Annotated in this window: 51 protein-coding genes (2 of these 51 only partly in view); 19 read left to right on the forward strand and 32 right to left on the reverse strand. The window is 71.5% G+C overall.

Annotation, left to right across the window (positions count from 1 at the left end; all coding sequences use genetic code 11):
• From LL946_RS01840 to LL946_RS01850, 3 genes are all read left to right on the forward strand, one after another.
• Positions 1–195, forward strand: partial view of a hypothetical protein gene (locus tag LL946_RS01840; protein ID WP_404384195.1) — the 3' portion only. It extends 435 nt beyond the left edge of the window; only the last 195 of its 630 coding nucleotides appear in the window; its start codon lies beyond the left edge, outside the window; its stop codon occupies positions 193–195.
• A gap of 112 nt (positions 196–307) precedes the next feature.
• Entirely contained in the window at positions 308–2,287 is a 1,980-nt protein-coding gene (locus tag LL946_RS01845; protein ID WP_404384197.1) for a hypothetical protein, read from the forward strand.
• Between the two features lie 122 nt (positions 2,288–2,409).
• Positions 2,410–3,978 carry a von Willebrand factor type A domain-containing protein gene (locus LL946_RS01850; protein WP_404384199.1) on the forward strand — a complete coding sequence of 523 codons (1,569 nt, stop codon included), beginning with the start codon at positions 2,410–2,412 and terminating at the stop codon, positions 3,976–3,978.
• A 17-nt stretch (positions 3,979–3,995) separates the two neighbouring features.
• Here the strand turns inward: LL946_RS01850 and LL946_RS01855 are convergent, their stop codons facing one another.
• Genes LL946_RS01855 through LL946_RS01880 form a run of 6 tightly spaced genes read right to left on the reverse strand, consistent with a single transcriptional unit; the run spans position 3,996 to position 11,074 of the window.
• Positions 3,996–4,928 carry a DNA-3-methyladenine glycosylase family protein gene (locus tag LL946_RS01855; protein ID WP_404384201.1) on the reverse strand — a complete coding sequence of 311 codons (933 nt, stop codon included), beginning with the start codon at positions 4,926–4,928 and terminating at the stop codon, positions 3,996–3,998.
• Positions 4,925–5,833: a methyltransferase domain-containing protein gene (locus tag LL946_RS01860; RefSeq protein ID WP_404384203.1), complete on the reverse strand. Its 909-nt coding sequence runs from the start codon at positions 5,831–5,833 to the stop codon at positions 4,925–4,927. The genes LL946_RS01855 and LL946_RS01860 overlap by 4 nt, the downstream gene beginning before the upstream one ends.
• A complete protein-coding gene (locus tag LL946_RS01865; protein WP_404384205.1) occupies positions 5,830–6,762 on the reverse strand; it encodes a lysylphosphatidylglycerol synthase domain-containing protein in 933 nt (310 codons plus the stop codon). Before LL946_RS01865 ends, LL946_RS01860 begins: the two co-directional genes overlap by 4 nt.
• 4 nt (positions 6,763–6,766) lie before the next feature.
• Positions 6,767–8,701 carry a glycosyltransferase family 4 protein gene (locus LL946_RS01870; RefSeq protein ID WP_404384207.1) on the reverse strand — a complete coding sequence of 645 codons (1,935 nt, stop codon included), beginning with the start codon at positions 8,699–8,701 and terminating at the stop codon, positions 6,767–6,769.
• Positions 8,694–9,824, reverse strand: a complete 1,131-nt coding sequence (locus LL946_RS01875; RefSeq protein ID WP_404384209.1) for a glycosyltransferase family 2 protein — start codon at positions 9,822–9,824, stop codon at positions 8,694–8,696. Before LL946_RS01875 ends, LL946_RS01870 begins: the two co-directional genes overlap by 8 nt.
• A gap of 11 nt (positions 9,825–9,835) precedes the next feature.
• The gene (locus LL946_RS01880; protein WP_404384211.1) at positions 9,836–11,074 is read right to left on the reverse strand and encodes an MFS transporter; all 1,239 of its coding nucleotides are present in this window, start codon (positions 11,072–11,074) and stop codon (positions 9,836–9,838) included.
• A gap of 84 nt (positions 11,075–11,158) precedes the next feature.
• On the opposite strand from LL946_RS01880, the gene LL946_RS01885 reads away from it, so the two are divergent.
• Positions 11,159–11,794 carry a trimeric intracellular cation channel family protein gene (locus LL946_RS01885; protein WP_404384213.1) on the forward strand — a complete coding sequence of 212 codons (636 nt, stop codon included), beginning with the start codon at positions 11,159–11,161 and terminating at the stop codon, positions 11,792–11,794.
• 14 nt (positions 11,795–11,808) lie between these two features.
• Here LL946_RS01885 and LL946_RS01890 read toward each other — a convergent pair whose 3' ends face one another.
• The 6 genes from LL946_RS01890 to LL946_RS01915 all read right to left on the reverse strand — a co-directional run bounded on the left by LL946_RS01890 (position 11,809) and on the right by LL946_RS01915 (position 18,879).
• Positions 11,809–12,417, reverse strand: a complete 609-nt coding sequence (locus tag LL946_RS01890; protein ID WP_404384215.1) for a nuclease-related domain-containing protein — start codon at positions 12,415–12,417, stop codon at positions 11,809–11,811.
• Between the two features lie 181 nt (positions 12,418–12,598).
• A complete protein-coding gene (locus LL946_RS01895) occupies positions 12,599–13,294 on the reverse strand; it encodes a class I SAM-dependent methyltransferase (RefSeq protein WP_404384217.1) in 696 nt (231 codons plus the stop codon).
• A gap of 107 nt (positions 13,295–13,401) precedes the next feature.
• The gene (locus LL946_RS01900) at positions 13,402–14,100 is read right to left on the reverse strand and encodes an N-acetylmuramoyl-L-alanine amidase (protein ID WP_404384219.1); all 699 of its coding nucleotides are present in this window, start codon (positions 14,098–14,100) and stop codon (positions 13,402–13,404) included.
• Positions 14,101–14,159: 59 nt separating this feature from the next.
• Positions 14,160–15,980 carry an asparagine synthase (glutamine-hydrolyzing) gene (asnB, locus tag LL946_RS01905; RefSeq protein WP_404384221.1) on the reverse strand — a complete coding sequence of 607 codons (1,821 nt, stop codon included), beginning with the start codon at positions 15,978–15,980 and terminating at the stop codon, positions 14,160–14,162.
• Positions 15,981–16,034: 54 nt separating this feature from the next.
• The gene (locus LL946_RS01910; RefSeq protein ID WP_404384223.1) at positions 16,035–16,877 is read right to left on the reverse strand and encodes an ATP-grasp fold amidoligase family protein; all 843 of its coding nucleotides are present in this window, start codon (positions 16,875–16,877) and stop codon (positions 16,035–16,037) included.
• Between the two features lie 811 nt (positions 16,878–17,688).
• Entirely contained in the window at positions 17,689–18,879 is a 1,191-nt protein-coding gene (locus LL946_RS01915) for a RimK family alpha-L-glutamate ligase (protein ID WP_404384225.1), read from the reverse strand.
• 25 nt (positions 18,880–18,904) lie between these two features.
• Between LL946_RS01915 and LL946_RS01920 the strand changes: the two genes are divergently transcribed.
• From LL946_RS01920 to LL946_RS01935, 4 genes are all read left to right on the forward strand, one after another.
• Positions 18,905–19,384: an ATP-dependent zinc protease gene (locus tag LL946_RS01920; RefSeq protein ID WP_404384227.1), complete on the forward strand. Its 480-nt coding sequence runs from the start codon at positions 18,905–18,907 to the stop codon at positions 19,382–19,384.
• The gene (locus tag LL946_RS01925; protein ID WP_404384229.1) at positions 19,381–20,421 is read left to right on the forward strand and encodes a succinylglutamate desuccinylase/aspartoacylase family protein; all 1,041 of its coding nucleotides are present in this window, start codon (positions 19,381–19,383) and stop codon (positions 20,419–20,421) included. The genes LL946_RS01920 and LL946_RS01925 overlap by 4 nt, the downstream gene beginning before the upstream one ends.
• Before the next feature lie 2 nt (positions 20,422–20,423).
• A complete protein-coding gene (locus tag LL946_RS01930) occupies positions 20,424–21,182 on the forward strand; it encodes an alpha/beta hydrolase family protein (protein ID WP_404384231.1) in 759 nt (252 codons plus the stop codon).
• A gap of 76 nt (positions 21,183–21,258) precedes the next feature.
• Positions 21,259–22,047: an inositol monophosphatase family protein gene (locus tag LL946_RS01935; protein WP_404384233.1), complete on the forward strand. Its 789-nt coding sequence runs from the start codon at positions 21,259–21,261 to the stop codon at positions 22,045–22,047.
• On the opposite strand, the gene LL946_RS01940 is transcribed toward LL946_RS01935, so the two are convergent.
• Complete coding sequence (locus tag LL946_RS01940) at positions 22,034–24,130, reverse strand: hypothetical protein (protein WP_404384235.1); 2,097 nt, start codon at positions 24,128–24,130, stop codon at positions 22,034–22,036. The genes LL946_RS01935 and LL946_RS01940 overlap by 14 nt on opposite strands.
• A 104-nt stretch (positions 24,131–24,234) precedes the next feature.
• Here LL946_RS01940 and LL946_RS01945 point away from each other — a divergent pair, with 104 nt between their 5' ends.
• The gene (locus LL946_RS01945) at positions 24,235–24,936 is read left to right on the forward strand and encodes a TIGR03089 family protein (protein ID WP_404384237.1); all 702 of its coding nucleotides are present in this window, start codon (positions 24,235–24,237) and stop codon (positions 24,934–24,936) included.
• Between the two features lie 30 nt (positions 24,937–24,966).
• On the opposite strand, the gene LL946_RS01950 is transcribed toward LL946_RS01945, so the two are convergent.
• On the reverse strand, positions 24,967–26,820 hold the full coding sequence (locus LL946_RS01950; protein WP_404384239.1) for a peptidoglycan-binding protein: 1,854 nt from the start codon (positions 26,818–26,820) through the stop codon (positions 24,967–24,969).
• Between the two features lie 297 nt (positions 26,821–27,117).
• Here LL946_RS01950 and LL946_RS01955 point away from each other — a divergent pair, with 297 nt between their 5' ends.
• Positions 27,118–27,903: a CoA transferase subunit A gene (locus LL946_RS01955; protein ID WP_404384241.1), complete on the forward strand. Its 786-nt coding sequence runs from the start codon at positions 27,118–27,120 to the stop codon at positions 27,901–27,903.
• A gap of 1 nt (position 27,904) precedes the next feature.
• Positions 27,905–28,546 carry a CoA transferase subunit B gene (locus LL946_RS01960; protein ID WP_404384243.1) on the forward strand — a complete coding sequence of 214 codons (642 nt, stop codon included), beginning with the start codon at positions 27,905–27,907 and terminating at the stop codon, positions 28,544–28,546.
• A 136-nt stretch (positions 28,547–28,682) separates the two neighbouring features.
• Here the strand turns inward: LL946_RS01960 and LL946_RS01965 are convergent, their stop codons facing one another.
• Both LL946_RS01965 and LL946_RS01970 read right to left on the reverse strand, forming a co-directional pair.
• On the reverse strand, positions 28,683–31,088 hold the full coding sequence (locus LL946_RS01965; protein ID WP_404384245.1) for a cell wall-binding repeat-containing protein: 2,406 nt from the start codon (positions 31,086–31,088) through the stop codon (positions 28,683–28,685).
• A gap of 223 nt (positions 31,089–31,311) precedes the next feature.
• On the reverse strand, positions 31,312–32,613 hold the full coding sequence (locus tag LL946_RS01970) for a nucleotide sugar dehydrogenase (RefSeq protein ID WP_404384247.1): 1,302 nt from the start codon (positions 32,611–32,613) through the stop codon (positions 31,312–31,314).
• A 147-nt stretch (positions 32,614–32,760) separates the two neighbouring features.
• On the opposite strand from LL946_RS01970, the gene wecB reads away from it, so the two are divergent.
• The 3 genes from wecB to LL946_RS01985 are packed head-to-tail and all read left to right on the forward strand — an operon-like array spanning position 32,761 to position 35,637.
• Positions 32,761–33,828, forward strand: coding sequence for a non-hydrolyzing UDP-N-acetylglucosamine 2-epimerase (gene wecB / locus LL946_RS01975; RefSeq protein WP_404384249.1), 1,068 nt, complete (start codon positions 32,761–32,763; stop codon positions 33,826–33,828).
• A gap of 4 nt (positions 33,829–33,832) precedes the next feature.
• Positions 33,833–35,161 carry a glycosyl transferase gene (locus LL946_RS01980; protein WP_404384251.1) on the forward strand — a complete coding sequence of 443 codons (1,329 nt, stop codon included), beginning with the start codon at positions 33,833–33,835 and terminating at the stop codon, positions 35,159–35,161.
• The gene (locus tag LL946_RS01985; protein ID WP_404384253.1) at positions 35,158–35,637 is read left to right on the forward strand and encodes a hypothetical protein; all 480 of its coding nucleotides are present in this window, start codon (positions 35,158–35,160) and stop codon (positions 35,635–35,637) included. The genes LL946_RS01980 and LL946_RS01985 overlap by 4 nt, the downstream gene beginning before the upstream one ends.
• Here the strand turns inward: LL946_RS01985 and LL946_RS01990 are convergent.
• The 3 genes from LL946_RS01990 to LL946_RS02000 are packed head-to-tail and all read right to left on the reverse strand — an operon-like array spanning position 35,627 to position 38,306.
• Positions 35,627–36,613, reverse strand: coding sequence for a Gfo/Idh/MocA family protein (locus tag LL946_RS01990; RefSeq protein WP_404384255.1), 987 nt, complete (start codon positions 36,611–36,613; stop codon positions 35,627–35,629). The genes LL946_RS01985 and LL946_RS01990 overlap by 11 nt on opposite strands.
• A complete protein-coding gene (locus tag LL946_RS01995; protein ID WP_404384257.1) occupies positions 36,613–37,710 on the reverse strand; it encodes a DegT/DnrJ/EryC1/StrS family aminotransferase in 1,098 nt (365 codons plus the stop codon). The genes LL946_RS01990 and LL946_RS01995 overlap by 1 nt, the downstream gene beginning before the upstream one ends.
• On the reverse strand, positions 37,707–38,306 hold the full coding sequence (locus tag LL946_RS02000; RefSeq protein WP_404384259.1) for an acyltransferase: 600 nt from the start codon (positions 38,304–38,306) through the stop codon (positions 37,707–37,709). Before LL946_RS02000 ends, LL946_RS01995 begins: the two co-directional genes overlap by 4 nt.
• 258 nt (positions 38,307–38,564) lie before the next feature.
• Between LL946_RS02000 and LL946_RS02005 the strand changes: the two genes are divergently transcribed.
• Both LL946_RS02005 and LL946_RS02010 read left to right on the forward strand, forming a co-directional pair.
• Positions 38,565–40,337 carry a hypothetical protein gene (locus LL946_RS02005; RefSeq protein WP_404384261.1) on the forward strand — a complete coding sequence of 591 codons (1,773 nt, stop codon included), beginning with the start codon at positions 38,565–38,567 and terminating at the stop codon, positions 40,335–40,337.
• On the forward strand, positions 40,334–42,244 hold the full coding sequence (locus LL946_RS02010; RefSeq protein WP_404384263.1) for a hypothetical protein: 1,911 nt from the start codon (positions 40,334–40,336) through the stop codon (positions 42,242–42,244). The genes LL946_RS02005 and LL946_RS02010 overlap by 4 nt, the downstream gene beginning before the upstream one ends.
• A 49-nt stretch (positions 42,245–42,293) precedes the next feature.
• On the opposite strand, the gene LL946_RS02015 is transcribed toward LL946_RS02010, so the two are convergent.
• From LL946_RS02015 to LL946_RS02040, 6 genes are all read right to left on the reverse strand, one after another.
• Positions 42,294–43,610, reverse strand: a complete 1,317-nt coding sequence (locus LL946_RS02015; protein ID WP_404384265.1) for a glycosyltransferase family 4 protein — start codon at positions 43,608–43,610, stop codon at positions 42,294–42,296.
• On the reverse strand, positions 43,607–44,677 hold the full coding sequence (locus LL946_RS02020) for a glycosyltransferase (protein ID WP_404384267.1): 1,071 nt from the start codon (positions 44,675–44,677) through the stop codon (positions 43,607–43,609). Before LL946_RS02020 ends, LL946_RS02015 begins: the two co-directional genes overlap by 4 nt.
• Positions 44,674–45,564 carry an ABC transporter ATP-binding protein gene (locus tag LL946_RS02025; protein WP_404384269.1) on the reverse strand — a complete coding sequence of 297 codons (891 nt, stop codon included), beginning with the start codon at positions 45,562–45,564 and terminating at the stop codon, positions 44,674–44,676. The genes LL946_RS02020 and LL946_RS02025 overlap by 4 nt, the downstream gene beginning before the upstream one ends.
• Before the next feature lie 4 nt (positions 45,565–45,568).
• The gene (locus LL946_RS02030) at positions 45,569–46,534 is read right to left on the reverse strand and encodes an ABC transporter permease (protein WP_404384271.1); all 966 of its coding nucleotides are present in this window, start codon (positions 46,532–46,534) and stop codon (positions 45,569–45,571) included.
• 94 nt (positions 46,535–46,628) lie between these two features.
• A complete protein-coding gene (locus LL946_RS02035) occupies positions 46,629–47,771 on the reverse strand; it encodes a glycosyltransferase (RefSeq protein WP_404384273.1) in 1,143 nt (380 codons plus the stop codon).
• Between the two features lie 3 nt (positions 47,772–47,774).
• Positions 47,775–48,782: a glycosyltransferase family 2 protein gene (locus LL946_RS02040; protein ID WP_404384275.1), complete on the reverse strand. Its 1,008-nt coding sequence runs from the start codon at positions 48,780–48,782 to the stop codon at positions 47,775–47,777.
• 94 nt (positions 48,783–48,876) lie between these two features.
• Here LL946_RS02040 and LL946_RS02045 point away from each other — a divergent pair, with 94 nt between their 5' ends.
• Complete coding sequence (locus LL946_RS02045) at positions 48,877–50,184, forward strand: LCP family protein (RefSeq protein WP_404384277.1); 1,308 nt, start codon at positions 48,877–48,879, stop codon at positions 50,182–50,184.
• Between the two features lie 61 nt (positions 50,185–50,245).
• Here the strand turns inward: LL946_RS02045 and LL946_RS02050 are convergent, their stop codons facing one another.
• From LL946_RS02050 to LL946_RS02060, 3 genes are all read right to left on the reverse strand, one after another.
• Positions 50,246–51,421 carry an acyl-CoA dehydrogenase family protein gene (locus LL946_RS02050; protein WP_404384279.1) on the reverse strand — a complete coding sequence of 392 codons (1,176 nt, stop codon included), beginning with the start codon at positions 51,419–51,421 and terminating at the stop codon, positions 50,246–50,248.
• Between the two features lie 113 nt (positions 51,422–51,534).
• Positions 51,535–52,578, reverse strand: coding sequence for an SGNH hydrolase domain-containing protein (locus tag LL946_RS02055; protein WP_404384281.1), 1,044 nt, complete (start codon positions 52,576–52,578; stop codon positions 51,535–51,537).
• A gap of 40 nt (positions 52,579–52,618) precedes the next feature.
• Positions 52,619–53,635, reverse strand: coding sequence for an LLM class F420-dependent oxidoreductase (locus LL946_RS02060; RefSeq protein ID WP_404384283.1), 1,017 nt, complete (start codon positions 53,633–53,635; stop codon positions 52,619–52,621).
• Positions 53,636–53,696: 61 nt separating this feature from the next.
• Here LL946_RS02060 and LL946_RS02065 point away from each other — a divergent pair, with 61 nt between their 5' ends.
• Positions 53,697–54,149, forward strand: a complete 453-nt coding sequence (locus LL946_RS02065; RefSeq protein WP_404384285.1) for a CoA-binding protein — start codon at positions 53,697–53,699, stop codon at positions 54,147–54,149.
• A 10-nt stretch (positions 54,150–54,159) separates the two neighbouring features.
• Here LL946_RS02065 and purE read toward each other — a convergent pair whose 3' ends face one another.
• Both purE and LL946_RS02075 read right to left on the reverse strand, forming a co-directional pair.
• Positions 54,160–54,690, reverse strand: a complete 531-nt coding sequence (purE, locus tag LL946_RS02070; RefSeq protein ID WP_404384287.1) for a 5-(carboxyamino)imidazole ribonucleotide mutase — start codon at positions 54,688–54,690, stop codon at positions 54,160–54,162.
• The gene (locus LL946_RS02075; RefSeq protein WP_404384289.1) at positions 54,687–55,859 is read right to left on the reverse strand and encodes a 5-(carboxyamino)imidazole ribonucleotide synthase; all 1,173 of its coding nucleotides are present in this window, start codon (positions 55,857–55,859) and stop codon (positions 54,687–54,689) included. The genes purE and LL946_RS02075 overlap by 4 nt, the downstream gene beginning before the upstream one ends.
• A gap of 70 nt (positions 55,860–55,929) precedes the next feature.
• Between LL946_RS02075 and LL946_RS02080 the strand changes: the two genes are divergently transcribed.
• On the forward strand, positions 55,930–56,457 hold the full coding sequence (locus LL946_RS02080) for a GtrA family protein (RefSeq protein ID WP_404384291.1): 528 nt from the start codon (positions 55,930–55,932) through the stop codon (positions 56,455–56,457).
• A gap of 45 nt (positions 56,458–56,502) precedes the next feature.
• Here LL946_RS02080 and LL946_RS02085 read toward each other — a convergent pair whose 3' ends face one another.
• A complete protein-coding gene (locus LL946_RS02085; RefSeq protein WP_404384293.1) occupies positions 56,503–57,519 on the reverse strand; it encodes a sensor histidine kinase in 1,017 nt (338 codons plus the stop codon).
• Positions 57,520–57,525: 6 nt separating this feature from the next.
• Positions 57,526–57,538, reverse strand: partial view of a response regulator transcription factor gene (locus LL946_RS02090; protein ID WP_404384295.1) — the 3' end only. Its footprint extends 665 nt past the window's final position; only the last 13 of its 678 coding nucleotides appear in the window; the start codon falls outside the window, past its right edge — the gene reads right to left on this strand; the stop codon is at positions 57,526–57,528.

Here is a 57,538-nt window from a genome sequence, read left to right on the forward strand (position 1 = left end):
ACCCGTCAGGTGGCGTGGCAGGGGCGTCCGGTCCTGGACCAGCTGCGGCGGTTCGGTACGACGACGTCGGGTCGCAAGGAGCTCCTCGCCGGCGCCTTGGCGGGGGCTGTCGCCATCGATTCGACCCCTCCCCCACTGGCTGCACTCCTCGCGTCCATGCCGGTTCGGCAGGGCGTGTCAGACCCCTCTGTTTGACTGTTGCAGAGCATCGGGCGACGTATGTGAGAGGGGCGAGTTCGCTTGCAGCAGAACGAAATTTATGTCTTCTCATCTTGTCCTCGAACATCTGTTCGACTATGATGGAGGCATGAACCTGACAGCGGTGCGGACAGCGATGGCGGACCTGTATGCCGCCATCGCCGCACCTGCCGAGGATGGACCCGAGAGTGCTGGTTCGCTCGCGGCCGACTCGTTGCTCGAGACCGTCGAACAGGCGCAGCGGGTCATCAACATCGCCGGCGGCATCCAGACCCACGCCCTCGCCCACCTCGCCGCCCACGACGAGGTTCGCAACGATGAGGACGAGACCGGATGGTCCTGGAAACGCCACGGCCTGGGGTTCACCGCCGAGGACACCGCGTCACTCGTCGGTCCTCGGCTGGGCGTGTCCGTCCCGGTCGCGCAAGGGAGGGTCGAGGTTGCCGTGCACCAGGTGTGCGTCACCCCACGGCTCGTCGATGCGGTGGGGAGCGGGGACCTCGACCTGTTCAGGGCCCAGATCATCACCCGCGAGGTCATGCCCTGCTCCGACGAGGTCGCTCGCGAGATCGTCGACCGGCTCCTGGGCCACGCCGCCGGACCGGACCGGTGGAGCGAGACCGCTGGACCGCTCGGGTCGCGCACCCGTCGGCTCGTGGCCCGACTCGCCCCCGAGGTCGCCGCGGCAGCCAAGGAGCGGGCGATCAAGGACCGGGCCCTGACACGCAGGACGGTGTCCGCCGCCGCCGACCTGTGGAACGGATTGGTCCCGGTCGAGCAGTCCCTCGTGATGTGGCAAGCGGTCGACCATCTCGCCCGCGAGCTGCAGCGAACCGACCCCGACCTCACCCTCGACCAGGCGCGCCTCGACGCGATGCAGCAGCTGATTCTCGGCCAAGCTGATGTCACCATCCACCTCCACGCCACCCACGCCGAGGCAGAGTCCGACGACTTCGACGATGTGAAGTCCCGTCACCACGGTCACGTCGACGCAGAGCCCAGTGACGACGAGGCTCAGGCCTCTGCACAGGCCCGTCACGGCGGCCAGGCAGCCACGAAGGCCTGCGAGAACGAGCCCCATGAGCGGATGACGGCTGAGGGTTCCGACTCCCACCACGGGCTGGGAGCCTCGTCGGTCGACCTCGCAGAGCGGGCGTTGCGTGGCGTCGTGGAGCTCGCCGGGCTCGGGCGACCCGGAACCACGGTGGTGGACCTGGACGGGCTTCCGAGCTGCGTGCGCCTGGCAGCCTCGACCCCGCTGGGGTGCCACCGCAGCACCGGGGCCCTCCCCTCCGGCGTTGTTCCCCACGCACTCGCTCCTTGCGATCTGAACGCCTCGCCTCCAGACGCCATCGAGAGCAAATACCGACCTTCACCCGGGCTTCAGCGACTCATTCGCCTGCGTGATGGGCACTGCCGTTTCCCCGGCTGCCAGATTGCGGCCCGATCCTGCGACATCGACCACGTCATCGCCTGGCCCGCCGGACTCACGTCGGCTACCAACCTCATGTGCCTCTGCCGGCGACATCACCGCGTCAAGCAACGCCCCGGCTGGACGGCCCGACTCGACCCCGACGGCGTCGTGCACTGGACCGACCCCGGCGGCCGAGCCGCCGACACCCGCCCGGTCGACCACCTCGACCGGATCCACCAGCTGCAGCCCTCCAACCGTGCGAGCGGTGATTCGCTGACGAGACGTGCGGCGAGTGAGGACGGCGCGCCGAGGCAGGTGGGTGCGACGACGACACCTGCGGGAACGAGCGACGACTCGCTGGCGAGCCTTGTGGCGGCTGGAGCCACCGAGCAGGGGCTGGCCAGGACGGCGGCGAGTGCCAAGAGCCCAGCTGCGCCACGTCGGCCGATGACGCGGGCGACGCTCCGCGACCTTCTGCACAGCTACCCGGCATCACCCGACACGCTCGTCGAGCTCTCACTCGCCCGGTTGCTCGAGCTGACGCCCGCGATCGAGAGCCGGACCAAACCGCTCGCACCCGACTGGGGTTGGGCTCCGGACGATCGCCTTCTGACCAGCACCGTGCGCACTCAGCCACCGCCCCGACCACCGAGCGACGAGGCACCTCCCTTCTGAGGCCGCGTCAACGCGCCCTGAGAGGCGCCGCGAGGCGTGCCCACGTTGCGGTTCGGCAACGAACGGAACCCCAGTCGCCGGGTCGCCGTCCCAGCCGCATGAGACCACTGACCGCAGCGTTGATGGCAGGACTCGTCCTCGTCGCCTCCGGGTGCTCGACCACAGGTGGCAGCGAACCGTCCCAGGACGCGAAGCGCTTCTACGACGGCTACTCCAGGAACCAGCAGGGAGACACGGCGTCCGGACCCTCCGGGGGCTCGGGCACCACCTCGTCACAGCAGGGATCGGCGGGCACTGCGCGGACCGGGCCCCCCGCACCGACCCAGCCCTCGGGCCCTGCAGAGCCCGACCCCCTCGACGGCAACACGTTCTCCGACGCCGGTACCAGTGGGTTCATCGACCCACGCGTTGACCCGCAGTCGACCTTCGCGGCCGACGTGGACACCGGGTCGTACCGCGTGGCCCGTGCCCTCCTCGCGGACGGCCACCTCCCGCCACCCGAGTCGGTGCGGGTCGAGGAGTGGGTGAACTCGTTCGACAGCGGCTTCCCCAGCCCGGGACGTGACGACCTCGAGCTCCGGACCGACCAGTCCCTGTCACCGTCGGAGCCCGACAGGACCCGGCTCGTGCGGATCGGGCTCCAGGGGCGTGACGTCGACCGGGAGGACTGGCAACCGGTCGCCCTGACCATGGTCGTGGACACGTCGGGGTCGATGGACAGCCGTGAGCGCCTCGGCCTCGTGAAGGCGTCCCTGGCGCTGCTCGTCCAGCACCTGCGCCCGAGCGACAGCATGGCGATCGTCACCTACGAAACCAATGCCAAGCCCCTCCTCGAGCCGACACCGGTGCGCGACGCCGAGGTCATCCTCACGGCCATCGACAGCCTGCAGGCTGGTGGCAGCACCAACCTCGAGGCCGGGCTCCTGCTCGGCTACGACCAGGCCCGGGCCGCGCACAAGGCTGGCGCCACCAACGTCGTCCTCCTCGCCTCCGACGGCGTCGCCAACGTGGGCGTGACCGACGGCGGGCAGCTCGCCACGGCCATCCGGGACAACGGACGCCGCGGCATTCACCTCGTGACCGTGGGCTACGGGATGGGCAGCTACAACGACCACCTCATGGAGCAGCTCGCCGACCGGGGCGACGGCTTCTACGCGTACGTCGACACCTTCGAGGAGGCACGCCGACTGTTCGTCGACGACCTCAGGACCACCCTGACGCCGATCGCCCGGGACGCGAAGCTCCAGGTCGACTTCGACCCTCGCACCGTCTCGGCCTATCGCCTCGTCGGCTACGACAACCGCGCCCTGGCCGACGAGGACTTCGACGACCCGGCGGTCGACGCCGGCGAGGTCGGGGCCGGTCACCGCGTCACCGCGCTCTACGAGGTCGTCCCGACACCGGAGGCCGAGGTCGGCGACAGCCTGGGCACGGTCCGGGTGCGGTGGCGCTCGGTCGAGGACGACGATCAGCGCGAGGACTCACAGTCCCTGACGCTCGCTTCCCCCGAGCCGCCCGTGGGGACTCTCGGGGTGGCCGCAGCGGTGGCCGATCTCGCTCGGCTCATCAAGGACCGTGAGGAAGTCAGTGCGGGCTCGCTGCAGGAGCGCGTGGACGCCCTCGTCGAGCAGGAGGCGCGAGGCGCCACCGAGCTCGCGTCGCTCCTGACCGACGTGCTGTCGGCGGGTTGAAGAGGGCGGTGGCTCCTTCAGCGGCGACCCGGTAGGTGCGTGGGCAGCGTGAACCTCGGGCCGCGCCGCGGCCGCATCGCCCCGGCGAGCTCGAGGAGGCGCTGCACCCGGTAGCGGTGCCCCGCATACGGCTCGAGCAACTCCGCGAGCCCGTCGTCGTCGACGGGGGTGCCGGTCAGCGCCCAGCCGATGTTCTTGGCGACGTGGTAGTCCCCGAAGCTCACCGCGTCCGCGTCACCGAGCGCCCGTTGCGCGACCTCGGCGCTCGACCACCGGCCCACGCCGGGCAGGGACTCGATCCGGCGACGGGCCTCGAGAGACGGCATACCCACCGTCTCCTCCAGCCGACCCGCGCGCGTGGCGACCGTGACCGCGGGACGGGAGCGGGCACCGTCGACGCCCGCGCGCAGCCACTCCCACGACGGGATGAGGGCCCACGTGCGCGGCTCCGGCGGCACGTGGAGACGCAGGTCGGCGCCGATGCCCGGAGCGGGAGTTCCGTCGTGGCGCACCAGCATCCGGTATGCCGCGAACGCCTCTTTGCCCGTGACCCGCTGTTCGATGATGGTCGGGATGAGGGCCTGCACGACGAGTCCGGACGCGGGTACGCGCCAGCCGTCGAAGCGCCGCCGCGCCTCGGCCACGACGTCGTGGTGCGCGACGAACCCGGAGTCGTCGTCGTCCTCACCGAGCAGTGCCGGAAGCCGGTCGAGAATCCACTCGGCACCGTCGCCCCAAGCCTGGGCCTCGACTTCCCCGAGCTGCGGGTGGTCGATGAGGCGCAGGGTCACCGGACCGGTGGGTACCCGCCAGGCGAAGACCCACGTGCGCCCACGGTCGGTCCACGACGTCGGGTCTCCCCCGCCGCGGCGGAAGATCCGGACGACGGCACCGAGCTGGAGCGGACCGCTGGGACGGTGGGTCCGGGTGAGCTCGGCCACGGCGGTCATGAGCGGGGCGAAGCCACGTGACGCGGCGCCACGCGTAGCGGCGGTCCTGCCGGAGTGGCCGGTGAGCGGAAGGCCAGCCAGACGTAGGTCGGTACGAGTGGCAGCGTCGCAGCCAGCGCCCGCTCGGGCAGTCTCCCCACCCAGTCGGGGATGATGTCGCCGCCGGAGAAGGCGGCGGGGTCCGCGAGGACCGGCAGGGTGTAGTCCCAGACGTCGAACGCCGCGAACATCCGCCGCAACCCCGCCGGCGTCGAGTAGCGCTCGTAGTAGTGCTCGCCCTTGCCGGTGAGCCGCATGTAGCGGTCGGCGGCGCGCTGCGGCAGCCACGAGAGGAACGGCAGCCGGTGGTGCGGCTCGAGGACCTGCCAGCGGTGCCCGATGCCGAGGTAGAGCACGCCACCGGGCGCGAGCACCCGGTGGATGTCGGCGACGACCGCGTCGGGGTCGACGACGTGCTCGTAGATGTGGTTGAGCACGACGACGTCGACGCTGCCGTCCTCGAAGGGCAGGTCCTCACCGCGGGCCAGCCGGAAGTCGACCCGGTCCCCGAAGCGTGCCTGCGCCTTGGCGAGGCCCGGCTCGTCGATGTCGACGCCGGTCGTGCGCGCACCCGCCAAGGCGAGCTCGTCGGCGATGAACCCCGCCGAGCAGCCGACGTCCACGGCGGTGAGACCGGCAAGCGGACCGCCTTCGCCATCGGCAGAACGGCCGAGGCCGTGGGCAATGACCGAGATGAGTTTGGCGGCCTTCTGCCGGCGCGCCTTCTCGTCGAGCATCTTGTCCATGAGCTCGGAGTAGGCGAGCTGCTCGCCCCGCTCACCCTGCTCACCCCGCGGGCCGGATTCGCCTCGCTCACCCGGCGCGCCGTGCTCCCCGGGCCCCGTGGCGCCACGCTCCTCGCTCATGCCCGCGATCCTAGGAGGTGGTGCGTGCGGGCCCAGCCCCAGCCGAACGCCGCCACGACGACGTCGGCGACCACCGTGAAGAAGCGCGAGACGACGACGACCGCGATCGCCGCCGAGAACGGCATGAGCGCCCCCAGCAGCAGCGCCAGCACGCCGTCGCGCACACCCACACCCGCCGGGACGAACACCGAGAACATGCCGATCGCCGACGCCAGCGCGAAGCCGCAGATGGAGGTGACGACGAGGTCGCGCACCGGCGTCCCCGGCGTCAGGGCGTGGGCGAGCGTGAGGACCGACAGGCCCGCGCTGAGCCAGGCCAGGACGAACCAGACCGACGTCAGCCCGATCGCCGGTGCCGTGAGCGAGTGCTCGAGCGGCTCCCGGCGGAGAAGCCGCAGGAGCCGCGCGATGCCCCAGTTGAGCAGCCTCGGCCAGAGCAGGACGAGCAGGACGAGAGCAGGGGCGAACCACCACAGCGACCCGACCTCACCGGACCGGGCCACGAGCAGCGGCAGCGCCGGGATCCCCACGATCGCGCCCGTGATGACGGAGAGCATGATCGACAGCAGGCCGACGACCCCCATGCGCCGACGGGGCACACCGAGCCGCGAGCCCATGTCGGCCTGGGCGACGACGCTCCAGACCGAGCCGGGGAGGTACTTGCCGAGCTGCCCGACGAAGAACACGCTCGCCGCCGCCGGGGGCGGCAGCCGCGTGCCGAGGTCGGCGAGCAGCACGCGCCACCCCAGCTGCGAGAAGAGCGGAGCAAGAAGCGCCAGCCCGAAGGCGCCGGCGAGCGCTCCCCCCGAGATCTCGCTGAGGTGCGTGGTGACGTCGTTCCAGTTACGCCACACCGCGATTCCCACCGCGACGGTCACGAGCAGCGCGACGACGATGCGGACGACGTCGAGCAGCCGCTTGCGCGTCACGCCGTCACCGACGTCGGAACGTGAGTCGCAGGATCCCGTATGCCGGCGTGACGCCCGAGCGGCGTCCCTCCGGCTGCGACGCGCGCACCTCTCGGGCGGAGGCGGAGGCCTGACGGATGCGGTCGGTGATGTCGCCGTCGACGTCACCGACGAGGACGAGGCCGAGGTCGTCGGCGCGCGCGAGGACGCCGCGGATGTCGGCCGGGCTCACCGCCCACTCCGGGTCGTCCTCGCCGATCGGCAGCGTGATGACGAGCAGTCCACCCGAGCGCAGCGCCCACGACGCCTGGCCGACGGCGTGGTCGATGTCGTCGGCGCCGCAGCCACCGGGGTGGATCCGGGAGATGAGGTCGAGGCTCGCGGTGTCGACGTCGAGCACCTCGACCGAGGTGCGGCGTCCGGTGAGCTCGAGCTCGACCGGCTCGAACCCCAACGCGCGGACCCAGCGCGAGAAGGGGCTCTTGGTGCCGGACTCGTCGACGATGACCGCACCCCGGCGGCCGTCGTCACGGATCCGCAGCAGCGAGGCGACGGCGCCAAGGGCCGCCCACGCCGCGACGGCGTCCGAGCAGCGCGGCAGCCCGAGGTCGCGGGCAAGCGCCTGGGCGTCGAGGGCGTCGGTGTCGAGCGCGAGCACGTCCGAGGCGCGCACCCACTCGGGGAAGTCGGCGGGTCGCAGGGTGAGCCGCTGTCGACGCCGCAGCCGTGCCGCGGTGACGAGGTCCTTGGCGCGCTGCAGCGGGGTGTCCTCCGGGACCACCTCGGAGTCGTCCACGTCGTCGGCGAGGGCGTCGGACTCGGCGCTGGCCAGCGCCTCGATGCCCCCGACGTAGTGCGCCCACGGGCCCGACAGGTCCGGTGGGCGGACCCCGGAACGGAGCTCACCGGCATACGAGCGGTCGGAGAGGCGACGCAACGCCTCGACGAGGGCGTCACGGTCACCCGGCGGGACGAGGAGCCCGTCGACGCCGTCGCGCACCTGCCCGCCGAAGGTGCCGACGTGGGTCGCGAGGACGGGGAGGCCGTGGCGGCGGGCGAGGAGGACGTTCTGCGACGCGGTGGCGTGGCGGTAGGTCAGGGTGAGGACGTCGTGGCGCGCCATGAGCGAGGCGATCCGGTCGGCCGGAACGTAGCCGCTGTGGACCTCGACCCGTCCGGCGAGGCGCGGGTCGGCGGCGAGCTCCTTGACGCGGCGGCCGCTCTCGCCCCACATCTCCCCGGCGACGGTGAGGGTGAGGTCGGGGACGTCGAGCATGGCGTCGAGGAGCAGGTCGACGCCCTTGTAGTCGCGCACGATGCCCAGGGCGAGGAGCCGGGTGGGCCCGGTCGAGTCGACGTGCTTCTCCGGCTCGCCACCCGGCAGGTGCGGCGGGAGGTCGAGCTCGCGCACGTGCCCGGCACCGAGCTCGGTCGCGAGCTTGGCCTGCGAGTCCGAGTGCACGACAACGGAGTCCACGCGGCGGAAGAGTGCCTCCATGAGCTGGCGGTCACCCGGTCGCGTCTCGTGCGGCAGCACGTTGTGGGCGACGACGATCGAGCGCGGGCCGCGGCCACTGCTCGAGGTGCGGCCGACGCCGGCGGCGCGGAGCACGGCGAGGTTGGACGGCACGCCCTGCGGGATGACGTGGACGACGATGATCGCGTCCATGTCACGCAGCCGACGGCCCGTGCGCACCCACGTGTCGGGCCGCGCCCACGACAGCGCGCGGATCGTCCGCGGGAACGGCTCGACGTCCGGCGCCCCGCCGGGGACGGCCTGCTCGCCCGGGTAGAGGAACGACGGGTAGAGATGGCTCCACGAGACGAGCGTGACGTCGTGGCCGGCCTCGGCGAGCTCGTGGCACAGCTCGGTCGTGTGCGAGGCGACGCCGCCCTTGTAGGGGTGGGTCGGCCCGACGACCGCGAGCCGCAGCGATGCCGAGTTGTCCCTGTCAGACACCGTCGCGAGACCTCACGACGAGGTCCGAGAGCAGGGCGAGCGAGGCGATCATGATCCCGCTGACGATGAGCAGGACCGTGGACGCCGGGAAGTAGAACGGGTGGCGCACCATGTCGACGACGCCCTTGACGAAGCCGATGACGATCATCCACAGCGCCGGCGGCATGAGCACCTTGAGCGGGTCGAAGTACATGACCATCCGCAGCACCTGGAGGATGTAGCGGTAGGCGTCGTTGACGAAGTGGAACTTCGAGACGCCGGCGCGCTTGGCGTAGGACGTGTCGACGTACTTGATGTCGTGCTGGTTGCTCAGGAACGCGATGGTGATCGTCGTGACGCAGGAGAAGCCGGCCGGCAGCAGCCGCAGGTAGGGCAGGGACACCTCGCGCCGGAACGCGCGCAGCCCGCTGTTGAGGTCCGGGATCTTCGTCTTCGTGAGCCACTCGGCGACCTTGCGGATGAACCACTTCGCCGGGACGCGCGCCCACTTGTGCGTGCCCTCCTCGGTGGTGCGCGCGCCGACGACCTGGTCGTAGCTCGCGTCGTCGCGCAGGATCCGGACGAGCTCGGGGATCCGCTCGTTCTCGTAGGTCATGTCGGCGTCGGTCCACACGACGATCTCGCCGTGCGCCTGCTGGGTGCCGATGCGCCGGGCCGTGCCCGAGCCGCCGTTGCGCCGGAACGGCATGATCCGCAGGTTGGCGAAGTCACGAGCCGCCTGCTCGAGCACCGCGAGCGTGTCGTCGGTCGAGGCGTCGTCGATGCAGAGCAGCTCGTAGGTGAACTCGCTCGCGTTCATCGCCGTGGTGATGCGGTCGATCTCCTGGAGGACGTGGGCGCCCTCGTTGTAGCACGGCAGCACGATCGTGACGTAGGGCCGTTCGGTGCCGTCGGGGAGGAGGGGCGGTCGGGTGTCCGGCTCGACGACATTCTCGTATGCCGTCCCCGCCGGGACCGTGCCCACCCCACCGGGGTCGTCGCTCCCGCCTGCGAGCTCACCCGTGCGCACGGTGATGCGCTCGGTCGGCGCCGACGTCGGCGTGGTGGTCGGCGCTGCCGGCGGTGCCGCCGTCGGTGCCTGCGGAGTGGTCGCGATGACCTCGGTCTCAGGGTGCTCGTTCATCGCTGCCGAGACTACCCGGCGATGACGCGTTCCCCCGCGGTCGGCAGCGCTCGGGGCAGCGTGAGCGAGTAGGCCGCCCCGAGGAGGGCGACGAGGCCGAGCACCGCCCAGATCGTGTAGGTGCCGTGCTCGAGCAGCCAGGTGAACGCCACGGGCGCCACGGCACCGCCCATCCCCCACACGAGCTGGACCAGCCCGAGATACCGGCCCCGCAGGTGGTCCGGCGCCGACTCGGCCGCGGTCGCCGAGAAGACCGGCCCGCCGGCCAGCTCGCCGCCGGTGTAGACCAGCGCCCCCACGAGCATGACGACGACGGCCAGCCACACCGGCAGCAGCCCCGCGAGGACGAAGCTCGCGTACCCGATGAGGAAGAACACCTGGGCGAGCGCCATCATCCGGGCCCGCACCCGGCCCCTCATCCACCGGACCATGAGGCCCTGGCCCAGCCCCACCAGGATCGTGTTGAGGGTGAAGATCGCCCCGACGAGCCAGCCCGGGAGCCCGAGGGTCTCCGCGGCATACACGGGGAGGGCGAAGTTGAGCACCATCATCCCGACGACGAAGGTCAGCTGAGCGAGCACGAGGCGCAGGTAGGCACGGTCCCGCACGACGACACCCCAGCCGCCCGCCGGCTGGTTGTCCGGCGCGACCGAACGGTGGTCGGGGACGTCGAGCAGGAGGACGAAGGCGAGCACGAAGGTCGCTGTGTTGACGACGACCACGGTCTGGAAGGCGCGCTCGGTGTCGATCTGGAGGGCGACTCCGGCGAGGACACCCCCGACGGCGAAGCCGAGGTTGCGCAGCGCCTGGAGGAAGCCGAACCACAGCTCCCGCTCGCCCCGACGGGTGATGGCCGCGACGACGTTGCCGAACGAGCCCCAGAACGCCTGACGGCCGAGGTTGAGCAGGACGGTCGCGAGCGCCACCGGCCAGAACGCCTCGACCCAGAGGTAGGCGAGCATCCCGGCGGCCTGCACGAGGTTGCCGATGAGCATCATCCGGCGGCCACCGAAGCGGTCGACGAGGGTCCCGATGACGAACGCCGCCGGCATGGTGAGGACCGCCGAGACCGACAGCGCCGCGCCGATCTGGACGAGCGTGAGGTCGGTGACCTTGAGGAAGTACAGGATCGTGATGGGCATGAACAGCCCGCTGCCGACGGTGTCGGCGACGATCGCGGACACGAACCGGCGATGCTCGCCCACCCGCGGGAATCCCAGTCGCTCCAGCACGCGGGCATCCTGCCGCATGCGGGCGACAGTGTCCCGGTCGCGTCGGCGCCCCCTCACGGACACGACGCTCCGGTATGCCGTCCGGCCCCCTACCCTGAGCGCGTGAACTCGCTCGCCATCCCCCTCTGGATCGACGCCGTCGCCGTCGGGTTCGGTGGGCTGGCCGGCGCTCTGGCGGCACGTCGTCGGGGGTTCGACATCGTCGGCGTGCTCTTCCTCGCGGTCGTGGGCGGGCTGGGCGGTGCGCTGCTGCGTGACCTGCTGCTCCAGGTGCCGGTGCGCGCGCTGACGTCGCCGTGGCTGCTGCCGTCGGCGTTCGTCGGCGGGGTGCTGGTGGCGCCGCTGCTCAAGGTCGTCGGGCCGCTGCGGTTCCGGCGGGACGTTGCGTTCACGCTGCTCGACGCGATCTCGCTGGCGATGTACTCGATCCTCGGCACCGACCGCGCGATGACGGTGGGGCTGCCACCCATCTCGTGCGTGTTCGTCGGCACGGTCGCTGGGGTAGGTGGGGCGCTCATCCGCGACGTGCTCATCAACGAGACGCCCGAGCACTTCAAGCCCGGGTCGTTCTACGTGCTCGCGGCGATCCCGGGCTGTGTCGCGTACTTCGCGCTGCGCTCGCTCGAGCTGCCGGTCGTCGTGTCCGCGCTGGTGTCGATCGGCGTCGTCATCGCCGTGCGCATGTCGTCGTGGTCCCTCGACTGGCAGACCGGCCGGAGCCGGCGCGCCCGGCGCTGACGCGGATCGACTCTCTACTTCCGCCGGTCGTAGGCGTCACGCATGTCTCGATGTTCGATGAGTTTCTGTGTGATGGCGGCTGCCTGATCGTCGTTGATCGCTCCTCGTCGGCAGCGCTGTCGCCACGCCTCGGGGTTCGAGCCGCTGACAACGTGCACCCCGTCCACCTCTGTCCATCCCCCCGGCAGTTTGGGTGCCGCCGGCCCCCACAACATGAGGACAGGTTGAACGGGCAGACCGACCATTCCGCGTGAACGCAGGATGAGGCTCACTGAGCGCGCGCTCGATCGCGCACCCTGCATCGCGGATTCCCGATAGGAGTCCGTTTCCCAGTGGCGACCTGCCCCGATGAACTTGGTTTCTATGGCCAGGATCGCAGACGGACTCACTGCCACGTGGTCAACGTTGCGACGCTCCAGCGGCACGTCGTCGACGATCGGCCAGTCGAAGCCTCGGCCCTTCAGCAGCTCGCGGGTGAAGGACTCGCCCCACTCCCCGACGGTTGTCGGGTAGGTCTGCAGCAAAGCAACCATGAAGACCATCCAGAAGTAGCTCGTCGCAACAACCCCGGCGACCAAGCCTCTGAGCAGCCCTGGTCCCCACGGCACCAGGAGACTCGCCACCGCGGCACCCAGCATCAACGCTCCCGCTGCAGCAAGAGGGCGACGCGCTTTCGACAACTGAGCACGGACCTCGTCCCATCGACGCTGCTGCTCGAATGTTCTCCGTCCCCGCCCCCACATACGCCCAGTCTGCACATCGGTGGGACGTCGAGGGGCGGAAATCGACGGCGATCAAGGTGGCTCAGACGGCTTCGAGGACGAAGAAGAGGAAGCAGATGAACGCCTCACCCTCGAAGCCGGACGGTCGCAGCTCGGTCGGAGTGTCGGCTGCCAGCGGCGGCTCGCTGATGACAGAGATGCGGAAGCCGGCTCGTGCGAAGGAGTCGCTCATCGCGTGGAGCGGCCGGTGCCAGAAGGTCAGGAACACCTCGCGCCCGTCGAACAGGTAGTCCTCGGTGTACTGCGTGACCCTGAAGTAGTCGGAGTCGGGATAGACGACCGCGTATGCCGTGGGGTGGTTGACCGCGACCAGGAGCCGACCGCCCGGCTTGAGGACGCGTCGGAGCTCGGAGAGAGGGCCACTCCAGTCCTCGAGGTAGTGCAGGACGAGCGAGCAGATGACGTCGTCGAACTCGGCGTCGCCGTAGGGCAACGGGTCCATGAGGTCGTGCACGCAGAGGTCGACGTCGTCGCCCAGCCGCTCACGTGCCAGGTCGACCATCGCCGCGCTCACGTCGAACCCGGCGACCTCGGCACCTGCGTCGCGCATCGACTCGGACAAGGGGCCTGACCCGCACCCGGCGTCGAGCACCCGGCGACCCGTCACGTCGCCGGCGAGGCCGACGACCGCCGGGCGCGCGTAGTGGGCATTGAACAGGCCCTTCTCGTTCTCCGCCGCATAGGCAGCAGCGAAGTCGTCGTAGTCGGTCGACGTCATCAAGTCCCCCGTTTCGTGACACGCATCCGCGACCTTCCTACCTGACCGCTCCGCCCACGCCCACGCAACAGGCCGATCAGGACCGAGACGCCGCGACGCTGTCGAGGTCAACGGCTCCTACGGTGTGTGCCCAGGCTGTGGTGGATGGTCGGCGGATCGGTTCCGGCGCTGGGCCATGGAGACCCTGTACGTTGCGCGACCTCCGCACGCAGCGCGGGAAGCAGGGCGTAGAAGGCGTCCCCCGGGCACGTCGTGTCCCAGAGATCACGATGGGCCCGGATGGTGGTCGAGGTGGCGCCTTCGACCCCTTGGGTCATGGTCGCGTCGAGCTGGTGCACGCTTACGAGCCATGCCATCAGACCCACGAGCGTGCCCCGCGCCTGGGGACTCGGTGGCTCCTCGAACAGCGTCCCGAGCATCGCGATCCCGATGTTGCCGTGGTTGTGCCCGTAGACATGGCCGGCGAGCACGACCGGTCCGCCGTCGAGTACAACGGCGCTGCCGGCCCTGCCCTCGTACACGACACCGCGTTCGTCGACCAGGAGGTGATAGCCGATGTCGCCCCAGCCACGATCGATTGCGTGGAAGGAGTAGACCCCGCGCAGGCGAGCGGCTGGATCCTCCTCGGCGTTGGGCGTCCTCGTGTGGTGAAGGACCAGCCCGCTGACCGGGTCGGTGTCACGCGGCCAGATCTCTTTGCCCGAGGCCGTGAAGCGGAGGGACTCGTCGGCGCCCCAGCCGCGACGGCTGACCACGCGCGGTCGGGGCAGCGAGGGTCCAGGCGCTCGCTGCGGCGGTTCGGCCATGTGGACTCCGTCCGTTGGATGACAACGCTCGGCTCCTGGGTGTGCGCGGGGCTCGGCCATCACCCATCCCGGCCAAGGCGCGCCACGGGCAGCTCTGCCTGCCAGCCGAGCGCCACAGGGTCGTACCGCCGTTCAACGTGTACCTGGTGCCAGAGGCAGAAGCTGACGAGCACCCAGAGCTTGCGCCAGTCGAAGTCCTCCCCGGCGCGGTAGCGGCGCAGCAGGTCCAGAGCCGCGTCGCGGCGAATGTATCGATCCACCTCGGCCTCGCGAAAGAGGTTGTCTGCGAACCCGAACAGCTCGCCCCTCAACCAGTGGCCCATCGGCACGGGGAAGCCGAGCTTGGGCCGCTCGGCCACGGCAGGCGGGACCAGCCCGGCCACGGCGCGGCGAAGTGCGTACTTCGTCGTGTGCCCTGCGATCTTGTCGGCGAGGGACAGCGCTGCGGCCACCTCCGTCACGCCGCGGTCGAGGAATGGAACCCTCAGCTCCAGGCCATGTGCCATCGTCAGCCGGTCAGCCTTGGTGAGGATGTCGCCCGGCAGCCAGGCACGCAGGTCGACGAGCTGCATCCCGGTCACCACGTCGACGCCCGCCGCGCGGGCCTTGTCCTTCACCGGGCCGACGACGTCGTCGACCGACGCTGAGCCGGCCAGGGCCATGCCGTCGATCTCACCGCGGACGAACACGTGCTCCCCGCCGATGTAGTCGGCAGGAACGCGGCGGGCTTGGGACATCACCGCGGCTCGGTAGTTGTGGTAGCCGCCGAACAGCTCATCTGCACCCTCCCCCGACAACACCACACCGACGTGTCGACGCGCCTCTCGGGCGACGAACCAGAGCGGGACAGCCGAGGCGTCGCCGAGCGGGTCGTCGAGGTGCCACACGATCCGGGGCAGGCACTCCACGAACTCGTCGAGGTCTACGTGCAGGCCGTGGTGGGACAGGCCCAGCGCGGCGGCCGTGTCCTGAGCGAGCGCCACCTCGCTGTACCCCTCGCGGTCGAAGCCCACCGTGAAGACATCCAGCCCGGGACGCTGCTCAGCGGCCAGAGCGCAGATCGCCGCGGAGTCGACGCCCCCGGAGAGGAGGGCGCCCACGGGGACGTCGCTACGCAGGTGAAGGCTGACGGACTCACGAAGGGCGTCGAGGATGGGCTCCGCCGTGGAGGGCCTGGTGGCCCGCCCGGGGCGGGCGGGCCGAAAGGCGGTTGCGCATGACCTGCTCAGCCTCGGGGGCTCGCCGTGCCGTGCGCGGAGGGTGTGGCCCGGCGGGACCGATCGGATGTCCGCCGACATGGTCTGCGGAGGTGGGACGAAACCGAAGGAGAGAAGCAGCCGCACAGCGTCCGGGTCGACCGGGTCCCCTGCCACCGCGGGAGCCAGGGCCTTCTTCTCCGAGGCGAGCCTCAGCACGCCGTCCTGCCACGAGTAGTACAGCGGCTTGATACCGAACGGGTCGCGCGCAGCCAGGAGCTCGCCCTCGAGCGAGTCGTAGAGGACCAGGGCGTACATGCCCCGAAGGTCATCGAGGGCATCGACCCCACGACGCGCCAGCAGCTCGAGGACGACCTCGGTGTCGCAGGTGGTGCGCAGGACGACCCCTTGCGCCTCCAACGTCGCGCCCAGCTCCCGGAAGTTGTAGACCTCACCGTTGAAGACGAGCCAGTACCGGCCGTCGGCCGAGCACATGGGCTGGTGGCCGCGCGGACTTGGATCCATGACCGCGAGCCGCCTGAAACCCAGCGCGACACCGGCGCCCGCGTGGAAACCGCTGTCGTCAGGCCCTCGGTGGCCCAGAGCCGCGGTCGCCGAGGCGACCCAGGCCCCGTCAGCCGGATGCTCTCGGTCAGCGCCGAGGCAGGCCGTCAGCCCGCACACAGTTGCCTCGGCCCCCGGGAGTTCACGGCGGCAAACCCAGTGGCCCCGGCCATGTCAGGCCTTCGGTCGCGGCGCGAGAGTCTTGTCCCCGCGGCTGGGTACGTGCCAAGGAACGCCGAGAGTGTGGTCGAACTCCGCAGGTTCGAAACCAAGCCTGCCGGCTGACGGGTAGCTCGTCAGCTCACCGAATGCCACCCGGTCGGCGAGGTCGTACAGGTCGACGCGGACGAAGTCGATCCCCTCGCTCAGTGTGCGTGCCGCCAGCAGCAGCAGGTCCAGATGTGTGGGCAGGGCCAAGTCCTCGTCGTGCGGCGGCAGGAACCCAGACCCTGGCTGGGTGACGGGCAGGAACTCCCATGTCCGCGAGAAGTACGCAAGCCGTTTCTCGCCGAATGGCCCGGCAATCAGCTGGATGGCCGAGCACTCGCCATCCATCATGAAGAACTTGTACTCGTGCGGGAGTTGGCCGTTCGGGCCGAGGAGGAGTTCCTGCGTGATGACTCTTGGGGGGACGCCGGCATAGGCCCACTCCGGAAGGCTCCGACGAGACGTGTGCTCGTAGGAGAGCCGGACCCACCCATCGGCAAGTCTCGCGAGCTCGGTCCGGTCCACGTCATCCGGGTGGATGCACCAAATCCGGTTCCACGAAGCCCGCTGGGCCTTCGTCAGCAGGACCCCGCGCGACGCCGTGTCACTGATGATGGCCACGGCACCCGAGCCATGACTGGCCTTGAGGACGAACTCGCGGGGCAGCGGGTCCCAGTCGATGTCGCGACCACGGCTGTAGATGCCGTAGGTCTCGGGAAGGTATTCCCGGCCCAATCGCTCGGTCACGAAGTCGCGCACTGCGACCTTGTCGGCGAACATCGTCAGAAGGGGGCTGCGGTCGAACGCCATCCTGTTGATGACCTTCTCGGAGAAGGTCTGCGGAGCGTCCAGGGCCAGGCGCGAGAGGTCCTCGTACGCGCGCTTCCTGTCCAAGGGGCGTCTCGCGCGCGTCACCGGCTCACGGAGGGCTCGACGGATCCGCGCTGGGACGACTCGGCGGACCCACGAGCGGATGACACCCTGACCCGCGGCTGTTCGGCCACTGGTGCCTGAAGCGCGAGCCACGTGCGGGTCGCCAGCTCGCGTGAGGTGCCGATCCGGCGTCATGGCGCCAGGAGCGGAGATGCGATACGAGCCAACGAGAACGGAGATGACATACGAGTTGAGTCCCTAGCGCTGGTGTCCGACGACACCGGTGAACGTGTCCCGCTGGATGCAGGTGCGGCCACCGCGTGCTCCTTCGAGTGAGACCGAGCCGGGCCGGACCGGTTCCACGACCATTGTCGAGGAGCCGCACACCGCCCGTCAGCCGTTTGACTGCGGGACACCCAGAACCTCGCCCGGCACGCCGACCCGAGAACAACGTGGACCGAGCTCGGGGCTACCTCCACCGACACGACGTCCACGCACAAGCCGATGAGGGCGCCAGGGCCCTAAAGCGCCTTGTCCCACGCGCGTGCCGTGTTGGCATCGAAGTACCGAGTGATACGGCATCCTGATGCAACGGCGTCGGTAACGTCGGGCTCGCCCCAGCGGGATTCGCCTCTGACCAGGAGCCGGGTGCCGCCGCCGAACGAGGATGGCGCGCGAGAGGACGCGGAAACCGTCGGATGACGCGGAAATATCCGCGTCACAACACGACTTCCGGGTCGGGAACCCGTCAGCCCTCGTGGATCGGTGGCTTGGGGAGCTTGCGGACCTTGGCCCGGCGACGACGACGCTCGGGGATCATCGAGCGCATCTCCTCGAGCTTGCCGAAGCACAGCAGCCGGTCCTGCGCCTCGAGGGCAGTCCGCCGACGCGGGTTCGGGATGACCGACGTGCCCCGGTGCAGCGTGAGGACGGTGATGTCGCGGTCCTCGAGCCCGGACTCGGCGATCGTCTTGCCCACGAGGTCCGCCGACCCGTGGACGACGAGTTCGGCCACGCCATAGCCCGTCGAGACCGTGAGCCGCTGGCGCACGTCGATCTCGGGGAAGGCGACCTGGTTGCCGATGTAGTCGATGATCGCGCCGGCGACGTCGAGCTTGGTCGCGGCCTCGATGCCCTCGAGCCCGGGCGAGGAGTTGACCTCCATGACCTGCGGCCCGTCGGCGCCCTCGAGCATGTCGACGCCAGCCACGCGCAGGCCCATGATCTGGGCCGAGCGCACCGCCGCCGCCTCGAACGCCGGGTCGAGCGTCACGCCCTCGACCGACCCGCCGCGGTGCACGTTGGAGCGGAACTCGTCGCCCTGGGCGGTCCGGCGCATCGCGGCCACGACCCGGTCGCCGACGACGAGCGCGCGGATGTCGCGGCCCTTGCTCTCCTTGACGAAGCTCTGGATGAGGACGTTCTGGCTCGTGCTCTGGAGGGTCTCGATGATCGCCTCGGCGACCTTGTTGTCCGGGGCGAGGATGACGCCGATGCCCTGGGTGCCCTCGAGGAGCTTGATGACCACGGGCGCGCCACCCACGCGTTCGATCGCGGCGGGCACGTCGGCGCGGTTGCGCACGAAGGTCGTGGCCGGCATACCGATCTGGTGGCGGGAGAGGATCTGGGTCGCGCGGAGCTTGTCGCGCGAGTTCGCGATCCCATTGGCGGTGTTGGGGGTGTAGACGTCCATCTGCTCGAACTGGCGCACCACGGCCGTGCCGAAGTAGGTCACCGAGTTGCCGATGCGCGGCAGGATCGCGTCGTAGTCCGACAGGGTCCGTCCGCGGAACTGCAGGTCGGGCTCCGGGCCGGTCAGGTCGATCGCGAAGCGCAGGGTGTTGAGCACCTTGACGTCGTGCCCGCGGTCGAGGGCGGCGGTGCGCAGCCGCTGGGTCGAATAGGCCCGGGGCGCGCGCGAGAGGATCGCTAGCTTCATGTGGGGTACCTGCAAGGATGGTCGGATGTCCGGAGCAACCCATCAAACCATCCGCGTCGGATGGCGTGAGTGGGTGCGTATGCCGTCCGCGAACCTTCCGTGGATCAAGGCCAAGATCGACACCGGCGCCCGGTCCTCGGCCGTCCACGCCTTCGACCTCCACAGGTTCGAGCGCGACGACGAGCCGTGGGTGCGCTTCTCGATCCACCCCTGGCAGTCCAACGACGAGGACGCCGTGGTGCTCGAGCGCCCCGTCGTCGACGAGCGCCACGTCCGCTCGTCATCAGGCCACTCCGAGGAGCGCCTCGTCGTCGAGCTCGAGATCGTCCTGGCCCGGCGCCGGCTCACCACCGAGGTGACGCTGAGCCGGCGCGACGAGATGGGGTTCCGGATGCTCATCGGCCGCGAGACGCTGCGCCACGGCTTCCTCGTCGACCCGGCGGAGTCGTACCTCGGCCCGCGGCCCAAGGTCCACTTCCGGCGTCGCAACCGGGGACGCGCATGAGCCCCGTGGCCCGGCCGTCGTTCGCGATCGGCGGAGTCAAGATCCGTCCCGGCCAGTCCCGGGAGATGGGTCTGCCCATCACCAAGCTCGTCACCGGCGCGGAGGTCAGCCTCCCTCTGCGGGTGCTCCACGGCCGCCACGACGGGCCGGCCGTGTGGATCGACGCCGCCATCCACGGCGACGAGGTCGTCGGCGTCGAGGTCATCCGGCGCGTCCTCTCGACCCTGTCGGCCCGGACCCTGCGCGGGACGCTCATCGCCGTCCCGATCGTCAACGTCCACGGCTTCATGGCCGGCGACCGCTACCTGCCCGACCGTCGTGACCTCAACCGGTCCTTCCCCGGGTCCGCGCGCGGGTCGCTCGCCGGTCGGATCGCGCACCTCATGATGAGCGAGGTCGTCGACAAGTGCGAGGTCGGCATCGACCTGCACACCGGCTCGGACCGGCGCACCAACCTGCCTCAGATCCGGGCCGACCTCGACGACCCCCGCACCCGCTCCCTCGCCGAGGCGTTCGGGGCACCCGTGATGCTGCACGCCAAGCTGCGTGACGGGTCGCTGCGGGCCGCCGCCCGTGACGGCGGTGCCACCGTCCTGCTCTTCGAGGCGGGTGAGGCGATGCGCTTCGACCAGTGGGCGATCGAGGCCGGGGTGACCGGCGTCCTGCGGGTCCTCGCCGCGCTCGACATGGTCGACCCGGTCGCCGGCCCGACTCCCCCGCCCAGCCTCGTCAGCCGACGCAGCGGCTGGCTGCGCGCTCGTCGCAGCGGCATCGTCCACCTCGACGCGGCGATCGGCCAGCGCGTCGAGGTCGGCGCCCGGCTCGGCGGGCTGAGCGACTCCTTCGGCAAGACCCTGCGCCTGGTCAAGGCCGACCGGGCCGGCGTCATCATCGGCCGGACCACGGCACCGCTCGTCAACCGCGGTGACGCCCTGGTCCACATCGCCGAGATCGAGGGTGCCGAGCCCCCGGGCGTCCCCGACCACCCGGACGCCGCGGAGGCGTTCGACGCGCTCGACGAGATCCGGGTGTTGTGACCATGGCTGAGCGCGTCCAGTTCCCCAGCGTCTCCGGTGAATCCCTCGCCGGGCTCGTCGACCTGCCCGAGGGCGAGGTCCGCGGCTGGGGCCTCTTCTCGCACGGGTTCACCCTCGGCAAGGACTGCCCGGCCGCATCACGGATCTGCAAGCAGCTGGCCCGCGAGGGAGTCGGCATGCTCCGCTTCGACAACCTCGGCCTCGGCGACTCCGAGGGCGACTGGGGTAACGGCTCCTTCTCGCACAAGGTCGCCGACACCGTCCAGGCAGCCCGGTTCATGGCCGCGAGCGGGCGTCCGGTCGAGCTGCTCGTCGGCCACTCCTTCGGCGGCGCGGCCGTGCTCGCCGCCGCGGCCGACATCCCCGAGGCCAAGGCGGTGGCCACGGTGGCCGCGCCCTACGACCCGTCCCACGTCGAGCACCAGTACGACGCGGTCGTCGAGCGGGTCATCGCCGAGGGCGAGGCGCCGGTGACGTTCGGCGACAAGGCCCTCGTCCTGCGCCGCGAGTTCGTCGAGGACGTCCGACGTGCGCACCTGCGCGACTGCATCACCACCCTGCGACGCCCGCTCCTCGTCATGCACTCGCCGACCGACAACACCGTGGGCATCGCCAACGCGAGCGAGATCTTCAGGGCCGCGAGGCACCCCCGCAACTTCGTCTCCCTCGAGGGTTCGGACCACCTGCTCACCGCGCCCGGGCAGGCCAAGCGGGCGGCCCGCATCATCAGCGCCTGGGCCGACCAGTACCTCGCCCTCTGACCCGGCCACCCGCTGACCCGGTCAGCCGACGACCCGGTCACGCCCACCTCCGACCGGTGTGGGAGCGTGTGTGACCGTGGACACAGGTGCAGTGCTCGAGCTCATGAAGCAGGTGGCCGCGGAGGTCATCACCCCGCGGTTCCGCTCCCTCGCCGACGGTGAGGTGATCGAGAAGAACCCCGGCGACCTCGTCACCGTCGCCGACCGTGAGGCCGAGGTCCTCATCACCGAGGCGCTCAACGCGGCCTACCCCCACGCGGTCGTCCTCGGCGAGGAGGCCCACGCCGCCGACCCCAGCGTCCTCGCCCGCTACACCGCCGCCGACCACGCCTTCACGGTCGACCCGGTCGACGGCACGAAGAACTTCGTCCACGGCAACCCCGACCACGCCGTGATGATCGCCGAGACCAAGGGCGGCGAGACCGTCCGCGGCTGGATCTGGCAGCCCGAGCACGAGATCGCCTGGGTCGCCGAGCTCGGCGGCGGGGTCGAGCGCAACGGCGAGCGGATGACCCGTCAGCCGGTCGGTCAGGACGACGACCCGCGCGGCGCCACGTCGATCTGGTCGCTGCGCGGCCACGCGCTCCAGGACCTGCCCGCTCTCCAGCCGTCCTGGGTGTGCTGCGGTGTCGACTACCCCAAGCTCATCGAGGGGGCGGTCGACTTCATCCTCTACAGCCGCTCCAACGCCTGGGACCACGCGCCCGGCTCGCTCATGGTCACCGAGGCCGGCGGCCACGTCGGCCACCTCGACGGCGTCACCTACGGACCGCGCTCGACGCAGCCCGGTCTGGTCGTGGCCGCCGACAGGACGACGTATGCCGCCGTCGCCCGCCGCATGCCGCGGGACCTCACCTCGCGCTGACCGGACCGGTCCCCAGCCACACCCGCAACGGCAGGGTGACGAGGTGGTCCGGGCGGCGTTCGAGCAGCCGGTCGTCCTCGAGCACCGTCGTGTCCAGTGCGGGTCGGACCGTGACGCCGAGCGACTCCAGCGCTGCCGGGGAGTCCGCGGCGAGCAGCACGACCCGGCCACCCCGCTCCTCGAGGGCAGTCGCAAGGGTCGTCACAGCGTCCGCGAGGGCTACGGGGTCCTTGCGCAGCGCGCTCGTCGTCGACAGCGCCGCCCGCCCGCACTGACCGCGGACGACCTGGGGCCACTCGTTCGCCGCGCGTGAGTCGACGGCCACGACGACGTCCCGCTCGTCGAGCTGGCGGCAGATCCCCTCGACCGCGGCGAGCTCGCCGAGCTCCACCCGCTCGGACCGGTGCGGCCACGTCGCCATCGCGGTCGGGACGAGGGTCGCCGCGACGAGGGCCACCCCGGCGGCGATCGCGACCGCGACCGGAGCGCGGCGCGAGAGGTGGCGGACGGCATACGCGGCGGCAGCCACGCAGAGCAGGACGACGAACGGCAGGACGATGACGAGACGCCGCTCGGCCCACGGGTGGTCGGGCGTGATGCCGGGGCGCCAGAGCGTGAGCACGGTCGAGCCGGCTCCGACGAGCAGCGGGCCCGTCCACGACGGCAGCGGCTCCCCCTGCGTCCAGCACACCGTCGCCGTCCGCACGGCCCACGCGAGGGCCGCGAGCGCGATGACGAGGCCCGGCACGCCGACCCACCACGACAGCCAGGTGACGGTCTGCTCGGCGTAGGTCCTTCCGCCGTCCACGGTGAGGCCCTGACGGAGCTGGAGCCCGGCCACCACGCGCGAGCCCGGGTCGTCCGGGGACTGGCGCACCGTCTGCCAGAGCGGGCGGCTCGCAAGGAAGAGGCCGAGGAGCACGACGGCGACCCCGAGCGCGTTGGGCAGTACGCGCGAGATCCGCTGTGGCACACCGCCTCCGCGCCGCTGCCACCAGAGCAGGGCGGCGGCCGCCAGCCCCATGAGCACGCCGAGGCCGACGAGCGGCAGGAGGCTCGCGGCGATGGTGCCGAGGTACTGGTTCGACAGCCACAGCGCGGCGAGGCCGGCGAGGGCGGTCGACACCGCAGCACCGAGAAGGGTGGCGCGCATCCACCGCTGTCCCTGGGCCAGCGCGAGTCCGGCGACCGGGATGAGCAGGATCGACTCGCGCAGGCCGTCGATCCGGACGAACGCCGTCCCACCGATGAGGACGCCGGCCAGCAGGGCTGCCCTGCCGATCTCGCCGCGTGCGCTCCGGCGCGCCGCGACCGAGAGGGCGAGGAGGCCGCCGGCGAGGGTGATCGTCGCCAGCGGCTCGGAGTACGTCGAGCGCGCCGTGTGCAGCACCGGGAAGAGCAGCGCGACCCCTGCCGCAGCCACCGGCGACCAGCGCGGAGCACCGAACCGCGCGGTGAGCAGACCCATCGCGAGGATGCCGATGGCCGAGGCGAGGGCCGGTAGGAGCATCGCGCCGGACGGCCCACCGAGCCACACGCCGAGCGACCAGATGGCACCCGGACCGATGACGAACTGCGGCTGGACAGAAGGCTCCTCGTCGCTGCCGACCTCGTAGAAGGCCGGACTCGAGAGCGTGATCCCCTCGATGCCGAGAACCTCCGGGCCACCCGCCGAGGCCGCGTCGACGGGCACCACGCGACGGTGCGTCTCCGCCATCGAGATCGCCGTCTGGAGATAGCTTGCGGAGTCGCGCCTCGGCAGCACCTGCTCGGAGTGCGTCGCAGCAGTCCAGATGCCGGCGCCGATGCTCACCGCGGCCAGCAGCGCTGCGGTCCAGACGGGCAACGACCGAGCCGGTATGCCGCGTGCCCACCACCCGCACCCGGCCGCTACCACCGCGGCGAGCGGGAGGACGAGCCACGGGAACCAGGCGCCGAGCCCTGCGAGGACGACCGCAAGCAGGGACATGGCGACGACCCAGGTCGCTGCGCCCAGGACGATCGTCTGCAGCCAGTGGCCGGCGCCGCGTTCGAGGGTCGTCGTGGGCAGGTCGTCGTCGGCAACCAGCGGCGATCGGCTCATGATCGCCAACGCTATCTGCCGCGCCCCTCACCCTTGCGTCCGCAACTCCGGTGGCCAGGTGGTCATCGCGCCGGACGCAAGGGGCGCCGCCTACGCTCGACGTCGTGACCCGACCCGCCGACGTGCTCCAGCAGATGCTCCGCTCCGACTCCGCGAAGCCGCGCATCACCACCTACGACGACACCGAGGGACCGACGAGGGGCGAGCGGATCGAGATCTCCGCCCGGGTCCTGTCCAACTGGGTGAGCAAGGCCGCCAACGCGCTCCAGGACGAGTTCGACATCGCGCCCGGCTCGGTGGTCCGCCTCGACCTGCCGCCGCACTGGCGCACGACCTACTGGGCGCTGGCGGCGTGGTCCGTCGGCGCCACCGTCAGCCTCGACGACGGCGACAGCGACCTCGTGGTCACCACGGACCCCGATGCCGCCGCCTCCGTCGGCTCCCCTGCCGTCCTCGTCACCCTCGCCGGCCTCGCCCGCGGTGCCACCGTGCCCGTCCCACCAGGGGTCATGGACGAGGCCAGGGAGCTCAGCACCCACGGCGACCAGTTCGCGGCGTGGGAGGAGCCGGCCGGCGACGACACGGCACTCGTCGCGGGACGCGAGCGGACGGCATACGACGCGGTGGTCGTGCCTCACGAGGCCCACGCCGAACGCCGGCACCTCACCACGACGGACACGGCCGACTTCCTCGCCACCTGCCTCGCCCTGTGGGCGGCCGACGGCTCGGTCGTGCTCAGTCGCGGCGAGGCGCCGGCGGACGTCCTCGCGGAGCGGTCCCGGGCCGAGGGCGCCTCCGGCCCCTGACCGGCGCGGCTCCTCGACCCGGGAACGGGCTCACATCTGCTTCTCGATGGCCTTCCAGGTGAGCGTCGCGACGACACCGGTGGTGGCGATCCTCGCGCGCGTCTGGGCGGCCTTGACCGCGGTTTCGGTGGCGGGCCCGAAGACCCCGTCGGCGCCGATCCGCAGGGCGCGCTGGAGCGCCACGACGTTGGCGCCCTTCGACCCGCGCTTGGCCACCGTGCCCCAGTAGGGCAGGAGCGGGTGCTCGCGCAGCTCGAGCCGGGTCCACGTCGTGCGGTCGACCACGCCGGTCGCCGGGAGGCGCACCGACTTCTGGAAGGCCACGACCGCGGCCGTGGTCCGCGGCCCGAACGCGCCGTCGACGGCGATGCCGCCGAGGCCGGCCTGGAGGACCTTGACGGCCGTGCCCTTGGAGCCGGCACGCAGGACGAGAGCCTTGTATGCCGTGAACTCGGTCGTCAGCGCCGTGGCCGGCGCCGGGGCAGGAGCCGCCGGCGGGGTGATCGTCGTGGGCGTGCCTGTCGATGTCTGGCCCATGAGGGCGGCCCAGGTCGACGCCGCGACCACGCCGGTCGGGGTGAGGCCCTTGGAGCGCTGGTAGGTGATGACCCTGGTCTCGGTGCCGGGGCCGAAGGCGCCGTCGGCGGTGATGGCCAGCGCCTTCTGGAGCGCGACCACGGCCGGGCCGGTGGAGCCGCGCTTGAGGACGAGGGAGGAGAACTGGGCCAGCGGGTGGGCGGTCGGCGAGGTCACGGTGGTGCCGATGAGCGCCTTCCACGTCGACGCGGCCACGATGCCCGTGGGGCTGATGCCCTTGGAGGCCTGGAACGTCTTGACCTTGGTCTCCGTCCCCGGACCGAACGCCCCGTCGGCCGAGATCCCGAGAGCCTTCTGGAGGGCGACGACCGCCGCGCCCGTCGAGCCGCGCTGGAGGACGGTGTTGACGTAGGCCGAGAGCGGGCTCGTCGTCGTCGAGCTGCCGCCGTTGCGTGCCGGGACGAGACCGAGCTGGATCATCCGCGTCCAGGTCGCGTTGTCGAGCTGGCCCGTCACCGGGATGCTGCGGCGGGTCTGCCAGGACTTGAGCGTCGTCTCGGTCGTCGGGCCGAACTGGCCGTCCTTGGTGAGCCCGAGGATGCCCTGCGCCAGCATGACGTCCTTGTGGGTGTCGCCGCGCTTGAGCAGGGGGTAGCCGCTCGCCGTGAGGGGCGGCGTGACGACCGGGACCGGCGTGCCGGCGCTCGTCGTCGGACCGGTGTAGCGCACCTCGGTGAGGGCCTTGCCGGTCCACCACGACGTCTGCTTGTAGGCGCCGTCCCACGTGAACGAGATGTGGATGTGGTCGGTGTGGGGCGAGCTGCCCGTGTAGGCCGCCCAGCCGCGCGCGGGGTCGTAGGCGCGCCACATCTGGCGGTTCCAGATGATGTAGTTGATGCCGAACCGGCGGGCCATGGCGCCCGGCCGTCCCTGCGAGTCGGGCGCCGAGAGCCAGCGGGTGATCGCGTTGCCCAGGGCGAGGCCGTCCGCACTGTAGGCGTTGACCATCCAGTCGAGCGCGCGGCCCTCGCCGTGCTCGGCGGCGCACGTCCGGTTGATGCCGTAGACGTGCTTGCCGTAGTGGCTGTTGAGCAGCTGACCGAACGCCGTCGGGCCCGGCAGGTCACCGGAGAGGCAGCGGTAGCCAGCCTGGTACTTGGGAGCGATGTCCAGCTCGGCCGGCAGCGACTTCGTCGGCGGCGACGGCACCGCGGCGGCGACACCGGCGACGGCACTGCCCCCCGCGACGGAGAAGCCGAGCGGGATCGACAGCAGGGAGACGGAGACGGCACCGAGGGCGCGTACCGGTCCTCGGGTCGACGTGGCAGGCAGGGTGGCGCGCGTCAACGGAAGCTCCTCAGGGGCGAGCAGTAAGAGAGATGAACCGTGCCCGGCGAGACGTCACAGCCGTCACTCCAGACACGTTGGCTCGTCAGTTGTCCCATCCGTCACACTGGTTGCGCAAGTCAAACGGGTGAATTACACGCATGTACTTCGTCCGACCCCCCTCTTTCCCGAAGGATCTCCGGCATACCACTGCTCGTACGGGAGAATCCACGGCGCGTGTCGCGACCCCATGGCTCGACCGGACCACTGGACCCCCACCACATCGGCGCCCTCCACCACGCTGGTTAGAGTTCCCGCATGGACAAGGTCGTCTCCTCTGCATCCGCAGCCCTCGAGGACGTCCGCGACGGTGCCAGCCTGGCCGTCGGCGGGTTCGGGCTCTGCGGCATCCCCAGCGTTCTCATCGCCGAGCTGCACGCCAGGGGGGTGCGTGACCTCGAGGTCTTCTCGAACAACTGCGGCGTGGACGACTGGGGCCTGGGCATCCTCCTCGGCTCCAAGCAGATCCGCCGGATGGTCTCGTCGTACGTCGGCGAGAACAAGGAGTTCGCCCGCCAGTACCTCGAGGGCGAGCTCGAGGTCGAGCTCACCCCGCAGGGCACGCTCGCCGAGCGCCTGCGCGCCGGCGGCGCCGGGATCGCGGCGTTCTTCACGCCGACCGGTGTCGGCAGCCAGGTCGCCGACGGCGGCCTCCCCTGGCGGTATGCCGCGGACGGCACCGTCGCGCTCGCCTCACCTCCCAAGGAGACCCGGACGTTCGCGCTCGGCGGCGAGGAGCGCACGTTCGTCCTCGAGGAGGGCATCGCCGCCGACTTCGGCCTCGTGCGCGCCTGGAAGGGCGACCGCCACGGCAACCTCGTCTTCAACAAGTCCTCGCGCAACTTCAACCCGTTGTGCGCCATGTCCGGGCGCGTGACCATCGCCGAGGTCGAGGAGCTCGTCGAGCCCGGCGACCTCGACCCGGACGAGATCCACCTGCCCGGCATCTACGTCCAGCGCGTCGTGCCCCTCACACCGGAGCAGGCCCAGGACAAGCGCATCGAGAAGCGGACGGTCCGCGCAGCGACCGGCGAGGAGAACTGACATGGCCCTGACCCGTGACGAGATGGCGGCCCGGGCGGCCTCCGAGCTCACCGACGGCTCCTACGTCAACCTCGGCATCGGGCTCCCGACGCTGGTCCCCAACCACGTGCCCGACGACGTCGAGATCGTCCTCCAGTCCGAGAACGGCATCCTCGGCGTCGGCGCCTACCCGGCCGAGGACGCGGTGGACCCCGACCTCATCAACGCCGGCAAGGAGACCGTGACGACCCGTCGTGGCGCGAGCTACTTCGACAGCGCCACGAGCTTCGGCATGATCCGCGGCGGCAAGGTCGACGCGGCCATCCTCGGCGCGATGCAGGTCAGCGCCGGGGGCGACATCGCCAACTGGATGATCCCCGGCAAGATGGTCAAGGGCATGGGTGGGGCCATGGACCTCGTCCACGGCGCCAAGCGCGTCATCGTGCTCATGGAGCACGTCGCCAAGGACGGCAGCCACAAGATCGTCGACGAGTGCGACCTGCCCATCACCGGCCTCGGTGTGGTGCAGCGGATCATCAGCGACCTCGCGGTCATCGACATCACCGAGGACGGCCTCGTCGTCCGCGAGCTCGCCCCGGGTGTCACCGAGGACGAGCTGCGCGAGAAGACCGGCCCCGAGCTGACCTTCGCGCTCGACTCCTGAAGCGGACGCACCGAAACGGGTGCTGGACCGGGCCGTGGCCCTGTCCAGCACCCGTCTCGGTCGAGCACCCGTCTCGGTCGAGCACCCGTCTCGGTCGAGCACCCGTCTCGGTCGAGCCCCGCCCAGTCGGGCGAACTCAGTCCATCACAGCCTGCTGCAGCTGCCCGGCCACGAGCTGGGGCACGCTGCCCTCGCCGCCCATGACCGTGACGCGGTCCAGGCTGGCGCGCTTGTCGAGCTCGGTCGCGACCTCGCCCGGCACACCGGTGCTGCGGACGTAGAAGAGTTGTCGCCCGAGCTGTCCACCGGACAGTGCGTCCGCCAGGGCCGTCTGGGCACCCGACGAGGCGAGGACGTCCGTGCCGTCCACGCCGTTGCGCGTGCCCCACTGCGCGACGGCGACGGACACGGCATACCTCGATGTCCCTCCCAGCCGCGTCGGTGACGGGAGCTGGGCGACGACCTCGTCCGAGACGGAGGCGGGCCCACCCGCGACGACGGTGCGGCGCACGCGCAGGTCCGTGAGGGCCGCGCTCGTGGCACTCGACATCGAGGCCGGGGGCGAGAGCAGGATCGGCCGGTTGAGCGAGGTCGCCGGGCCGGACGTCACGAGGCCGTCGGCCATGGCCTCCGGCTTGCCGCTGGCGAGGAACACGTCCGGCGCGCCCGCGGGCGCGACCGCACGAGCGACGCTGGCCGCGACGGCGTAGCGGTCCTTGCCGCCGAACCGCTCGATCGTCGTGACGCCGAGCTCCCGGAGCTGGTCGAGCACGACCTGTCCCACGGATCCCTCACCACCGACGACGTATGCCGTCTGCACCCCTCGTCGGGCCACCTCGCTGCGCGTGGCCGACGGGAGGCCGGTCGTGTCGGTGAGCAGCAGGACCGCGTCCTTGGCCCGCGCCAGGGGCGCCGACACCAGGGCGTCGCCCATCGCGTTGTCGCGGCCGTTGGCGACGACGATGGTCCGGGCGCTCGAGTCGGCGACCCGGCTCGCAGCGGCGGCCACGTCGAAGCGGTTCGTCCCGCCGATCCGCGGCGGGCAGTAGCCCGGCGGGGCGCCGGCGGCGTCGCCCACGGTGACGGAGGTCTGCCACGGCGTCGCGATGCTCGTCGCACCCGTGCCCGAGGTCGCCGTCAGGGTCAGGGTGTAGCGGCCGGGCGGCGCGGCAGCGGTTCCGATGCGACCGTCCCACGTCGCTGCGAGAGCGGTGGACGACGACGTCCCGGTCCTCGTCGTGAGGACGGTGTCGGCGCACTCCGACCGGACCTCGAGGCGCCAGGAGAGCGTCTTGGACACCAGCGCGGAGATCTTCGTGCCGCCGGTCGAGCCGTAGGTCCAGGACGACCGGTCGCGCGAGGGTGCATAGAACATCGCGCCCTGCGCGGCCTTGATCCGGGGGCGCAGCGACTCGATCCGGTTGTAGAGCGCTTGGCCCGGGCACTCGGTCCCCTTGCCGGAGTCACCGAAGTCGCGGTGCCCGGAGACGTTGCGGAAGACCTTGGTCGGCGATCCGTCCGCGTCGGTGAGCGTCGTCGTCGAGGTCGGGTCGACGTGGGCCAGCCCGAGCTTCCACGCGAAGAGCGAGGTGTAGGCGGTCTCGACCGCAGCCGGCACCGCGGTCGACTCGTAGTTGCCGATCGCGGCCATGGCGAAGGAGTGGGCGTTGTAGCCCAGGGTGTGTGCCCCGACCACGGCGCGGTCCACGCCACCGGCGCGGCCCTCCCACATCCGGCCCCACTTGTCGACGAGGAAGTTGTAGCCGATGTCGTTCCACCCCAACGACTTCACGTGGTACGCGTAGATGCCCCGGATGATGCCCGGCACGTCTCCGCTCGCGTACGCGTTCGAGCCGGCCGTGTGGTGCACGAAGCCCACGTCGATCTGGGCGTAGTTCGGCGAGCCCTTGCGGATCGACTCGTCGGCGCCCCAGTCGGCGCGGGAGCGGATGGTGGGCTGCACGCCCGCTGCGCCGGCCGACGGCAGGGTCGACTGGCTGTCGGCGCCCGACGTGCCGGGGTCGACGAGCTCGACACGGAGGTCGCGCGGCACGCTCCCCGAGGTGGTCGCGACGCCGACCTGCACGTCGTCGACCTCGTCGCCCACCACCAGGGGGGCGCTGCCCAGGCGGACACCGGCAGCCTCCTCGGTCCCCTTGTCCGGGCCGTGGCTGTCGTCGACGTGGAGCTCCTCCCAGGCCGACCACCGCCCGTCTGTGCGGGTGCGCACCTGGACGTCACCGACGTCGCTGCCCGGGGTGGCCGCCTGGTCGTCCCAGGTGACACCGACGATGGCGCTGTCGCCGACCGGGATGGGAGCCGACAGGGCGGCGACGCGAAGCCGGTCGGCGAACGGCACCGAACCGGCGTCGTCCCGAACCCGGGAGTCGAGGCCGGTGAGGCGCACGGAGCGGTTCTCGGGGGCCACGGGCGACGGCTCGGCCGTCGTGGGCAGCATCGGGGCGACCGTCAGGGTCAGCGTGGCCGTGACCACAGCAAGGGCACGGCGGCGAACGGGCGTCGAGAGTGGGACGTGGAGCATGGCGGAAGCCCTCGCGTTGGGGGTAGTGGCCCGATCAGGCTACCCACCATCAGCCACATGTGCCTCTTTTGAACCACGAATCGCACTATTCACACTGACCACCCCGGATGGTCACCATCTTGAGACCCCGTGGGTGCCCACCCGCCGACGGCCCCCTCCGGAGACCGGAGCGAGGCAGTCAGGGGTGTTCGTCGGTGGCGTCGTCGCTGCTGTCCGCGACGGGTCAGCGCGTGGTGGCGAGACCGATGACGCGGTGCGCCACGCCGTCGAAGCGAGCCGGGTCGGTGACGTGGCGGCCGTCGACGATCGCCTTGAGGCCGGGGAGGTCGGCGGACGAGAGGTCGCGGTACTCGGCGTGGTCGGCCTGGACGACGGCGGCGTCGGCCTCGTCGCCGAGGTGGAACGGCTTCCAGCCGAAGCCCTCGATCTCGTCGTCGCTGTACATCGGGTCGTGGACGAGGACGTCGGCGCCCTTGGCCCGCAGCGCCTCGACGAGCGGGAAGACACCGGAGAACGCCGTCTCCTTGACGCCACCGCGGTAGGACGCGCCGAGCACGGCCACCCGGGCGCCGGCGAGGTCGCCGTGGGCGCCCTCGAGCAGCAGGGTCGCATGCGCCGGCATGCCCATGTTGGCCTCACGCGCCGCACGCACGACGGTGGCCTCGGGGTCGTTGAAGAGGTAGAGGCGCGGGTAGACCGGGATGCAGTGGCCGCCGACGGCGATGCCCGGCCGGTGGATGTGGCTGTAGGGCTGGCTGTTGCTGGCGTCGATGACCTGGTGGATGTCGATGCCGTTGCCCTCGGCGAACTTGGCGAACTGGTTGGCCAGGCCGATGTTGACGTCGCGGTAGGTCGTCTCGGCGAGCTTGGCCAGCTCGGAGGCCTCGGCCGACCCGAGGTCCCAGACGCCGTTGCCGCGCTCGAGGTCGGGACGGTCGTCGAAGTCGAGGACGGCCTCGTAGAACTCGGTCGCCTTGGCCGCGCCCTCGGGGCTCAGCCCACCGACGAGCTTGGGGTACTTGCGCAGGTCGGCGAAGACGCGGCCGGTGAGGACTCGCTCGGGCGAGAAGACGAGGTGGAAGTCCGTGCCCTCGGTGAGGCCCGACCCCTCCTCGAGCATGGGCTTCCAGCGGTTGCGGGTGGTGCCGACGGGCAGCGTGGTCTCGTAGGACACGAGGGTCCCGGGGGTGAGGTGCTCGGCGATCGAGGCCGTGGCGGAGTCCATCCAGTCGAAGTCGGGCTGCCAGGTCTCGTCGTTGACGAAGAGCGGCACGACGACGACGACGGCGTCGGCACCCGGGATGGCCTTCGAGTAGTCGGTCGTCGCGACGAGCTTGCCGGCGGGCACGAGCGTCGAGAGGCGCTCGTCGAGCTCGGCCTCACCCGGGAAGGGCTCGCGGCCCTCGTTGATGACGCCGACGAGGGCTTCGTTGACGTCGACGCCGACGACCTCGTGGCCCTTGCTGGCGAACTGAACGGCGAGGGGAAGGCCGATCTTGCCGAGGGCGACGACGGCAATCTTCACGAAGAACTCCTTGGATCGGGGGTCGCGGTGCTGCGCAACGCGGTGCTGGGCATCGCGAGCCATCGTACCGAGCGATCCGAGCACCCGCGTCACGCGCGGACCCACCGCCGCGGCCCCGCCCGGTCCCCACCCCCTAGATTGTCCTGCGTGAAGGTACTCAGCATCGTCGGCGCCCGCCCCCAGTTCGTGAAGCTCGCCCCCATCGCCAAGGCCCTCTCGGAGGCCGGGCACGAGCACGTCATCGTGCACACCGGGCAGCACTACGACGCGAAGATGTCGGACGTCTTCTTCGACGACCTCCAGATCCCGGCGCCCGACGTCCACCTCGGTGTCGGGTCCGGGTCGCACGGCGTGCAGACCGGCTCGATGCTGACCCAGCTCGACGCCGTCCTCCTCGAGCACTCCCCCGACTGGGTCCTCGTCTACGGCGACACCAACTCGACCATCGCCGGCGCCCTGTCCGCGGTGAAGCTGCACTTCCCGCTCGCCCACCTCGAGGCCGGGCTCCGCTCGTTCAACCGGCGCATGCCCGAGGAGCACAACCGGGTCCTCACCGACCACGCCGCCGACCTCTGCCTCGCACCGACCGAGGTGGCCCGCCAGCACCTCGCCGACGAGGGCCTCGGCGAGCGGGCCGTGGTCACGGGCGACGTCATGACCGACGTCTGCCTCGCCACCGCCGAGCGCGTCAAGGACGTCCCGCCGGGACTCCCCGAGGGCGTCGAGCCCGGCGGCTACGTCCTCTCGACGATCCACCGCGCCGAGAACACCGACGACCCCGCCCGCCTCGGTGCCATCGTCAGTGGCCTCGCCGCACTCCCCTACCCCGTCGTGCTCACGGCCCACCCGCGACTCGTCGCGAAGGCCAAGGAGCACGGCATCGACCTCACGCAGGGGTCGCTCCACACGATCGAGCCCCTCGACTACCCGGCGATGGTCGGCGCGATCCAGCACGCCAAGGCGGTCGTCACGGACTCCGGCGGTCTCCAGAAGGAGGCCTTCCTCCTGCGCACGCCGTGCACCACGGTCCGCACCGAGACGGAGTGGACCGAGACCGTCGACCTCGGCTGGAACGTCCTCGCCCTCGACCTCGACGGCCTCACCGCACTGGTCGACCGCCCGGACCCCAAGCCCACCGACGCCGCCCCCTACGGCGACGGCAACGCGGCGCAGGCCACGGTCGCGGCGCTGGCCGAGCACCTCGCCCAGCGCTGACCCCATGGCCGCCCCTCACCTGCTCTATCTCGCGTGGGGCTTCCCGCCCGCGGCCAAGTCGTGCACCTACCGGCTGCTCGCGACGGCCAACCTCTTCAACCGGCACGGCTGGGACGTCACGGTCGTCACCCTGACCGAGGAGGCCTGGCGGCGCGAGCACGGCCTCGACCCGTCGCTCAGCGCGCTCGTCGACCCCGAGATCGAGGTCGTCCGCCTGCCCCTCATGCGCGAGGACCTCGAGACCGACATCCGCAGCTACAGCAAGGAGCGCGCGCAGCGGCCCCTCTCGTGGCTCAAGCGGCACCGCCGCGAGGACGAGGAGAGCTTCCCCGAGCCGGTGTTCGGCCGCTGGCACGACGAGCTCGTCTCCCGCGTCCGCGAGGTCCACGACGCCCACCCGGCCGACCTCGTGCTCACGACCGCCGCGCCGTACACGTTCTTCGCACCCGCGCTCGACCTGCACCGGCGCGACGGGGTGCCCTTCGTCCTCGACTACCGGGACGCGTGGGCCATCGACATCCTCAACGACGTGCCGGCCTTCGAGCCTGACAGCCGCAAGGGCCGCATCGAGGCCGAGCTCATGGAGTCGATGCACGAGGCCTGGTTCGTCAACACCCCGATTCGCGATGCCTACGCCGGGCTCTACCCGACCCGGGCCGACGACCTCCACGTCGTCCGCAACGGCAGCGACCTCGACGACCTGGAGCGGCCGGCGCCGCGCAGCCCGGACCCGGAGACCGGCCTCACCTTCGGCTACCTCGGCACCATCACCTTCGGGGCCGACCTCACCCGCGCCGTCTGCGAGGGCTGGCGGCTCGCGCGGCGCGACGACCCCGTCCTCGCCCGGTCCCGGCTCGAGTTCCGCGGCCACGTCGGCGCCGGGTCCGCGCGCGGGAGCAACGCCCACGCCCGCATCATCGACGAGTTCGCCGACGACGGCGTGAGCCTGGCCGGTCCCGTCCCCAAGGCCGAGACCCCGACTGTGTATGCCGGCTGGGACGCCCTCGTGCTCTGTCTCGTCGGCGGTCGCTACGTCACGTCGGGCAAGGTCTACGACTACGTCGCCACCGGCCTGCCCATCGTGTCCGCCCATGCCGCCGACCACGCCGCCGTCGAGATCCTGCGCGACTACCCGTTGTGGCAGCCCAACGACGACCTCACGCCCGAGGCCCTCGCACGGGCCTTCGTCGCGGGCGCAGGACGCGCGCTGTCCGCGACGCCGGAGGAGCGCGCGGCCGCCGCGGCCTACGCACGCCGCTACGAGCGCACGGCCCAGATCGAGACACCCGTCGCCCGCCTCACCCGGCAGTTCACCGAAGGGTCGCGCCCATGAGCCGCATCGTCGTCGTCGCCACCCGCCCCGCGACCCTGCTGCTCGCACACTCGATCGAGCGGCTCCGGTCGCACGGCCACGAGGTCACGCTCGTCGCGCCCTCGGTCGTCGGGGTCGAGGTCTCCCGGTCCGCGGACCGGCACGTCGTCGTCAGCCGCCCGGCCAGCCGAGGGCCAGCCCCCTCCGGTCTCGTCAAGGGGCGGCCGAGGTGGGTGCTCCACGTCGCCAGGGGCGTGGTCGACAAGGCCGTGTCCGCCGCCGGCAACCGCACACTGGGGCCGGGCACGCTCTGGTGGCACGGCATACGGCGTTCTGCGCAGGCGCGGGCCGCCCTCGCGAGCGCGGACGTCCTCACGGCCGCCGACGCGAACGCGGTCTACGCCGTCTGGTGCGCGGCCCAGGACAACGTGAAGGCCGATGCCGTCAACGGCATCGGCCCCACGATGGATCTCGTCCTCGACGACGTCAGAGCGTGACGGTCTGACCCGTCCGCGCCGACTCGATGCACGCCTCGGCGACGCGCACGGTCTGCAGGCCCTGGGTCATCGTGACGATGTCGGCGTCCTTGCCGAGCACCGCGTCGCGGAACTGCTCGTGCTCGACGCGCAGCGGCTCGGGCTTGGAGATCGCGTAGCGCACGACGTCGCCCTCGGAGACGCCCCGGAAGTTCGCGATGTCGTCCCAGGTCGTCTGCACCTCGCCGTTGGCGTAGAAGGTGAGGTCGGCCGTGAGGGTGTCGGCGACGTAGGCGCCCTTGGTGCCCGTGATGATCGTGACCCGCTCCTTGAGCGGCGACAGCCAGTTGACGAGGTGGTTGGTCACGACGCCGTTGGACAGCTGCCCGGTCACCGCGACGAGGTCCTCGAACTCACGACCACTCTTGTATGCCGTCCGCGCCGCGACCGCGGTGAAGGTCTGCTGCGTGACCCACGCGGTGAGGTCGATGTCGTGCGTGCCGAGGTCCTTGACGACGCCGACGTCGGCGATCCGCGCCGGGAACGGGCCCTGGCGGCGGGTGCTCACCTGGTAGACGTCACCGAGGTCTCCGGCCTCGAGGCGACGACGCGCCTCCTGGAGGGCGGGGTTGTAACGCTCTATGTGGCCCACCGCGCCGACGAGTCCCTTGGCCTCGAACGCCTCGGCGACCTTGGTGGCGGCCGGGGTGTCCTGGGCGAGGGGCTTCTCGATGATCGCGTGGACGCCCGCCTCGGCGAGGGCGAGGCCGACCTGCTCGTGGTAGACCGTCGGGACGGCCACCATGCAGTAGTCGATGCCCTGCTCGATGAGCTGCTCGACGTTCTCGAGGACGGGGCGACCGCCGGCGATGCCGTGGACGTCGCCGCCCGGGTCGGCCACCGCGACGAGGTCGACACCGGGGAGGCTGGCGAGGACGCGGCCGTGGTGACGGCCCATCATGCCCAGGCCGATGAGGCCGGCGCGCAGGTTGGCCATCAGGCACCTGCCTTGGCGAGGGTGTTGACGCCCTCGACGATTCGCTCGAGGTCACCCTGGCTCAGCGACGGGTGCACCGGCAGCGAGAGGCACTCGGCCGCGGCCTTCATCGTCTCGGGCAGGTCGGCGTCGTCGGTGGTGCCGGCGAACGGCTTGAGCTGGTGGTTGGGCACCGGGTAGAACATGCCCGAGCCGATGTTGAACTGCTCCTTGAGCGCGGCGGCGAACGCGTCGCGGCCCTCGGGCACCCGCACGGTGTACTGGTGGTAGACGTGCACGGCGCCCTCGGCGACCGGCGGCGTCTTGACGCCCTCGAGGTTGGCGCTGAGGAAGGCCGCGTTGTCCTGGCGGGACTTCGTCCACGCGCCGACCTTGGTGAGCTGGACGCGGCCGATGGCGGCGTGGATGTCGGTCATGCGGGTGTTGAAGCCGACGACCTCGTTGTGGTACTGCCGCTCCATGCCCTGGTTGCGGTAGAGGCGCATGAGGCGCTCGATCTCGGGGTCGGCGATCGAGACCATGCCGCCCTCACCGCTCGTCATGTTCTTGGTCGGGTAGAGCGAGAACATCGCGAAGGTGCCGAAGGCGCCGACCGGGGTGCCGCCGAGCGAGGCGCCGTGGGCCTGGGCCGCGTCCTCGTAGACCTGGAGACCGTGCTTCTGCGCGATCGCCATGATCTGGTCCATCTTGGCGGGGTGGCCGTAGAGGTGGACCGGCATGATGCCCTTGGTCCGGTCGGTGATCTTGACCTCGATCGCGGCGGGGCTGATGCAGAAGTCGTCGGCGTCGATGTCGGCGAAGACCGGGGTCGCACCGGTGAGGGCCACCGAGTTGCACGTCGCGGCGAAGGTGAACGACGGGACGATGACCTCGTCGCCGGCCTTGACACCGCTCGAGAGCAGGCCGAGGTGCTGGCCGCTCGTCCCGGAGTTCACCGCGACGCAGGGCCGACCGAGCTTGAAGTGCGCGGAGAACTCCTCCTCGAACGCCTTGACCTCGGGGCCCTGGGCGAGCATGCCGCTGCGCAGGACCCGGTCGACGGCTGCGCGCTCCTCGTCACCGATGAGGGGCTTCGCCGGGGGGATGAACTCGTTCACTTCGGGGCCTCCGTCAGGCTCTCGTGGTCTTCGATGTAGGTCTCGCCGGTCTTGGGGCAGACCCAGGTGTGGGGCTCGTCTCCGGCCTCGAGGGGCACGCCAGCGCGGCCGACCCACCTTATCCGCCTCGCGGGGACCCCCGCGACGAGGGCGAAGTCGGGCACGTCCTTGGTGACGACCGACCCGGCAGCGACGAGCGCCCAGCGTCCGATGGTCACCGGCGCGACGCACACCGAGCGGGCACCGATGGAGGCGCCGGTGCGGCAGGTGACGCCGACGGCCTCCCAGTCGTCGCCCCGCTTGAGGGTGCCGTCCGGGTCGATGGCGCGCGGGAAGTAGTCGTTGGTGAAGACGACCGCAGGACCGACGAAGACGCCGTCCTCGAGGACCGCGGGCTCGTAGACGAGGGCGTAGTTCTGGAGCTTGCAGTTGTCACCCATCGTCACGCCGGTGCCGACGTAGGCACCTCGACCGATGATGCAGTTCTCCCCGATGTCGGCGTTCTCGCGCACCTGGGCGAGGTGCCAGACGCTCGATCCGTCACCGATGCGCGCCGCCTCGGACACGTCGGCGCTGGGCTGGATGCTCACTCCCACGAACGGGCTCCTCTTGTCGTCATCGTGCTGTCGTCAGGCTGTCGTCGTCCTCGCGGACGGGGCCGCGCGACAGGGGTCAGCCACGGCTGGCTGCGCCGTAGTCTGCCACCTCCGCCTCCCGCGAGGCCCCGGCCGCGCCCCGTCCCGAGGCGGAGGAAGGGCCGGGCACCGAGTATCGTGAACGGCCCGGGAGCACCTGCCCTCTAGGGGCCGTCCCGTCATCAGACCGCGACCCCGAAACGGCCAGGAGCACACTGCGTGGATCAGCCCTCGACGCCCTCGACGCGGGCAGCGACCCCCGACGCCCTCACCATCCCGCACCGCGACGCACTGCCCGTCAAGGTCGCCAAGGCCCTCAAGCGACGAGCGACGTCCGTCCCCCGGTCACCCGGGGAGGTCCGCGAGCGCACCCTGCGCCTCATGGACAAGCGCGTCCTCGACGTCCCCCGACGTCGCGACACCCTGATCTCCGGCACGATCGCGTTGAGCAGGGTTCCCGGGGCCGGACCGGCCGCGGCGCACACGGCGTCCTGGGTCGCCGACCGCCTCACCCGCCGCAAGGCCCCCACCGCGGCCTACCGCCTGTATGCCGGCGTCGGACCGTCCGTCGCCGGTGCCGCCGGGACGCCGCTGCGCGTGCGCAAGGCTGTCGCGGACCTCAACTCGGGCACGCTCCCGCCCGACGTCGACGAGCTCGTCCGGCTCAGTGTCGGGCACGCCGACGAGGCCTACGCCCGACGCGACCACGACGGCGCCGCGCTGCACCTCCAGGGCGCCTTCGACCTGCTCTTCCACCGCTACTTCCACTTCGAGGGCCTGGCGTCCCCGTATGCCGCCGACCCGGTCGGCCACCTGGCTCCCCTTCGGGGGTCCACGGCGTTCCGGGCGCTGACCACACCGTCCGGGCGCGAGCGGGACCACGCGGTCCCGGAGTCCGGGCGGCCCCACCGTCTCCTCGTCACCACGGTGAGCAACTTCAACTTCGCCCGCGGGATCATCGACGAGTGGTCGCAGCGTGACGACGTCGAGATCCGCACGCTCGACCTGCGGACCGTGCCCAAGGGCCCCTGGGAGGCGACACCCCAGAAGCTCGTCGCCAACCGCCTGAGGCAGGCGGACGGCATACGGTTCGAGGTCCCCGCCGAGGTGCGGGAGGACTTCGACTGGGCCGACACGGTGTTCGCGGAGTGGGGTCACCGCGCGATGGTGTGGACCTCGATGCTCCCCGACCTGCGCGCGCGCACGGTGAGCCGGATCCACAGCTACGAGGCCTTCACCCAGTTCCCGCACATGACGGACTGGAGCGGTATCGACGACCTCGTCTTCGTCGCCGAGCACATCCGCAACCTCACCATGGTGGGCGCCCCGGCCGTGCAGTCCGGACCCACCCTGCACGTCATCCCCAACCGCAACGTCCTCGCCGACTACGACCGGCCCAAGCGCGGGTCGTGGGAGCGCACGATCGCCCTCGTCGGCTGGGCGCAGATGGTCAAGGACCCGCTCTGGGCCCTCGACGTCCTCGAGATCCTCCGTCGCCACGACGAGCGCTGGCAGCTGCGGCTCTTCGGTGCCGAGTTCGCACCGACCGAGCAGCTCACCGCGACCGCTCGCGCGTACCGCGACCAGGTCTCCGAGCGGATCGATGCGCTCGGGCCGGCCGTCCGCAAGATGGGCTACAGCAAGGACGTCGGGCACGCCCTGCGCCGTGTCGGCGTCATCCTGTCCTCGAGCCTTCGCGAGGGCACGCACGAGGCGGTCATCCAGGGTGCCGCGAGCGGCGCCCTCCCCGTGGTGCGCAACTGGCCCTTCGTCGCGCAGTTCGGCGGCCCGCGCACGATGTTCCCCGACTCCTGGGTCGTCGAGACGCCCCAGGATGCGGCTGCCCGGATCATCGAGCACACCGACGGGGTCGACCTGGCCGCGTCGGTCCGGGAGAGCACGCAGTGGGCCCGCTCGACCTACGACTGGTCGGTGGTCGGGCCGAGGCTCGAACGGCTCCTCCTCGGCTCGGCGGGGGGCACGACCTCATGAGCGACCAGCCGCACCTGCTCTACCTCGCATGGGGCTTCCCGCCCGCCGCCAAGTCCTGCGTCTACCGCAAGCTCGCGACGGCGAACGCCTTCATCCGCTCCGGCTGGAAGGTCACGGTCGTCACGCTGACCGAGAGCGCCTGGCGTCGCGAGCAGGGGCTCGACACCTCCCTCTCGTCGCTCGTCGACCCGCGCGTCGAGGTCCACCGGCTCCCCCTCTACCGCGAGGACTTCGAGACCGACATCCGGACCTACTCCGAGCTGCGCGCCCACCAGCCCGGACGCTGGCTCAAGCAGCACCGCCGCGGTGACATCGAGCAGTTCCCCGAGGTCGTCTTCGGACGGTGGCACGACCAGCTCGTCGAGTCGGTCCGCGAGATCCACGACGCGATGGAGACCCCGCCCGACCTGTTGCTCACGTCGGCGTCGCCCTACACCTTCTTCGCCCCGGCGCTCGACCTCTACAAGCGCAACGGCCTGCCCTACGTCATCGACTACCGGGACGCGTGGGCCATCGACATCCTGCGTGACGTGCCGGCGTTCGCCCCGGACTCGCGTGCCGGGGTCTTCGAGCAGGAGCTCGTGGAGCACGCGACCGAGGCCTGGTTCGTCAACCGGCCCATCCGGGACGCCTACGCGGAGCTCTACCCCGAGGCCGCCGACCGGATGCACATCGCCCGCAACGGCAGCGACATCGCCATCGGCACCAACCGGATCACGCACAGGGTCCCGGACACCGAGGCCGGGCTGACCTTCGGCTTCCTCGGCACGGTGACCTTCGACGCGCACCGGATGCGGGCCCTATGCGAGGGCTGGCGGCTCGCCCGCGAGGAGAGCGAGGTCCTGCAGCGGTCCCGGCTCGTCTTCCGAGGCCACCTCGGGTCCGGGTCGGCCCTGGGGATCAACGCCCAGGCCGCCGTCATCAACGAGTACGCCGAGCACGGCGTGAGCTTCGGTGGCCCCGTCGCCAAGGCCGACACGGCGGCGGTCTACGAGAGCTGGGACGCGCTCATCCTCTGCCTCGTCGGTGGCAAGTACGTCACGTCGGGCAAGGTCTTCGACTACATCTCGACCGGGCTGCCGATCATGTCCGCCCACGAGTGGGACCACGCGGCGACCGAGATCCTCGACGGCTACCCCCTGTGGGTCCGCAACGACGGCGTCGACGCCGAGGACCTCGCCGAGGCCTACGTCGACACCGTCGAGCGCGTCCTGTCTGCCAGCGAGGAGGACCGCACCGCCGCCAAGCGGCACGCCGACCAGTTCGAGCGCTACGCGCAGCTCCAGCCGGCCGTCGACCGCCTCACCGAGACCTTCGCCCCCGGGCTGGATGACCGGATGGTCGACGCCGCGACCCTCGCGCCCCTCGAGGAGTCACCGCGAGGCGAGGACTTCCACACCGAGACCCCGGTCGCCCCCCACGCCCGTGGTGAGAACGTGACGATGATCTTCACCGTCCCGGTCCCCGACGTCGTGCGGAGCCAGATCCGGCGCGTGCGCGCCCACGGAGGCCGCATCCACCTCATCGGGCCCGAGAGCGCCGCCGACGAGGGTCTCGCCGAGCTCGCGGACACGCTCACCCTGCTCACCCGGCCCACCAACGCCGTCTCGGTCGGCGGGCCCCTCCGCAAGGGGTCGCCCCAGTGGCTGTCGGTGGTCGCGCGCAACACCGTGCAGAGGCAGTTCGTCAAGCGCCAGGTGTCCAAGCACGGCCTGCCTCACGGCTGGTGGATCGCGACCCGGCGCAACGAGGACGCGATGCGGCTCCTGCGTGACGCCACCGTCCTCACGGCGCTCGACCAGGGCGCGGTCTACCCGATCTGGAACGCCGCCAGGCTCAACGACCACGCGCCGGCGATCAACGGGATCGGACCGACCCTCGACGAGCTCGGCCTCGGCCGAGGCTGACCGGGCGTCTGCGGCGGCGGCTGCGGATCGGGCGGGCCGCAGGCACCGCTCAGAAGTCGAGCCTCAGCTCGTCGCTGGACCAGGCGTGAGTGGGCTGCCGGAGCTCGCTCGCCGGGCTCCCCAGGCTCCGATAGAGCTCGACGAGGTGCTGCTCCTGGGTCTGCCACGAGTACTCGTCACGAAGCTGGTCCATGACCTCCGCCGACGGGCCCTCGCCGCGCTCGATGCCCTCGAGGACTGCGGTGAGGGCGCGGGCGCAGTCGGCCGCGTCGCGCTGGCGGAACACCGCACCGAGCCGGTGCTCCCGGACGAACGCGGCCATCGCGGCGATGTCGCTCGTGACGATCGGCAGCCCGGCGTGGATGAACTCGAAGAGCTTGTTGGGCAAGGCCATGTCGTAGCTCGCCGAGTCGCCATGGATCGGGCTCACGGCGACGTCCGCCGTGCTCAGGTAGGCGGGCACCTCCTGCGAAGGAACGGGCGGGACGAGGTGCAGCCGGTCGGCCACGCCGAGCCCCGCGGCCCGGCGCTCGAGCTCGGGCGCCATGGGGTGCGGGTGGGGCACCGCGACGACGGCGAGGTGCACGTCCGGCACCTGGGGCAGGGCGTCGACGACGGTGTCGAGCCCGCGCGCGGCGCTCACGGCGCCGGAGTACACGGCGAGAGGCGTGCCCGGCTCCACCCCCGCCTCGTCGCGCAGGTTGCGTGAGGCCACGAGGTCGTCCCACGCCAGCGGCGCGTTGTGGACCACCGTGACCGGGTGCGACAGGACGTGCTCGGCATCGAGGCGCCGGGCGATGCCCTCGGCCACGGTGATGACGCGGTCGACAGACGGGATCATCTCGGCCTCGAGGGCGGCCCACCCGTCGACGACGCGCCGGGTTCGCGCACCGGAGACAGCCAGGTCCGCGACGTACTCGTGCGCGTCGTAGACGAGGAACGGGCGGTCGGCCGGGTCCGGCCACGCCTCGAGCACGGCGGCGAGGATGTGGACGTCGTGGATGTGCACGACGTCGGGGGCGTGCTCGCGCAGCGCCGGCCCGAAGGCCCGCGCGTACGCCGTGGTGGCGGCGAGGGCGGTGCGCCAGCGGTCGGCCGGACCGAGGCGCCCGCGGCGACGCCGGACGGCATACGCGGCGTATGCCGGTGTGAGACCTCGTTTCGGGAAGACCGGGAGCCGCACGAAGCGGGCTCCACCGCACCAGGCCTCGGTCCGGGCGGCCCCGGCGGACGCCACCCCGAACGCGGTGACGTCGGCACCGGCTCGGACCAGGGAGACCGCCGACTTGATGACGCGCGAGTCGTTGGCCATGCCGTTGTTGACGACCATGGCCACGCGCAGGGGCCGGCCCTCGCCCGGCGTCACGGGAGCAGCCCGACGATGGCCTCGGCGGCCTCGTCGTAGGAGGTCCGCACGGCCGGCGCGGCCGGGGCGCTGAGCCGCGTGCGCGCCTGCGGGTCCGCGGCCAGCTCGCGCAGCACCCGGGCGGCCTCCTCGGCGTCGGCGACCACGAACCCGTCGACCTCCTCGCACAGGCGCTGCTGGCGCGGAAGCGGGGTCACGACGGGCACGAGCCCGGCGGCGATGTACTCGTAAAGCTTGGAGGGCAGGGCGTCACGGAACGCCGGGGTGTCCTCGAGCAGGGCGAAGCCGACCCAGGCGCCGTGGGCGATCGCCCAGGCCTGTGCCGGCGGCTGGCGCCCGTGCCAGCCGACCCGGGCGGCGAGGTCGGGCTCCGCCTCGAGGAGGGCATCCACTGCGGGCTGGTCGGCAGCGGCCACGGGTCCGATGACGTCGAGCCGCCACTGCGGCGCTCCCCGCAGGGCGTCGAGCATGGTGAAGAGGCCACGGCTGGCGCGGACGTCGCCGACGTAGACCGCCCGCGGCGTCTCGTCCCACGGCTGGGAGGGTCCGATGAGCTCGCGGTCCGCCTCGTTGCGCACGACCATGCGGTGCCTCGCGGATCCCGGGGGCACGTGCTCGTCGGCGACGAGGGTGAGGTCGGAACGGGCGGCGACGGTCTCCGCGGCCCGGGCGACGACACGCGCGCCCCGGCCGAGCAGGCCCTGCGCCCAGGCGCGGTCCTCGAGCATCCGGCGGTAGTCCTCGTGCACGTCGGCCACGACCGGTCGGCGGGTGAGCCGGCCCCAGACCCGAGCCCACAGCAGCGAGTCGGGGTCGAGCGCGAGCAGGACCGAGCCTCGGGCCGCCCGCGCCATCGTCAGTCCGCGGAGCCCGCGTCCGACCATCGAGCCACGCGGCCACGTCCGCACCGAGGCGCCTGACGGGCCGTCGGCGACGGCGCCCAGCCCGAGGACCTCGACCGTCGCGCCGTGGCGCACAAGGGCTCGGGTGAGGCGGTGGAGCCTGGCGTCAGCGACGTCGTGCCCGGACGTCACGATCGTGACGTCCGGTCGCTGGCCGTGGGTCACAGGTCCTCGAGGCTGAAGGCGTCCTCACCGACCTTGAGGAACTTCGTGTAGGCGGCGATGACCTCGTCGGGGCTGCCCTCGAGCATGAGGCGTCCCTTGTGCAGCCAGATGGCGTGGTTGCACATCTCCTTGATCGACCCGAGACCGTGCGAGACGAGGAACATCGCGCGCGCCGAGCCCATGAGCTCGTGCATCTTGTCGGCGGCCTTCTTCTTGAAGGCGGCGTCACCGGCCGAGAGAGCCTCGTCGATCATGAGGATGTCGGGGTCCATGTGCACCGACACCGCGAACGCCAGCTTGGAGCGCATGCCCGAGGAGTAGGTGCGGATCGGCAGGTCCATGAAGTCGCCGAGCTCGGAGAAGTCGGCGATCTCCTCGGCCCGGGCCGCCACCTGGGCACGGGTCAGCCCGTTGGCCAGACCGCCGAGGACGACGTTCTCGCGGCCGGACAGGTTGGGGTTGAAGCCGACGCCGAGTGCGAGCAGGGCACTGATCCGACCGTGGACCTCGATCCGGCCGGTCGTCGGCGGGAGGATGCCGCCGATGGTGCGGATGAGGGTCGACTTGCCGGCACCGTTGGCGCCGATGATCCCGAGCGCGGTGCCCTCGTTGACGGTGAACGAGACGTCCTGCAGCGCGTGCACCTCACGCACGGCGCGCTCGCCGCGCCCGAAGCGGACGATGGCCTGCTTGAACGTCGGCGTGCGCTCGAACGTCGTGCGGTAGGTGACCGAGACGTTCTCGACCTTGACGGCGACCCGTTCGGGTGCAGTGCGGGTCGCGGCGTCCGGCGCGGCGGTCGTGGTGTCGGACGGGCCCGCCGTGCCGGCGGGGGCCGCGGCGTCGGCGGGAGCCGCCGTGTCCGTGGTCGTGGTCGTGGTGGGCACCGGGTCAGAGGCGGACAGCGAACTCACGCTCCCTCGAGATGAAGAACAGGAAGCCACCGACGGCCATGAGGACGGACCACACCGCCGCCAGGACCCAGATGTGCGGCGGCGGCACGTCGGAGCGCACGAGGAGGTCGGTGAACCCACCGAGCACCGAGAACAGCGGGTTGAAGGTCATGAACGGCGCGAGCTTGCCCGGCACCTCCTCGATGAACCAGAGCACCGGGCTGAGGTAGAGCCAGATGCGCAGGAAGTAGGGCAGGAAGCTCAGGGTGTCGCGGAAGTAGACCTGGAAGGTCGCGAACATCGCCGCCATGCCCGCGGCGAAGACCGTCATGCACGCGAGGAAATAGGCCGCGAGGATCATCTTCCAGGACCACGGCTGGCCGGTGGCCGCGTGGATGATGAAGTAGACGGCCAGCGGGGGCAGGAAGCGGAAGAACGCGGTCCGCACCGACGACATCGGCATGAGAAGCCGCGGGAACGACATGTTCGCGATGAGGGCCCCACCGCCGACGACCGAACGGGCGCCGGTCGTGACCGCACCCGAGATGTAGTAGAAGGCGAAGATGCCCGCCGTGAGGTGCGCGAAGAACGCGGCGCCGTCGGCGCGACGGGCAAGGATGAAGAGCAGGACGAAGTAGACGCCCGCGAGCAGCAGCGGGTTGATGATGAGCCAGATCTGGCCGAAGAACGTCCGGGTGTTGGCCGATCGCATCTCCGCCCGGGACAGCTCGGCGGCGAACTCCTTGCGGTGCCAGAGCTCCTTGAAGTACGGCACCAGCGGTGGCAGGCCGACCCGGTGCGGCTCGTAGACCTGCACCTCGGAGAGGTAGCCCGACTTGTAGGCGCGCTCGTTGGCCTCGCGGTTGGCTGCGTGGTCGGCGGCTGCGTGCTCGTCGGGGGTCTCCACAGCGGGGCGCCCGTCCTCGGCGTCGCGGTGGCCGGTGGCCTGGTCGGCCTCTGACATCCCGTCACCCATCTCTCGTCGTGATCGCTGCGGCCGTCACGCGGCCCTCGTGGAGGGCGCGGCGCAGCGACTCGTCAGTGTAGAGGACGCGGCCTCAGCCGATCGCGCGGTAGAGGTCCAGCAGCGTGGCCGCGTCGCGCTCCCACGTGAGCTCCCCGCGGGCCACCTCCACGGCCTGCAGGTATGCCGTGTGGTCCCGCACGAGCTCGGTCACCGCCGCGACCAGGCCGTCCGCCGATCCGGGCGGGTAGAGCGTCCCGACGCCGTGCTCACGGACGAGCGCACCGAGCTCGCCGACGTCGGTGGCGACGACGGGGACCCCGACCGACACGGCGTGGAAGAGCTTGTTGGGCATGGCCAGCCGGTGGTTCTCCCAGCGGTCGCTGTGGGTGACGAGCGCGGCGCCCGCCGCCCGGAGCCGCTGCTCGACGACGTCGTGGCCGGCGCTGGGCTCGACCGTGGCCGCGCCGGGGTCGAACCGCTCGATCCACTCGGCGTCGCCGGGGCCCATGATCGTCACGGGCAGGTCGAGCCGGCGGCTGGCCGCGGCGACGACCTCGAGCTCCCGGTCGGCCGCCAGCCGGCCGGCATACACGAGCCCGGCCGGGGGTGAGGAGACGCCGGAGGCGTCGCCCCGCGGGAAGGTGTTGCGGACGACGGTGACCTCGGGCCAGTCCGGATGGTCGCGGCGCAGGGCACCGGCGACGCCGTCACCGACGGTGATGACAGCGGCGGCTCCGGCGACGAGCTCGGACTCGAGCCTGGCCTCACGCCGCAGCGCGAGAGGCGTGGGACGACCCTCGACGGGGCGACCCACCCAGTACTCGTGGGTGTCGTAGACGAACGGCACCGACCACTCCCGCGCCAGGGCGACGCCGGGCTCGAGCGCGGTGTAGTCGTGGACGTGCACGACGTCCGGGGGCCCGGACTCGTGCGCCCACGCCCTCGCCTGCTCCCGCGCCTCCTCCTGCCAGGCCCGGAGCCGGCGCTGCCTGTGCTGCGGCAGGAGCACCCACCTCGCCGCCCGCTCCGGTGCGTTGAGCCGCCGGCCGCGCCCCTCGGCGGCCGGAGCCCGACCGACGGACCCGACGGTGATGCCCTCGCCCGGCTCGAAGCCGTCGGGCACCGCCCGGCCGATGACGTGGATGCTGTGCCCGGCACCGGCCAGGGTGCGGGCCTCGCGCAGGACACGGGCGTCCGTCGCGACGCCGGTCCACACCAGCATGAGGATCCGCATTGCTCAGGCCTCCTCGCGGCCGAGGGAACGGGGGCTCGTGAGGAAGCCGGCGCCCCACGACCAGTGCATCGTCGCGAGCGCGAGCGGTGTGAGCGCGCGCGCTCGTGCCGGTTCGCCGCCGCTGATCGCGACGCCGCCGACGAGGACACCCGCGACGTATGCCGTCGGCACGAGGAGCGCCGGCGCCCACACCAGTCCCAGGAGCGTCGCGGCCGTCGTGCCGGCCACCATCACGGGAGGTGCGAGGTAGCGGGCGTTCGCAGTCTCGGGGTGCTCGCGCATGACGACGCGCCGCCACTGGCCGTACTGGAAGTACTGCCGTGCGAGGGCCTTGACGCTGGAGCGTGGGCGGTAGGTCACCTCCATCTCGGGCGTGAACCACACCGTCCCACCGGTCTGGCGCAGCCTGAGGTTGAGGTGCCAGTCCTGGGTGCGCGTGTAGCGCTCGTCGTAGCCGCCGACGCGCTCGAGGGCGCTGCGCCGGAACGCACCGAGATAGACCGTGTCGACCGGGCCCGCGCCTCCCCCGACGTGGAAGGTCCCTCCCCCGACCCCGATCCGGCTGCGCATGGCGCAGGCGACGGCGCGCTCGAACGCCGAGCGTCCCACCGCCTTCATGAGCCCGCCGACGTTGTCCGCACCGGTCTCGTCGAGGGTCCGCACCGCTGTCGCGACGTAGTCGTCGGGGATCTCGGCGTGCCCGTCGACCCGGACGATGACGTCGTGGCGAGCAGCGCCGATCCCGGCGTTGAGGGCCGCGGGGGTGCGCCCGCTCGGGTTGTTGACCGTCCGAACCCTCGGATCCGAGGCGGCGAGGTCCGCTGCCACCTCGTCCGTCCGGTCCGTCGACGGACCCAGCGCGAGGACGACCTCGAGCTCGCCGGCATACGATTGCCTGAGGACCTGGCCCACGGCGTCACGGAGGTGCCGCTCCTCGTTGAGGACCGGGATCACCACGCTCACCGGGGGTGGCGTGGCGGTGCTGTCGTGGGGGCGGGAGGGCTCGCTCATCGCGACGATCATCCCCCAGAGCACCGCTCCGAATCGCGGGCCGGGGTCGGCGTGCCGTTTTGGCGTCGTGGCTGGAGCGAGCACACTATGGGGCGTGCCCGAACGCCCGACCCGCGGAGACGACGCCAGACCGATCCCCCAGCGAGGTCGGCCCGAGGTGGCGCGTCCCGACATCGACGACGACGCCGTCTACACCGTCGACACCCGCGGGCGACGCCGCACCCCGCCGCCGCGCGCGTCGCGCCCCGCTCGGACGGACCAGCGCCCGGTCCGCGAGCAGCGGCCCGCACGCGAGCGCCGGCCCGAGGCAGCTGCAGGGCGCGACCCCCGGCGCGACGGCGCGGCCGCCCATCCCGACGCACGCCGCCCCTCCGGCCCTCGCGGCGCCCGGCCGCTGACGACCGACGCCCCCGACCGGCCCCGACGCCGTCGCCGGTGGTGGCTGGTCCTGCCCGTCCTGCTCGTGGCGTGGCTGGCGTTCCTCGTCTTCAGCCCGTTCCACGCGTGGAGCACGGTGTCCCGGGTGGAGGACGCGCCCGCCGGCGACCGCCCGGCCGAGACGCCCGGCAACACCTACCTGCTCGTCGGGTCCGACTCGCGCGACGACCTCACTCCCGCCCAGCGCAAGGAGCTCGGGACCGGCTCGGCCGAGGGCCGGCGGACCGACTCGATCATGCTCGTCCACACCCCGTCGGGCGGCGGCAAGTCGGTCATCATCTCGATCCCCCGGGACAGCTTCGTGCCGATCCCGGACCACGGCAGCAACAAGATCAACGCCGCCTACTCCATCGGCGGGCCCCAGCTCCTCGTCCGGACCCTCGAGCAGGTGACCGGTCTGCGGATCGACGGCTACCTCGAGATCGGCTTCGGCGGGTTCGCCTCGGTCGTCAACAGCCTCGGCGGCGTCGACATCTGCGTCCCGTTCGACATGGACGACCCCAAGGCGCACATCAACCTCAAGAAGGGCTGCCAGCTCCTCGACGGCAAGAACGCCCTCGGCTTCGTGCGGGCGCGCTACTCCGACCCTCGCGGAGACATCGGCCGCGCCGACCGGCAGCGCCAGTTCCTCGCGGCGATCATGAAGGGCGCCGCCACCCCGGCGACGGTCCTCAACCCGTTCCGCTACTGGTCGTTCACCCACACGGCTGCCGAGGCGGTCGGCGTCGGTGAGGACACCTCGATGAAGGACGCCGCCAACATCCTGCTCGCCATGCGCGGCGCCGGCAACGACTCGACCCTGAGCCTCACGGTGCCGATCCAGGACACCGCCTACCAGACCAGTGCCGGGCTCGCGGTCAAGTGGGACACCGAGCGCGCCAAGGCCCTGTTCACGATGCTGCGCGAGGACCAGCCCCTCGAGGCTCCCCCGGCCGGGACCGACGGCAAGCCCACCGGAGGCTGAGCAGCGAAAGGGGTGTGCCGTCCGCCCAGGAGGGCGAACGGCATACCGAAGGTCTGGGGCGTCAGCCCTTGAGCAGCTGGCGCGCCATGACGATGCGCTGGATCTGGTTGGTGCCTTCGTAGATCTGGGTGATCTTGGCGTCGCGCATCATCCGCTCGAGCGGGAAGTCGCGGGTGTAGCCGGCGCCGCCGAGGAGCTGGACCGCGTCGGTCGTCACCTTCATCGCGACGTCGGAGGCGTAGCACTTGGCCGCGGCACCGAAGAACGGCAGGTCGGCGTCGCCCCGCTCGGACTTCGCGGCTGCGACGTAGACCATCTGGCGCGCCGCCTCGAGCTCCATCGCCATGTCGGCGAGCATGAACTGGATGCCCTGGAAGTCGGCGATGTGCTTGCCGAACTGCTTGCGCTCCTTGACGTAGGCCGTGGCCTGCTCGAGGGCGCCCTGCGCGATGCCGACCGCCTGCGCGCCGATCGTGACGCGGGTGTGGTCGAGGGTGCGCAGCGCGATCTTGAGGCCCTCACCGGGTGCGCCGACGATGCGGTCACCGGGGATGCGGACGTTGTCGAAGATCAGCTCACGGGTCGGGCTGCCCTTGATCCCGAGCTTGCGCTCCTTCTCGCCGAACGAGAACCCCTCGTCGGACTTCTCCACGACGAAGGCGCTGATGTTGTTGCCGCGGGTGCCGTCCGGGTCGGTGACGGCCAGGACCGTGTAGTACTCCGAGACACCGGCGTTGGTGATCCACGACTTCTGCCCGTTGAGGACCCAGTCGTCGCCGTCCGACTTCGCGCGGCACTTCATCGCCGCCGTGTCGGACCCGGCCTCGCGCTCGGACAGGCCGTAGGAGAAGCCGGCCTCGCCGCGGGCCAGCGGCGGGAGGTACTTCGCCTTGAGGTCCTCGGAGCCGCCGAGCATGACCGGGAGCGAGCCGAGCTTGTTGACGGCCGGGATGAGCGAGGAGCTCGCGCAGACCCGGGCCACCTCCTCGATGACGATGCAGGTGGCGAGCGCGTCGGCGCCGACACCGTCGTACTCCTCGGGCACGTGTGGCGCGAAGAAGTCGGAGGCGACGAGCGCGTCGTGCGCCTCCTGCGGGTAGCGGGACTCCTCGTCCACCGCGGCCGCGAACGGCGCGATCTTGGCCTCGGCCACGTCACGGACGGCCTCGCGGATCGCCTCGTGGTCCTCGCTGGTGCTGAAGAAGGGGAAGTCGGTGTTCTTGGCGTTCGCGCTCACCCGGCGATCCTAACGACGCGTATGCCGTCCACCTGACCGATCCGGTGTGGGACCGGCCACGTCCGGGGGCTGACCCACGGCCAGCCCGCGGTCAGCCCACGGCCAGCCCGCGGTCAGCCGAGGCGCTCGTCGACGAAGGGCGCCAGGAGGGCGGCGTACTCGAAGCTCAGGTGGTCGGTGTCGCGGTAGACGATGACGTCGCCGACCCTGCCGTAGCACGTGGCGTCGTCGCAGAACAAGTCGGTGAGGTCGACGACCTGCGCCCCGACGGCGCGCGCCGCGGCCACCGCGAGGTCGACCGGCACCGCCGTGGCGCGAGGTGTCGTGCAGGAGTCCCCGGGGTCCGGGTTGGCCGCGACGCACTCGGGCACGGACAGTCCCTCCCGCGGGGATGGGACGTCGGCGATGACGGTGACCTTCTTGCCGGCCTTCAGCCACCGGGCGAAGCGGGTGGCGAAGCCCTTCTCCCCCGCCTTGTCGTCGGTCGTACCGCCGTACGGCAGCCAGCCGTACCTCGCGGTGTAGGACGACGCGAGGATCCGGGTGACCGTACGGTCCTCGAGCAGGGCCGCGTCCACGGCCCTGTTGTAGGTCTGGCAGGCGGTGCGGCGGGCGAGGGCCGTCTCGGCTGCCAGGGTGCGGACGGCGTCGCTCGAGGGGCAGGAGCCCTTGCCATGCACGACGACCTTCCAGCCGCGTCGTTTGCCCAGCTCGTCGGCCATCCTCAGGAACGAGATGGCGTGGGAGTCACCGACGAGCGCCACGGTCTCCGTGGGGTCGGTCCGGTCCCCGACGACGCAGTCGCGCAGCTCGGTGCCGGCGATCGACGCCTGGCACTGCTGCAGGAGGCGGTCCTTCAGCTGCGCCTTCATCGCCGCTGGTGAGGCGATGAGTGGCCCGGTGCCCTGGACCGACTCGCACGAGTTGGCCTCGACGAGCGCCCCGGGTCCGACGCAGGGGTCACCCGGCGTGTGCGGAGGCTGGGTGGGTTGCGCGCTTTGCGCGCTGGGCCGGGACGTGCCATCCGAGGTCGAGGTCGCGCCGGGCTCGGCGGACTCGGCGGCGCACCCGCCCGCCAGCGCGACGACGACGGCCACGGCGACGGCGAGGTCACCGACGCGCCGCACCGACCGCCGAGCCCCGCGACCAGCAGCCACGTCCACCTCCCACGTCCTTGGCACCGAAGGGCACATCCTCTCAGCGCAGGGCGGGGATGACCTCCCGCTCGAACAGCTCGACCCCGGACAGGTCGTAGGCCGACTCCATGAAGTTCGTGATCGCGTAGGTCATGCCGAGGTCCTGCATGTCGGCCAGCGCGCTGGCGACCTGGTCGGGGGTGCCGACGGCCGTGCCCTCGCGGTAGGTCTGGAGCTGGCGGGCCACGGCCGCGTCGGGGACCCCGGCTCCGCGCAGGTGGTTCTCGATCCAGCGGAAGCGCTCCTCGACCTCCTTGGCATCGCGGCCGATGACGACGTTGAAGTTGGACGACCGGGTGATCGAGTCGACGTCGCGGCCGACGTCGGCGCAGTGCCCCTTGAGGATCTCGCTCTTGCGGGCGAAGACCTCGCGGTCACCGAGGAAGTTCGTGTAGTCGGCGTACTCGGCCGCGATCCGCAGCGTCTTGCGCTCGCCCCCGCCGGCGATCCAGATCGGTATGCCGTTGCGTTCCGACCCCTCGAACGCGGTGCCCTGCAACGGCCTCGGGAAGCACATGGCGCCGTCGACCTGGTAGTGCTCGCCGTCGAGGGTGGCCGTCCCGGTCGTCCACATCTGCTGGAAGATCTCGACGCCCTCGCGCAGCCGCGCCAGCCGCTCGCCCGCGGACGGGAAGCCGTAGCCGTAGGCCCGCCACTCGTGCTCGTACCACCCGGCGCCGATGCCCATGTCGAGCCGGCCCTCGGAGATGACGTCGACGGTGGCCGCGACCTTGGCGAGGTAGGCGGGGTTGCGATAGCTCATGCACGTGCACATCTGGCCGATCCGCACCCGGCCGGTGACCCCGGCGAACGCCGCCATGAGCGCCCAGGCCTCGTGCACCGCCTCCTGGGTGGGGTGCGGCACGGGGTGGAAGTGGTCGAAGACCCAGATCGACTCCCAGTCGCGGATGCCGTCCGCCCGCCTCGCCAGACCCGCCATCACGCCCCAGTGCTGGTCGGGGTCGATGCCGGCGAGGTCGTGACGCCAGCCCTGCGGGATGAAGATGCCGAATCTCATGTGCCCACCCAACAGGTCCACCACGTCACCCGCAAGCCCGGATCCGAGGCATGATGCGGAGGTGACGTTCCGACACCGCAACGACCCCGACACCATCCGCGAGCTCCTCAACGACCCGGGCACCTGGGTCATCGTGGGGTTGAGCACCAACACGCGTCGACCGGCACACGGCGTGGCGCAGTGGCTCAAGCACGAGCTGCACAAGGCGATCATTCCGGTCCACCCCAAGGCCGAGACGGTGCACTCGGAGCAGGGCTACGCCACCCTCGCGGACATCCCCGACCAGGACATCAAGGTCATCGACTGCTTCGTCAACTCCGGCCACGTCGGTGCCGTGGTCGACCAGGCGATCGAGCACAAGGACCGGCTCCAGATCGACGCCATCTGGATGCAGGAGGGCGTCGTCGACACCGCGGCCGCCGAGCGCGCGCGCAAGGCCGGACTCGAGGTCGTCATGGACACCTGCCCGAAGATCGAGTGGCCGCGGGTTCGGGGCGAGGGCTCCGCCCGCTGAGGACCGAGACTCAGGACTGGCGGCGCTCGCGCAGGGCTGCGCCCTTGGCACGGGCCTCGTCGCGCAGGCTCGCCCGGAACTCGCCCATCGCGGCCCGGATCCGCGCCGCCTCGTCGCCCTCGCCGGCACCGAGGATGCGAGCGGCGAGCAGTCCGGCATTGCGGGCTCCCGCGACCGACACCGTCGCCACCGGCACGCCACCGGGCATCTGCACGATCGAGAGCAGCGAGTCCATCCCGTCGAGGTACTCCAGCGGCACCGGCACCCCGATGACCGGCAGCGAGGTGACCGAGGCGAGCATGCCCGGGAGGTGGGCCGCTCCCCCGGCGCCGGCGATGATGACGCGCAGGCCGCGCTCCTCCGCCTGCTGCCCGTAGGCGAGCATCTCGTCGGGCATGCGGTGGGCGGAGACGACGTCGACCTCGTGGGCGATGCCGAAGTCGTCGAGGACCGTCGCGGCCGCCTCCATCACCGGCCAGTCGCTGTCACTGCCCATGACCACGCCGACCACAGGCGTCGGGGACTTCGTCGCGTCGGTCATTCGGTGATCGCTCCCTCGATGTAGTCGGCGGCGTGCCGGGCCCGCTCGCGCAGGTCGGCGAGGTCGTCGCCGCTGACGTTGACGTGTCCGATCTTGCGTCCCGGCCGGACGCCCTTGCCGTAGAGGTGCGCCTTGATCTCGGGGTCGCGTGCCATGACATGACGGTATGCCGGGTAGAGCTCGGTGTGCTCGCCGCCGAGCACGTTGCCCATCACCGTCCACGCGTGCCGCGGCCTCGGTGACCCCAGCGGCAGGTCGAGCACGGCGCGCAGGTGCTGCTCGAACTGTCCCGTCACGGCACCGTCCATCGACCAGTGGCCGCTGTTGTGCGGGCGCATGGCGAGCTCGTTGACGACGAACGCGCCGCCGGGCAGCTCGAACATCTCGACCGCGAGGACGCCCGTGACCCCGAGCTCGCCGGCGATCCGCAGGCCGGCCTCGGTGGCGCGGGCGGCCAGGTTCTCGTCGAGCTCAGGAGCGGGGGCGATGACCTCTGTGCAGATGCTGTCGGTCTGGACGGTCTCGACGACGGGCCAGGCCGCGGCCTGCCCCGACGGGCTGCGGGCGAGGAGGACGGCCAGCTCACGGGTGAAGGAGACCTTCTCCTCCAGCAGGAGCGGGGAGTCCTCGGACGTCGCCCGCTCGAGCCAGTCGGCCAGCTCCGCGGCGGACCCGACGACCCGCACGCCCTTGCCGTCGTAGCCTCCGCGCGGTGTTTTGGCGACCACCGGCCACCCGACCTCGTCACCGAAGGCGGTGACCTCGTCGGCGGTGAGCGCCGGGGCCCACCTCGGGCAGGGGATGCCGAGGGCGCTGAGGCGCGCACGCATCTCGAGCTTGTCCTGGGCGAAGACGAGCGCCTCTGGCGTCGGGTGCATCACCGCACCGGCGTCGGCGAGCGCGGCGAGCACGTCGGCCGGGACGTGCTCGTGGTCGAACGTCACGACGTCGCACTCGGCCGCGAAGGCGAGGACCGCGTCGACGTCGCTGTGGGCGCCCACCGGCGCCGAGGGGATGACCAGCGCCGCACTGGCGTCGTGGGCCTCGGCGAGGACGCTGAGCGTGACCCCCAGCTCGGCCGCCGGTCCCGCGCACATCCGCGCGAGCTGGCCACCACCGATGATGCCGACGACGGGGAATCCTCCGGGAGCGCGCAGGGGGGCAGTCACCCCGGGAGGATATCGGCGCGAGGTGGGCTCACGGCATACGGGCTTAGGGTTCGGCGGCTACGCTCAGCCGGTGACGTCCACGACTCCCGCGGGGAGCCTCATCGCGCGGCTCCGCGGAGCCATCGACGTGCTCTACCGCGAGGCCATCAAGTTCGGCGTCATCGGCCTGCTCGCCTTCGTCATCGACATGGGCAGCTTCAACCTGCTGCGGCGCACGCTCCTCGAGGACAAGCCGACCGCAGCCGTCATCGTCTCGGCCTCGATCGCGACCGCCTTCGCGTGGGTCGGCAACCGGATGTGGACCTTCCGCCACCGCCGCAACCGGCCGGCCCACCACGAGGCGGCCCTCTTCGCCGGCACCAACGGGGTCGCGCTCGTCCTCCAGGCCGCGGCCATCGCGTTCACGAACTACGTCCTCGACCTCTCCTCGCTCACGGCCGACAACGTCACGAAGATCGTCGCCATCGGCCTGGGCACGCTCTTCCGCTTCTGGGCCTACCGGCGCTTCGTCTTCGCCGGGGAGCCGATCGACGTCGACACCTCGCCCCTCGCCGAGATGCACCACCACGAGCAGCGCGGGCACCACGACGACGGCTGATCCGCGCGCACCTTTCGACCCATTGGTCAAAAGTTGCGGGCCGGGTCAGTCCGCCTCGGAGAGGAAGACCGCGAAGACCGCCGGCTGCGTGCTCACGAGCTCGAGCCGCCCACCGTTGTCCTCGGCGAGGTCGCGCGCGAGCGTGAGCCCGAGGCCGGACCCGGACGAGGACACGGACCGCTCGAAGATGTGCGGCGCGATGGACGTCGACACGCCCTCGCCCTCGTCGCCCAGCTCGATGACGACCGAAGGGCCGGCCCGGCGCGCGGCGATGTCGACGGTGCCACGTCCGTGGGCCAGAGCGTTCTCGACGAGGGTGGACAGGATCTGCGCGAGGGCCACGGGAGTCGCGCGGACGCGCAGGCCGCGCTCGCCGTGGATGCGCATGCTCCGCTTCGCGGAGGCGAACGCCGGCTGCCACTCGCGCTGGAGCGAGGCGAGGATCGCGTCGAGGGAGACGCTCGGACGCGCGGGGTCGCTCACCCGGGTGCGGCCCATGAGGTCGTCGACGACCTTGCTCAGCCGCTCGACCTGGTCGATGGCGACCTGGGCCTCCTCCTGGACCACGCCGAGGTCGTCGGTGGAGGCGATCTCGTCGAGGCGCATGAGCAGGGCGGTGAGCGGGGTGCGGAGCTGGTGCGAGGCGTCGGCGGCGAAGTCGCGCTCGGCCGCGAGGTTGCGGGTCACCTGGTTCGCGCTGCGCGAGAGGACGTCGCTGATCCGGTCGAGCTCGCCGATGCCCGAGTCCAGCGGCATGAAGCGTGACTCGCCCGCCCCGAGCCGCTCGGCACGCGCGGCCAGCTCGGTGAGCGGGTCACCGATGAGGCGTGCCCGTCGCTGGGCGACGAACCAGCCTGCCGCGAGCCCCAGCAGGGCGAGCACGAGGACGATGCCGGTGAGGACCAGCACCCCTTGGAGCCCGGTGGTCTGCTCCACGAACCTCGTCCGCCGCTCGGGGGGTGCGAGCGCGACGGCGACCCCCAAGACGAACAGTGGCACGCCGAAGATGGCCAGGGTGGCCCCGACGGCCGCGAGCGTGGACTTCAGGAGGAGCCGCCGCATGGAGCGTCATTCCCCCGCG

Source organism: Knoellia locipacati (assembly GCF_044791685.1).
Classification (GTDB): domain Bacteria; phylum Actinomycetota; class Actinomycetes; order Actinomycetales; family Dermatophilaceae; genus Knoellia; species Knoellia locipacati_A.

Bases quoted from the DNA above. Each gene is read 5' to 3' on its own strand.
- LL946_RS01845 (WP_404384197.1), top strand. From the start codon at position 308: ATGAACCTGACAGCGGTGCGGACAGCGATGGCGGACCTGTATGCCGCC.
- LL946_RS01850 (WP_404384199.1), top strand. From the start codon at position 2,410: ATGGCAGGACTCGTCCTCGTCGCCTCCGGGTGCTCGACCACAGGTGGC.
- LL946_RS01855 (WP_404384201.1), bottom strand. From the start codon at position 4,928: ATGACCGCCGTGGCCGAGCTCACCCGGACCCACCGTCCCAGCGGTCCG.
- LL946_RS01860 (WP_404384203.1), bottom strand. From the start codon at position 5,833: ATGAGCGAGGAGCGTGGCGCCACGGGGCCCGGGGAGCACGGCGCGCCG.
- LL946_RS01875 (WP_404384209.1), bottom strand. From the start codon at position 9,824: ATGAACGAGCACCCTGAGACCGAGGTCATCGCGACCACTCCGCAGGCA.
- LL946_RS01880 (WP_404384211.1), bottom strand. From the start codon at position 11,074: ATGCGGCAGGATGCCCGCGTGCTGGAGCGACTGGGATTCCCGCGGGTG.
- LL946_RS01895 (WP_404384217.1), bottom strand. From the start codon at position 13,294: ATGACGTCGACCGACTACGACGACTTCGCTGCTGCCTATGCGGCGGAG.
- LL946_RS01900 (WP_404384219.1), bottom strand. From the start codon at position 14,100: ATGGCCGAACCGCCGCAGCGAGCGCCTGGACCCTCGCTGCCCCGACCG.
- LL946_RS01910 (WP_404384223.1), bottom strand. From the start codon at position 16,877: ATGGCGTTCGACCGCAGCCCCCTTCTGACGATGTTCGCCGACAAGGTC.
- LL946_RS01915 (WP_404384225.1), bottom strand. From the start codon at position 18,879: ATGAAGCTAGCGATCCTCTCGCGCGCGCCCCGGGCCTATTCGACCCAG.
- LL946_RS01920 (WP_404384227.1), top strand. From the start codon at position 18,905: ATGTCCGGAGCAACCCATCAAACCATCCGCGTCGGATGGCGTGAGTGG.
- LL946_RS01925 (WP_404384229.1), top strand. From the start codon at position 19,381: ATGAGCCCCGTGGCCCGGCCGTCGTTCGCGATCGGCGGAGTCAAGATC.
- LL946_RS01930 (WP_404384231.1), top strand. From the start codon at position 20,424: ATGGCTGAGCGCGTCCAGTTCCCCAGCGTCTCCGGTGAATCCCTCGCC.
- LL946_RS01940 (WP_404384235.1), bottom strand. From the start codon at position 24,130: ATGAGCCGATCGCCGCTGGTTGCCGACGACGACCTGCCCACGACGACC.
- LL946_RS01955 (WP_404384241.1), top strand. From the start codon at position 27,118: ATGGACAAGGTCGTCTCCTCTGCATCCGCAGCCCTCGAGGACGTCCGC.
- LL946_RS01960 (WP_404384243.1), top strand. From the start codon at position 27,905: ATGGCCCTGACCCGTGACGAGATGGCGGCCCGGGCGGCCTCCGAGCTC.
- LL946_RS01965 (WP_404384245.1), bottom strand. From the start codon at position 31,088: ATGCTCCACGTCCCACTCTCGACGCCCGTTCGCCGCCGTGCCCTTGCT.
- LL946_RS01980 (WP_404384251.1), top strand. From the start codon at position 33,833: ATGGCCGCCCCTCACCTGCTCTATCTCGCGTGGGGCTTCCCGCCCGCG.
- LL946_RS01985 (WP_404384253.1), top strand. From the start codon at position 35,158: ATGAGCCGCATCGTCGTCGTCGCCACCCGCCCCGCGACCCTGCTGCTC.
- LL946_RS01990 (WP_404384255.1), bottom strand. From the start codon at position 36,613: ATGGCCAACCTGCGCGCCGGCCTCATCGGCCTGGGCATGATGGGCCGT.
- LL946_RS02010 (WP_404384263.1), top strand. From the start codon at position 40,334: ATGAGCGACCAGCCGCACCTGCTCTACCTCGCATGGGGCTTCCCGCCC.
- LL946_RS02030 (WP_404384271.1), bottom strand. From the start codon at position 46,534: ATGTCAGAGGCCGACCAGGCCACCGGCCACCGCGACGCCGAGGACGGG.
- LL946_RS02035 (WP_404384273.1), bottom strand. From the start codon at position 47,771: ATGCGGATCCTCATGCTGGTGTGGACCGGCGTCGCGACGGACGCCCGT.
- LL946_RS02040 (WP_404384275.1), bottom strand. From the start codon at position 48,782: ATGAGCGAGCCCTCCCGCCCCCACGACAGCACCGCCACGCCACCCCCG.
- LL946_RS02060 (WP_404384283.1), bottom strand. From the start codon at position 53,635: ATGAGATTCGGCATCTTCATCCCGCAGGGCTGGCGTCACGACCTCGCC.
- purE (WP_404384287.1), bottom strand. From the start codon at position 54,690: ATGACCGACGCGACGAAGTCCCCGACGCCTGTGGTCGGCGTGGTCATG.
- LL946_RS02085 (WP_404384293.1), bottom strand. From the start codon at position 57,519: ATGCGGCGGCTCCTCCTGAAGTCCACGCTCGCGGCCGTCGGGGCCACC.